This window comes from [Clostridium] cellulosi (assembly GCF_036762875.1).
Taxonomy (GTDB): domain Bacteria; phylum Bacillota; class Clostridia; order Oscillospirales; family Ethanoligenentaceae; genus Ruminiclostridium_D; species Ruminiclostridium_D cellulosi.
Map to the genome: position 1 here is coordinate 1 of NZ_JBAIZF010000020.1, position 56,561 is coordinate 56,561.

Consider the following 56,561-nt stretch of genomic DNA (forward strand, 5'->3'; position numbering starts at 1 on the left):
ACCAAGCGCTATATGAGCATGATACATCTTGAGGCCCTGGATGTCATGACTGATTCACAGGTAACTGCTGGCTAGGTGATGACTACCAAGCGGGTTATGAATTTGCGAAAAATTCTTGACGGTACCTTATAATGATTTAAGGTTCGATTATAAACTCATTACACAAAATAATGAAACCGGAAAAAATACCAATTTAGCTGTCTGTGAGTAGAATAAAAAAATAGTGGAGGAGTATTGTGAAAGTTCTGTTCCTTACGAATACGGCGGGACAAGGCCACCACTCAACAGCCAAAGCCCTTTATGACATGCTTAAATCAGAAGGGGTAGAATGTCGAATCATTGACACCTACGAATATACAGACCCCGTCCGTTATAAGATTATTGACCGGGGCTACCTAATGGCAACATCCAAATTACCAAAGGCATACGGTATGTTTTACAGAGCCTTTGAAAAGATGCCCAAAAGAGAATCCCTCTATTCACCGATGAATGTAGACAATTTTATATTAGGGCTAAAACTCAAAAAATTTTTTGATAATGAGTTTAATCCAGATGTAATTGTCTGCACGCATGTTTTTTCAGCGCAGGTTGTCAATGTCATGAAGGCAAGGGGTTGGATTAAAGCTCCTATTATAGGTATAGTAACAGATTATACTATCCATCCGTTTTGGGAAGACGTCCCGTATGTTGATTATATAGTTATCGCCAGTGAGATGCTTACGATGCAGGCAGTAAAGAGGGGAATAAGCAAGGAAAAGATTTTGCCCCTCGGCATTCCGGTAAATCCAAAGTTCAGTAAAAAGATTGATAAAGCCGAAGCAAGAGACATGCTTGGCATTGATCGCGACAAACTGACGGTCCTTTTAATGAGCGGAAGTATGGGATACGGCAATATAGCAAATGTACTCGCCCAAATTGATAGTATTGACGCCGATTTTCAGATAATTGCTGTATGCGGCAATAATAATAACGCGAGACTAAGAATTAAAAACATGAAAACGAGAAAAAAGGTTTACTGTTACGGCTTTGTCAACAATATTGACGTAATGATGGACGCAGCGGATTGCATTGTTACAAAACCCGGCGGCCTTACAACAAGTGAGGCACTGGCTAAGAATCTGCCGATTGTAATGATTAACCCGATTCCCGGCCAGGAAGAGCGAAATGTGGAATTTTTATTGAACAACGGGCTTGCCATCAATGCGACGAAAACAGTTCCAGTAGATGAAGCTCTTTATCAGCTATTTATGTATCCTGAAAAGCTTGAAAATATGAAAGCAAATATCAGATTGATTGGTAAACCTAATGCTTCAAGAGACATCGCGAACTTTATATTGAGTCTGGGGAGCAAAAATAACAATGTTTGAACCTCCGGCTTTTGCTATATCGATTATCGAGAAGATAGAAAGCGCAGGTTATGAAGCGTATTTTGTCGGTGGCTGTGTCAGAGACATGTTGCTTTCACGCAATCCTTCGGACTGGGATATTGCTTCATCAGCGCTGCCGCAGGACATAATAAGTATATTTCCCAAAACCGTTCCTACGGGAATTAAATACGGTACTGTGACTGTTATTACCGATGAAGGAAAGGCGGAAGTAACGACTTTCCGCAGTGAAAGCAGTTATAGCGACCATAGGCGTCCTGACGGCGTCAGTTTTTGTAGTAATATCGAGAACGATTTATCACGGCGCGACTTCACTGTCAATGCGATGGCGTATAGTCCGCGCCGCGGTTTTATTGACCCTTTTGGCGGACGTTTGGATATTAAAAATAAAAAAATTCGTGCTGTAGGTAATCCCAGTGAACGTTTTGAAGAAGATGCACTGAGAATTCTCAGGGCTTTCCGTTTTGCGGCACAGCTCGGTTTTGAAATTGACTGCGGAACATTGAAAGCAGCAAAGGAAAAGGCATTTCTTACAGCGAAAATCAGCACGGAGCGAATCAGAAACGAGCTTAATCGTATATTTGAAAGTAATAATCCGCAGATTGCTTTTGAAATTGTGGCAAACGGCATATTAGATTTTTGCGGTATAAAAAGCAAAGAAAATCTGCAAGATACAGCTAATGATTGTCTTAGGTCAACACCACTATCGCTCCCATCGCGATGGGCGGCGTTTTTTTATCTGCTGAAAACGCGCAACGTGAAAGCCATATTGGAAAAACTGCATTTTGATAACCATACTAAAAATAAGGTATTAAAGCTATTGAGTGAACTTAAGTTAAAACTTCCGATGACTCCAGTTGATATAAAGAAACGGCTTGCAAATGACTTCTCGCCGGAATTCTTTACAGAATACCTTAATCTATACAGTGCCCTTAACAATATTGATTTATCTTCTCAATTAAGTATACTGAATGAGATAATTGAACGCGGTGAGCCTTTTACTCAAAAAATGTTGGCGATAAACGGCAACGACCTTATTGAAAACGGCGTGGCAAGCGGACCTGACTGCGGCCGAATTTTGAGGTCATTACTTGACATAGTGATCTCTAACCCATCTTTAAATGACAAAAAGACCCTCTTAACACTTGCAAAACGTACTTTAAGTTGACTTTGTCCTATCACTAAACACGCAATATTTTCATAGGATAGTATTGAAAATCTTTACAGACGTACAACAACAAAGTACAGGCATTATCTGCTTATGTGCTTTATTGTGTAAACCCTTAGTAAAGACGCAAGATTATCCTGTGGGGGTCATTAAAAATGGCTAATAATATTGTCAAATCGTTTTCGGTGATAGGCGGCGATCTGCGTCAGGTACACCTTGCAGGCTTGCTTGCCTCTGAAGGATACAATGTTTACGCAACTGGTTTTGACAGAGACGTAGAAGTATCTAAGGATGTAATACGGCTTCGAAGTGCAGAAGAAGCTGTACATAAATCTGAATGTGTTGTCTTGCCTCTACCATATTCAATAGATGGTGTTACGGTAAATGCTCCGTTTGCAAGGACCCCTATACCTGTTGACGAAGTGATAGGTGCGGCAGGCAAAGGGACTATTGTAGTCGGGGGAAAACTGGGCGATGCATTGACCGAGCAAGCAAAATCAGCAGGCATAAAGCTTGTTGACTATTATAAGCGTGAAGAATTAGAGGTATTAAATACCATCCCAACGGCTGAGGGCGCTATCCAGATAGCAATGGAGGAGCTGCCTATAACAATTCATGGTGCGAACTGCCTTGTCACCGGTTTCGGGAGGGTAGCAAAAACACTTTGTGACAGGCTCAAAGCACTTGGGGCAAATGTTACTGCCTGTGCCAGAAAGTATGCCGATTTAGCTTGGATAAAAACATTAGGGTATAATGCTATAAGTATTCCGGCACTAGAACATTCTGTATCAAACTTTGACGTAGTTTTTAATACCATACCATGCGTTGTACTAACGGAAAAAGTGCTTTCAAAATTAAAAAAGGATTGTCTTGTAGTTGACCTTGCATCAAAACCCGGCGGAGTTGACTTTGAAATTGCAGGGAGAATAGGCATTAAAACAGTATGGGCTTTAAGCTTGCCTGGAAAGGTTGCGCCCTTGACAGCCGGCGCAATAATAAAAGATACTATCCTCAACATAATTGCTGAGGAGGGCTTAAGATGATTACCGCCGGATTTGCTATAACCGGCTCTTTCTGCACGTTTTCAAAGGCAATGGCTCAAATGGATAAGATGGTTAAGGCAGGTTTTGATGTTATTCCGATTATGTCAAATGCCGCTTATGAAACTGATACAAGGTTTGGACGCGCAATTGATTTTAGGAACCGCGCAATAGATATCACTGGTCACAATATAATTCACACAATAGTTGATGCTGAACCCATCGGTCCCAAATCAATGTTCGATATACTTGTGATAGTTCCAGCGACGGGAAATACTATTGCCAAGCTTGCAAACGGGATAAACGATACACCGGTTACAATGGCTGCCAAAGCGCATTTAAGAGGCGGAAAACCATTGGTAATTGCAGTTTCCACGAACGATGCTCTATCATCTGCTGCGCAAAACATCGGGAAGCTTCTCAATACTAAAAATATATTTTTCGTACCTATGAAACAAGATGATCCTAATAAAAAACCGAATTCAATCGTAGCAAATTTTGAACTTGTTCTTCCTACGGTAAAAGCTGCTCTTGAGGGAAAGCAGATACAGCCTATATTTATTTAGCAAATATTCTTGATGTATGACATTTTATTCTTTGACAAGGTGAACACGAAATGGATTTTACAAGATTGATAGAACCGGGAGGCCATACGTTGCCTCCTCTTCCTTATGCATATAACGCTCTTGAACCGATAATTAGCGCGGATTCGTTAAGGATTCATCACGACATATTACATAAAAACTATGTCGATGGACTTAATAGAGCGGAGCTTAATCTCGTCGACGCTCGGCGAGACAATAATTTTGAACTTATAAAGTATTGGGAAAATGAATTGGCATACAATGGTTCTGGGCATATCCTTCACAGTATTTTTTGGGCAGTAATGTCGCCTGTCGGCAAAGGAGGGGAACCGGGAAATATAACACTAAGCGAAATTATAAATTACTTCGGAAGCTTTGACGCATTCAAAGAACAGTTTTCAAATGCTGCCAATAAAATAGAAGGTTCCTACTGGGCCATTTTGACATGGCAACCGACATGGCACAGACTTGAGATATTACAAGCCGAAAAGCATCAGAACAAGACGCAGTGGAGCGGAATACCTATCCTTGTTCTCGATGTTTGGGAACATGCGTATTATCTCGACTATAAAACACATCGGGATGAATATATACAAAAATGGTGGCAGCTAGTTAATTGGGAAGAGGTAGAGTCCCGCCTTAAACTGGCAATGAACGGTGAAGTTAAACTCACAATATAAAAAAAGGCTTCTTCCAATGTTGTGGAAGAAGCCTTTTAAGTTTTACTGAATATAACGCCTTGCACTCATATATGCCTTTGCCCAGTAGCTGTTTGAAAGGCTCGAAATTGTCACTTGCTTATTGCCGCTGGTTGCGGAAATAAAATTACCATTTCCAATATAGATGCCAACGTGGGTTACATTGTTGTTACCGCCATCGGTATCAAAGAAAACAAGATCACCTTGCTTCAAGTTTGATTTGGAAACCCAGGTTCCGAGTTGCGCCTGGTCTGCTGCCCGGTGGGGAAGGAACACGCCGACTTTTTCATAGGCGTACATTGTAAGTCCAGAGCAGTCAAATCCGGTTGAAGGTGACGCGCCGCCCCATACATATTTGATACCCAGTGCACTTTTAGCAGTATTTATAACTGTCGAAATTCTTGTTGCGTTTGATTCAGGAAGTGTGATATAGCTGCTGGAAACCCAAGCAGTTTTTCCGTTGTATAATATCTTGTACCAGCCGTATGTACCGCCAATAATCGATACTTTAGAACCCTTGTACAGTTTTCCAATGATAGCTGCACTTGTGGACGCATAAGATCTTACGTTAAGATAAGTGTTGACTTTGACTGTACCCGTATTGCTGTAAGCATATGCTGAGATTGACATGATGGATACGGCTGCAACTGCCGCAATGGTAGTTGAAATTAACTTTTTTAACTTATTCATTGTGGCCTCCTTTAACCAAACTATTTTGCTTCAAGGCTTCACGTTAGGGGAAAGGGATAAGGCCTAACTGTGAAGGCTGTTTTGTTTAAGGTAACTTATCTAAAAAATGTACGCCTACGTCGCTTATTATATATAATTTATGCAGTTGAGTAAAACGAATCCCATAATAAATAACTGCGTTACCATAACTTTCTTCGTATAATTACAATATTATCAATTTTAAAGCAAAGAGAGCAAATGCAGTAGAAAAAAACCCGAAAGCAAGTATTATTTGCTTTCGGGTTTTAAATTGCTTATGTTAAATTGAATCAAAGAATGTGTGAAGCATATAGCCTTTACATGATTAATTTTTGCTTTTTAGAATTGCTTCCAAATCCGACTTTGAAAAAGTATAGACTTTATCGCAAAAATGGCACCTTGCTTCAGCGCCGCCTTGTTCATTAATCATGGACTGCAGCTCATCCTTCGTTAGGCTTCTAAGTGCCCGTTCGACACGTTCAGCAGAACAGTTACACTTATATTCAACTTCATTTTCGTCCAATATCTCAACGTCGAAGCCTTTGAGAACACTTCGAATAATATCCTCAGGCGTATGTCCCACATTGAGCATAGTAGAGACAGGTTGTATGGTTTTGAGATTATCTTCAAGCTTATCAATAATAGAATCATCTGCAAAGGGCAGAAGCTGTATAATGTATCCTCCGGCGGCTTTGACAGAAAGATCGGTATCAACAAGTACGCCGAGTGCGCAGACGGTTGGAATTTGCTCACTTACTGCAAAGTATTGGGTGATATCTTCGGCTATTTCTCCGGAAATAAGAGGTGTTTGCCCGTTATATGGTTCTTTCAACCCCATGTCTTTTGAAACAAACACCGTACCATTTTTTCCGACTGCGCCGGAAACATCAAGCTTGCCATACTGGTTAAGCGGAATTTCAACAACCGGATTGTCGGCGTATCCGCGGACATTGCCGTTACTGTCAGAAACCGCAATCAAATGCCCCGCAGGGCCATCGCCGTGAATGCGGACGGTAACAGTATCATCTTTGCCTTTCAGCATTATACCCATCATCGAAGTAACAGTTAGTAGCCTTCCGAGAGCCGCAGTCATGACGGCGCTGGTTTTGTGAATTTGTTCAGCACGGCTGACAATTGACTTTGAATCTATGCCAAATGCGACTATTCCACCGTCGGATGTAATTGCACGTATTAATTTGCTCATAGTTATTCTCCAATCAAACTCATTTTAAATTTTGCGCGCCACATATATCAGACGTTCGCTGTTGTCCTTAGGATTGTCAAAGCTTAAATCATCATAAACGGCTTCGAGAGACAATCCGCTTTCAAAAAGCCAGCTTTTAATCTGTCTTGTTGTATAGGCACGCTCTGAAAAACTTTCGTCGAATCTGTTGTAGTGTCCACTGTCATACTCGAAAAACGTAAGTTCAAAATTGCATAGTCTTGTCTTTTTGTTGTAGAAGTTCTGCCATACGCAGAAAATGTCATCATAATCGTAAACAAATGCGTTGTTGCCGAGTATTGTTTCCATTTTAAACGGGGTATTGAGGTCAAAAACAAAAAGCCCGCCTTTTTCAAGAAATAATGCGATTCTTGAAAAAGCAGCTTTTACGGAGGCTGCCGATGTAAGATGATTTATGCCATCAAGCACACAGACAGCGGCTGAAACGGTGCCATAAAGGTCAAGATTACGCATATCCTGACAAATAAAAATCGGATTATTTGAAATACCGTTTGATTTTTCGGCGGCTTGTGACAGCATTTGTTCGCTTTGGTCGACGCCGATCACATCGTACCCCTTTTTGACAAGCTCGAATGTTATTGCGCCGGTGCCGCAGCCGAGGTCTAAAATGGAATTACCACAAAGGCTGTGCTTCTTAAAAATTTCGCATAAGTAGTCGGTCCGTGATTTGTAGTCGACGTCTTTCATCAGCACGTCATAGTATTTTGCAAAAACGCTGTAAGATTTCATTCGTTGTTTTTTTCAAGCCTTTCGAGAATTTTCCCATAACCGTCGCTGCCGTAGTTAAGACAACGGTTAACACGGCTGATTGTTGCAGTGCTTGCACCGGTTTCTCGTACGATATCGCTGTAGACGTGATGAGCCCTTAGCATTCTGGCTACGTGCAAACGCTGGGACAATGCTTTTATCTCTGATACCGTACATAAGTCATCAAAAAAATCATAGCATTCGTCTATGCTTTTAAGTGACAGAATGGCTTTAAATAAAAAGTCCACATTCTCGTCCTTAATTTTGCTGTTAATAATTATTCCCCCAAAAAATCTATAATTAGATAATACATTAGGATTAAGTATATTTTAGCACAATAAATTGTGGAAGTAAACTTCTATGGCGACTTAATGAACGAAAGAATAAAAAATTATTTTAAAACTCGTTAAAGTAAATGTTAGAATTACAGCAGTGAATATATCCAGTTTTGTACTGTAAAAACTTGAAATACACTTGCATGTTTGTTATAATTTTTATATTTGGAGGTGTGTTAATGGGAAATTTGTTAACTTATTTGCAAGGCAAGCTAATAAGCATACTATATATCTCTTTGGCTTTAATAATATCGCTGCCCGCGCATGAAATTGCGCATGCATATACCGCATATAAATTAGGCGATCCAACAGCCAAAAACTTAGGCAGACTGTCGCTTAATCCATTAAAACACCTTGATCCCATCGGAACAATATGCCTTTTACTTTTTCAGTTCGGATGGGCAAAACCCGTTCCTATAGATCCCCGAAACTTCAAAAATCGCAAGGGCGGTATTGCTGTTACTGCCTTATCGGGACCGTTGGCTAACCTGATTTTGGCGTTTATAGCTATTGTGCTGCAATATATACTTGCGATTTTTAGTTTTAACATAAACCAAGCTGTATTATATACAGTTTTAAGATTTTTAAGTTATTTTTCATTTATCAATATAGGCCTGTGCCTATTCAACTTGATTCCTGTTCCTCCTTTGGATGGTTCCAATATTCTGATATTTTTCTTGCCTGACAGTGTTGGTGAGTTTTTTAACCGTTATGGCATGTATTTTCAGATTATCCTTCTTTTCTTGCTTTTCACACCGATAATAACAAATCCTCTCACAACACTTGTAAACAATGTTTACAATAATTTATCGTCAATTGCGGGCCTGATTTTCAGAACATTCATAGGCTCGTAACGTATAAACGGAGAGATTATGGAAAAGCTTTCTTTTAAAATACCAATTTTTGAAGGTCCACTGGATGCGCTTTTATATTTAATTTCAAAAAACAAACTGGATATATATGATGTGCCGATTTCAGAATTGCTGGACCAATACATGGACTATCTTCACAGTATGAGCGAAATGAACCTCGACATAACAAGCGATTTTCTTGAAATGGCCTCCCGGCTTGTTGAAATTAAATCTTCAATGCTCCTTCCAAAGCCAGATGAAAGCAAGAAACAAGAATTTATAGCAACCCTTATTGGGTATAAGACTTGCAAAGCTATGGCGGAGGCTTTAAGTAAGCACGATTTGCATATGGACATATTTGTCAGAGACCCAATGCAGGTCGATGTGGATGAAACATATAACCGTTTTCACGACGCGGATGTTCTTCGGGAAGCGTATATTGCGCTCGGAAACCGCATAAAAAGCAGAAAGCCGCCTACTGCAGATGAATTCAGAGGTGTAGTGGGCAGGAAAATCGTATCTGTTGCATCCCGAATCATACATGTAATAAAAAGATTGATAAAAGAAGGCAAAAAAGACTTCTATTCGATGTTTGACGATGCAAGAAACCGCTCTGAAGCAGTGGCGACATTTCTCGCAATACTGGAACTTATAAAATCAAAAAAGATTGTAATAGACGATGATGATAAAAAAACTGTTCACTTCAAAAGCCACCGTATTAAGGAGACATAATTATGGACATAAAGCAGGTTAAGGCAGCAATTGAGGCTGTGCTTTTTGCATCTGGGGAACCGATATCACTGGATAGATTAGCTCAAGCTCTTGAAACGGATAAAAATACAGTTCAAAAAATACTTTCGATTATGATGGAAGAAAGGGAAGGCAAAGAATATGGCGTTTCAATCGTAAAGTTAGACGACAGCTATCAGCTGGCGACAAAGCCTGAATATTCGCATTATATACGCAATGCTGTTAACCAAAGACGCAATATGCCTTTATCTCAGGCTGCGATGGAAACGCTTGCTATTGTTGCCTACAATCAGCCCGTAACTAAAGGATATATTGAGCAGGTAAGAGGGGTTGACAGCTCACGCATAGTTTCTTCACTCGTAGAAAAGGGCTTGATAGAAGAACGCGGACGCCTCGATGTACCCGGAAGGCCTATTCTTTATGGGACAACACTGAACTTTTTGAGATGTTTTGGTCTTAAATCTTTAAATGACCTGCCTCGAATCGATGTCGATGAAGAACCGGCTGTCGATTTACCCAGTGAGTCATAAAAGACTGTGTATGTGCAAAAGAAGGTGCATTAATGCCTACCTTTGTTATTGTTTTGATTATCATAGCCGGTGTAATTTTTCTGATATTAAAGTCAAGAATTAAATTTCATGCCTATTATTCTGAGAAGATAGAGGTAAGTATACGCTACCTGTTTTTCAAATTCAATGCTAAAAAGCCTCAAGAAGGACAAACTGACAATGAAAAACAGGCTGTGGAGAAACAGTCTGAACAGCCGCAGAAGGTAACATTGGAACAGCTTAGAAGCTTTTTAGACACTATCGGACAATTTTGGGACGAATTTATCGGTCAAATATCGAAATTTAAAGAAAAATTCCGAATTGACAAGTTGAATCTTGAGTTGGTTATCGGGGGCGGCGATGCTGCTGAAACCGCGATAACATATGGACAAGCCTGTGCAGTTGTTTTCCCAGTGATTTCGTTGTTAGAAAGAATAATAAAAATCAAAAAGAAGAAAATATTGGTGAACGCGAATTTTAACGGTGACGGCAGTATAGTGTTTGAAATAACCGCAAGTATAAGCATAGGTGCTTTAATTACGGCAGGTGCGGCAAATACTGTGAAAATACTTTTAACGCTTATAAAAAATCCAATTAAATTTGGTCAGAGGGGGATGCAAAATGAGTGAACATCCAATACAGGCGCTAATGGAAAACACGCTTCAGAAGATCCGTGAGATGGCCGATGTAAACACAATTATCGGTGAACAGATTGTGGCTCCGGATGGAACAGTAATAATACCAGTATCAAAGGTTTCTATGGGCTTCGCTTCTGGCGGTTCCGACGTAGGCGCAAAATCAACTAAGACGATGTTTGGCGGAGGCGGCGGCGCCGGAGTTACAATTAATCCAGTCGCTTTTATCGTTATTTCAAACGGCAACGTAAAATTACTTCAGATTGAAAACAGTACAACTGCAGGCGGAAAGGCAATTTCGCTTGTTCCAGAGCTGTTTGATAAGATTACAGCGCTTTTCAATAAAGATAAAAAAGATAAGACGGATTCAGTTGCTCAGGGAACAACAACCAGCACTGTAACAGATAAATAAGTGTATCATGCCGATGCCGCTCGCATATGTATTAAAGCGGACAAAACTCCGTTATAATACTCGGGCGGTGTTTGCTTTGAATTTCTTAAAGAGATCTGTTAAAACTACTACATGTGCGATTAATTTACGCTGCAATTAATTATAGGGACGTGTTTCAGTCAAAGCATTTGTTCTGCTAAATCAGGTAATGATGCTACTAACACTATCGCTTTTTTCAGCGGATGTCGCTGCACAAGCAAAACGAAAAAGTCTGAGAATATTTCCGCAATATAACAGATAGCATAACCTCATTTTTCACAAATCGCGTAAAGAAATAAGAACTATAAGGAGTTAGTCAATGAACAAAAAACCAATGCGTCTTCAAAAATATATAGCGGCATGCGGCACTGCTTCAAGGCGAAAAGCCGAAGAACTTATAATAAACGGCAAGGTAACTGTAAACGGCCATCCAGCCCAAATCGGCATGAATGTTATTCCCGGAAAAGATATCGTTGTTGTCAACGGCACTCGTATTAATTTGCCGCGCGAAAAGGTCTACATAGCCCTGAATAAGCCGCGCGGCTATGTAACAACCATGAGTGATGAGTTGGGGCGCAAGTGTATTACGGAACTAATCAAAGATGTCGGGACAAGGGTATTCCCGATAGGTAGGCTCGACAAAGACTCTGAGGGCTTGTTGCTTTTGACAGATGACGGGGATTTTGCCAATGCTCTTATGCATCCAAGCAAGCATGTACCGAAAATTTATCATGTTTCTGTGCGCCCGGCTATTACTGAAGACAAGCTAATCAAAATCGAAACGGGCATAGAGCTTGATGGGGTAATGACTGCCCCAGCAAAGGCAAGAGTACTTCACCAATATCCTGACAAATCAGTCGTTGAGATTACATTGTATGAGGGCCGAAACCGTGAGATCCGGCGCATGTGTGAACAATTGGGACTTGAGGTTGCCAGACTTTCACGCGTTGGCGTAGGAAATGTAAAACTCGGCGGATTAAAACCGGGAACATGGCGCGAGCTTGGAGAAAAAGAAGTAAGTTCCCTTAAACGTGCCGCAGGGCTTATCAAAAGAAAATAATAATAAAGATGGTGCAAAGCGTTGATAGAAATTAAGTTTGCTGGTATTAATGAAGTTAAAGAAATATGTCACAGATTAAATGTTGAATATACAGAAGGCCTTAAAGTTTATGCCGCTGTCGAAGCGGGCAATCCGCTTGGCGGCTGTGGGTTTTATATTGATGGCAAACAAGGCACGCTCGCGTTCACATATATGAATGAAGCTGGCCTTGAGCCGATTGAAGATGGACTTTTAAGAGCCTCGCTGTCGTATATGTTTGAAAACGGTGTTGAGACTGCAATCTCAAAGGGAAATATATCAGAAAAAATGCTCAGGCGTCTTGGTTTTAGGGAGAAATACGGTGTTTATGTGCTGGACCTGTTGCATAGTTTTCTGACAGCGGGATGCCCATCTGAAAATAGTTAATGTATATATTTATACAATTTTATTTTGTATAAAATTTAACTTATATCACCGAGTTTGATGAAAATTATTCATGCGAATTTAATAAAATTACATTTAGATATAGACATTTTAAAAGTTGTGTTGTATAATAATAAAAAATAATATTGAAACATGCGGTAAAGGTCCGCAAGATACCTTTTAATTCGGTCCTGTGAGGCCGAAAAGGGTTGGTTTTATCAGTTTTTGGAATTTATAAAGATAATAAAACAGCCCGGGTATCATAACCTGGGCTGTATTTTTATTCTTCGATAATGTATAATTATACAATAGAAGGTGAAATTAATGCGCGAAAAGGCGGAAATAATGGATGAAAAAGCAATATTCAGAGCAGTTGCGCGCATAGCATACGAAATCGTTGAAAGAAATCATGGTGCACAAGATCTTTGCGTTATAGGCATAAAAAGACGCGGTGCAGTATTAGCAAAACTTATCGCTGAAAAGATTTATGAAGTTGAAAAGACATCAGTTAAACTTGGGTACTTGGATATTACGCCTTTCAGAGATGATTTAAAGTCATCACAGCTTCCAAATGAAGAGAGCGAAATTCCATTTGATGTCGTCAATCAAAATGTTGTACTTGTTGACGACGTTATATATACAGGCAGAAGTGTTCGTGCGGCAATAGATGCAATTATGAAGAAGGGAAGGCCAAAACGTATACAACTTGCGGTTTTGGTAGACAGAGGACATAGAGAATTACCAATCAGGGCTGATTTTGTAGGAAAAAACGTCCCAACTTCGAGAAACGAATCAGTAGAAGTTATGGTAACCGAGTATGACGGTGTGAACCGCGTTGCGATATTTGACAATGGAGGAGAGGACGATGAATACAGAGTCAGCTGACTTACTGCTCATAAAAAACTGCCGCTTGTTTGATAAAGAATGCGATATACTTTGCTCCAACGGTTATATAAGGGAAATGTCTCAGGGGATAAATGCAAAGGGTGCGACTATAATTGACGCCAGCGGGCTTTATGCTGCACCTGGAATTGTAGATATGCATGTTCATCTCAGAGATCCCGGTCAAACGTATAAAGAAGACATTTTGACCGGTTGTGCGGCCGCAGCCGCAGGCGGAGTAACGTCAATCGCTGCCATGCCAAATACGGTTCCGGTCTGCGACAACCCTGAGATTATTGAATATGTCAAAGAAAAATCAAAAAGTACCGGAGTTCATGTGTATCCTATAGCAGCAGTCACAAAGGGGCAGAATGGTCAGGAACTCTGTGATTTTGAAAGCCTTAAAAATGCGGGCGCGGTTGCTTTCTCAGATGACGGAAAGCCTGTTGAAAATGCCGGTTTGATGCTCGAGGCTATGAAGCGAGCTCATAAAGCTGGCTCTATTGTAATCTCCCACTGTGAGGATTCATCACTTGCCGGTGGCATAATCAATGAGGGTGAAGCGTCAAAAAAGCTCAATGTCAAAGGAATCCCTAATTCGGCAGAGGCAGTTCAAGCAGCACGTGAGGCAATCCTCTCATTGACAAGCTGCCTGCCGGTGCATATAGCTCATGTGAGCGCCGCAGAAACAGTTGAAGTCATAAGAGAGGCTAAAAAGCGCGGTGCCAAGATAACAGCGGAAACATGTCCTCATTATATCTGCCTTGATGAAAGCAAAACACTTACCCGCGACGCAGATTTCCGGATGAATCCACCATTGCGGACAAAGAAAGACGTTGAGGCAGTTATAGAAGGGCTGCGGGACGGCACGATAGATGTTATCGCCACCGACCACGCTCCACATACATCTTTTGAAAAGTCAGACTTTGAAAATGCTCCGAACGGGGTAGTGGGGCTTGAAACATCACTTGCTGTATGTATAACTTATCTCGTAAAACCCGGTATTCTGACGCTGAAAGAGCTTTTTGAGAAGATGTCGGTTAATCCCGCAAAAATACTCGGAATCAAAGCGGGAACGCTGGCTATCGGCGCAAAAGCTGATGTAGTGCTGTTTGACCCAGAAGAAAAATTTCTTGTGTTGCCTATAAAGCTTCATTCAAAATCACATAATACACCGTTTAAAGGGATGACACTTTACGGACGCGTAAAATACACGATATCTGACGGAAAAGTAATATACAAGGCATAATTCGTTTAGGAGGAAGCCGCTCATGTCATTTGATTTGCTAATAACAAAAATTAAAGAGCTTAGGAATCCAACGGTAGCCGGGCTTGATCCGGATTTTGATAAAATACCTGAATTCCTAAAATCTGAGGCTGTAGCGGAATACGGCGAAAGTCTTGAAGCGGCTGCAGAAGCGCTTTACAAATTCAATACCGGGCTTATCGACGCGCTTTGCGATATAGTTCCTGCCGTCAAAATACAATGCGCTTATTATGAAAAATACGGCTGGCAGGGCATGAGAACGCTTTCTCGGACTATAAAATACGCAAAATCAAAGGGCATGTTTGTCATAACCGACGGAAAGAGAAATGACATAGGCTCGACAATGGAGGCTTATGCGGCAGCGCATCTTGGAACGGTAAATATTAACGCGTCAGAAACGGAACCTTTTGGAGCTGATGCTCTGACAGTCAACGGTTATCTCGGAAAAGACGGTATAGCTCCGCTTATTAAAATTTGCAGAGAAAATGACAAAGGCATTTTTGTTTTGGTTAAGACATCAAATCCTTCGTCAGGTGAACTTCAAGACAAAAAACTTGAGTCAGGAATGACTGTATATGAATATATGGGCGAGCTTTGTGAAAAATGGGGAGAAGAGCTCCCCGGCAAATTTGGTTACAACGGTGTCGGAGCGGTTGTCGGCGCGACATATCCGGAACAACTTTCCGAGCTGCGACGAAAGCTGCCGCATACATTCTTCCTTGTCCCCGGATATGGGGCACAGGGCGGCGGTGCAAAGGATGTAGCTGGAGCCTTTGATAAAGACGGGCTTGGCGCTGTAATTAATGCCTCCCGCTCAATAATGTATGCATATAAGAAGCAAGTCTGTGCTGAAGAAGACTACGCCTTGGTAGCACGGCGGGAAGCTATCCGCATGAGAGATGATATTTTGGCAAACATATAAACTCTTTAATCAGATATAGTTTAGACAGTTTCACTGCAAGTGAAAGGAGTAAATAAAATGTGTGAGCAAAAAGCGTATTTACTGCTTGCCGACGGGACGATATTTGAGGGTCGCTCAATAGGCAAACGCGGTACCGCTGTTGGGGAGATTGTTTTTAATACAAGCATGACCGGTTATGAGGAGATTTTAACGGACGCTTCATATTATGGTCAGATTGTAACCCAGACTTATCCGCTGATTGGCAATTACGGTGTCAATGATGACGATATTGAGTCGAGAAAGTCTTGGGTAAATGGCTATATCGTGCATGAAGAGTGTGATACTCCCAGCAATTTTAGGTGTGCTGGAAATCTTGATAGCTTCTTAAAGAAACAGAATATAATCGGCCTGTGCGGACTTGACACCCGCAGGCTTACAAGAATAATCCGCGAGCACGGTGTTATGAACGGGGCAATAACAGACGAAAAGGGCCTTGAAAACAAAGAGCAGCTTTTGAAAGAGATAAATAATTATAAAATTAAAGATGCAGTCAAAACGGTTACTGTACCGGAAAAGGTTGAAGCAAAGGCTGAAAATGGCAAATACAAAGTGGCGCTTATTGATTACGGCTATAAGATAAACATTATGCGGAGTCTCTTAAAGCGCGGGTGTGACGTAACGGTGTATCCTGCGCTCACTCCACCTGAAGAGATAATAAAAGACTCGCCTGACGGCATTATGTTGTCAAACGGACCAGGCGACCCTGCCGAATGCAAAGAGGCTGTAGAAAACCTTAAAGTCCTATCAAAAAGCGATATACCGATTTTCGGTATCTGCCTTGGACATCAGCTTTTAGCGCTGGCCAACGGAGCAAAGACAGCGAAGCTAAAATACGGTCACAGGGGTGCAAATCATCCGGTTAAGGATTTGAATCAAGATAGAACGTATATAACAAGCCAAAATCACGGTTATGCTGTACTTGCTGACACAATAGATAAAAGTGTTGGCACCGTCAGCCACATTAACCTTAATGACGGAACGGTTGAAGGCGTACGTTACAACAATGGTCACATGTTTACAGTACAGTTCCACCCAGAGGCTTCTCCCGGCCCGAAAGATACCGGATATCTATTCGATGAATTTATTTCTCTTATGAAGGATAGGAGCTGATATAAATGCCGAAGGATCCTACTATAAAAAAGGTTCTTGTAATAGGCTCCGGACCAATAGTTATCGGTCAGGCTGCTGAATTTGACTACGCTGGAACACAGGCTTGCCGCGCTCTGCGGGAAGAGGGTATTGAGGTTGTTCTTATAAACTCGAACCCTGCTACGATTATGACCGACAAGATGATGGCGGACAGAATCTATGTAGAGCCTCTGACCCCTGAAGTTGTCAAGAGGGTAATAATGCTTGAAAAACCGGACAGTATTCTGCCTACCCTCGGCGGTCAGACCGGCCTTAATCTCGCGATGGAACTTGCCAACAGCGGTTTCCTTAAAGAAGCCGGTGTAAGGCTGCTGGGTACAAAACCCGAAACCATAAGAAAAGCAGAGGACAGGCAGGCCTTCAAGGATACTATGCTGTCAATTGGTGAGCCATGCATAGCGTCTGAAGTTGTCGAGAGCGTTGAAGATGCGTTGGCATTTGCCGAAAAAATAGGATATCCTGTAATAGTCCGTCCAGCCTATACTCTCGGCGGCAGCGGCGGCGGTATTGCAAATAACAAGGCTGAGCTTAAAGAGATTGCAGGAAACGGCCTGCGCCTTTCAATGATACATCAAGTACTTATCGAAAAGTGCATTGCTGGTTGGAAAGAGATTGAGTACGAGGTAATGCGCGACGCAAAAGGCAATGTCATAACAGTCTGTAACATGGAAAATATCGACCCTGTCGGTATCCATACCGGTGACTCGATTGTTGTTGCGCCGTCGCAGACACTGTCTGATAAAGATTACCAAATGTTGCGCTCATCAGCCTTGAACATCATCACCGCCCTTGGCGTAGAGGGCGGGTGCAATGTCCAGTTTGCGCTCCATCCCGATAGTTTTGAATACGCTGTAATCGAGGTCAATCCCCGTGTTTCTCGTTCATCAGCTCTGGCTTCTAAAGCGACAGGTTATCCGATAGCGAAAGTTGCCGCGAAGATTGCGATTGGCTATAGCCTTGATGAGATCAAAAACGCTGTAACAGGGAAAACCTATGCCTGCTTTGAACCCGCTCTTGACTACTGCGTTGTAAAATTCCCCAAATGGCCTTTTGATAAATTTGTCTATGCAAAGCGTACGCTTGGAACCCAGATGAAGGCAACAGGTGAGGTAATGGCCATCGGCGACACCTTTGAACTTGCCATGATGAAAGCCGTACGTTCCATTGAGCTTAAGCTTGACACCATGTCAATGCCGAAAATGGAAGAGCTTGACGATGAAGCGCTTGAAAAGAAGCTGCATGAACAGGACGACGAACGTATTTTCGCGGTTTATCAGGCATTAAAGCGCGGTATGTCGCCCGATAAGATCTTCGATATTACAAAGATAGACCGCTGGTTCCTCTATAAACTTAAGAACCTCGCTGAAATGGAAATTTCGCTTGCGAAAGGTGAACTTACAGAAGAGAAGTATATTGCGGCGAAGAAAATGGGATTCCTCGATAAGACAATTGAAGCGCTGTCGGGACAAAAGCCTCCAAAGAAACTTCAGGCGGCATACAAAATGGTTGACACCTGCGCGGCCGAATTCGCGGCGGAGACCCCTTATTTCTACTCGACATGGGATGCGGAAAACGAGGCGGCGCTCCATATTGCCGAGCATGAGACAAATAAGAAAAAGGTAATAGTTTTCGGCTCAGGACCGATACGCATAGGTCAGGGTATAGAATTCGATTATTGCTCAGTGCATTGCGTCTGGGCGCTGAAAGAATGCGGTTACGAGGCGATAATCGCCAACAACAACCCAGAAACAGTGTCTACAGACTTTGATACATCAGACAGGCTTTATTTCGACCCGCTTACAGGTGAGGATGTTTACAACATTATTGAAACGGAAAAGCCATGGGGCGTTGTAGTTCAGTTTGGCGGACAGACAGCGATTAAACTCACAAAATCGCTCAAGAACATGGATGTAAACATCCTTGGGACCAGTGCAGACAGTATAGACGCTGCCGAAGACCGCGAGCGCTTTGATGAGATTCTTGAAAAATGCAATATCCCGCGTCCGGCAGGACATACTGTTTTCACAACCGAAGAAGCTCTGAAAGCTGCCAACAGTCTACATTACCCGGTTTTGCTGCGCCCGTCTTACGTTCTCGGCGGCCAAAATATGATAATAGCATATAGTGACGCAGATGTAACTGAATATATGGCAATTATCACGAGCCAGGGTATTGAGAATCCAGTTCTTATTGATAAATACTTAAACGGAAAAGAAGTCGAAGTAGACGCCATTTGCGACGGTGAGGACATACTTATTCCGGGTATAATGGAACATATTGAAAGGGCAGGAGTCCATTCCGGCGACTCAATATCTGTTTATCCTGCTCAGACACTTTCTAAGCGTATCAAGAATACGATTATTGATTACACAGAAAAACTCGCAAAGGCACTGAACGTGGTCGGCCTTATCAACATTCAGTTTGTAGTTTATAACGATGAGGTTTATGTAATTGAAGTAAATCCGCGTTCCTCGCGTACTGTACCGTATATCAGCAAGGTCACAGGTGTTCCAATGGTCGATATTGCGACACGCTGCATGCTTGGTTATAAATTAAAAGACCTCGGCTACGGAACAGGCTTACATCCGGAAGGCGATTACGTTGCCGTTAAAGTACCTGTATTCAGTTTTGCGAAACTTCACGACCTTGACACCCAGTTAGGGCCTGAAATGAAGTCGACCGGCGAAGTGCTTGGAATAGCGAAGACATTCCATGAAGCGCTGTTAAAGGGCCTTACTGCTGCCGGATACAAAATGAAAAAGCACGGAGGAGTTCTTATCTCTGTGCGCGATACAGACAAGCAAGAGATTATCCCGATCGCTGAGGGGTTTGCGAAGCTTGGCTATACAATTTACGCGACAGCAGGTACAGCTTTGACGCTCAACAACAATATGGTTGCCGCAAATGCTGTCAGAAAGCTTCACGAGCCTGAACCGAACATTATGACGCTGCTTGAAAGCGGAAAAATCGACTATGTAATATCAACTTCGGCAAAGGGGCGTATTCCGCAGCGTGACAGCGTTAAGATTCGGCGTAAGGCGGTTGAACGCTCAATACCGTGTCTAACATCTTTGGATACTGCAAACGCGTTAATTGAGTGTCTGAAGATGGATAAAACGATAAAAGATGTTGACCTTGTCGATATAACAAAGATATAATAAATGTAAGCTAATAGGGGCGGTGAAAATCGCCCCTTGTGTTTTAATTTGTTCGGTTATATACTCGGATGTGTAGGAGAATAAGCATGACTGCAGAGGATTGTGTAATCATCGATAAAAAGAATATAGCAAAAGGTATCTACGATATGTGGATCAACTGTCCCGGAATAGCGGCGGAAGCCAAAGCCGGACAGTTCGTAAACATTAAATGCGACGGTTTCACATTGCGCCGGCCTATAAGCATTTGTGACATTAATGCAGACAGAACAGCATTGCGAATTGTTTTCGAAGAGCGCGGCGAAGGGACAAAATGGCTTGCTTGGAAAAATGTCGGAGAAAGTATTAATATACTCGGGCCATTAGGCAACGGCTTTATGCTTGGGAAGCCTGACAGATCTGCAGCATTTGTCGGTGGTGGAATCGGAGTCCCGCCACTGCTTTATGCTGCAAAGCATTTCGGCTCCAATGCAGAGGCTTTTTTGGGGTTTAGAAGTGCTGAAGCAGTTATTTTGAATAAAGACTTTGAAAAGGCAGGCGTGCATGTAACAATTTGCACTGACGATGGAACTATGGGAAGACACTGCCTTGTGACTGAGCCGTTTATCGAATATTTAAATAGCAATTCTTGCTCGGTCGTCTTTTCATGCGGGCCGAAACCAATGCTGAAAGCGGTTTCAAAAATCTGCGAGGAGAGAAATATCCCTTGCTTTGTTTCGATGGAAGAGCGTATGGCCTGCGGAGTTGGTGCCTGTCTTTCATGTGCATGCAAGGTCAAATATGGAGGCACTGAAAAATACTTTCATGTTTGTAAGAACGGCCCCGTTTTTAATTCAAAAATGGTAGTTTGGTAATGTTTAAATAAAAATATTAATTGAATTGGGAGGATATTTATATTGCAACCCGATTTATCAGTAAAAATTGCCGGCGTTACGCTCAAAAATCCGGTTATTGCAGCGTCTGGGACATTCGGATTCGGCCGTGAATATTCAAAGCTATTTGATTTAAAGGAACTTGGCGGTATTTCGCTTAAAGGAATGACGCTTGAAGAAAGGAACGGCAATCCGCCTCCTCGCGTCGCAGAAACACCGTCGGGTATGCTTAATTGTGTCGGCCTGCAAAACCCCGGTATAGATTATTTTCTTGAATATGAACTGCCATTCTTGAGAAAACAAGACACAACAATTATTTGCAATATAGCAGGAAATACTGTTAGTGAATACTGCGAAATGGCGCAGCGCCTTTCTGAAACAGATATCGACATGATTGAACTCAATATATCTTGCCCGAATGTAAAAAAAGGCGGGGCAGCGTTTGGAACCGATTGTGAAAGTGCAGCTCATATTACCCGCGAAGTGAGAAAATATTGCAAAAAGCCCCTTATTGTAAAACTTTCTCCTGCGGTAGCTGATATTGCCGCAATAGCGCAGGCTGTTGAAGCAGAAGGGGCAGACGCGGTTTCGCTTATAAACACATTGCTTGGCATGCGTATTGATATAAAAACTCGAAAACCTATTCTTTCAAACAACGTTGGCGGCTTGTCCGGACCCGCGATTTTCCCGGTAGCTTTGAGAATGGTGTGGCAGACTGCCCGCCGCGTGAATATACCTGTCATAGGTATTGGAGGCATATCTAAGTGGCAGGACGCGATTGAAATGTTCCTTGCGGGGGCATGCGCCGTTCAGGTGGGTACTGCAACCTTTACTGATCCATTTGCAATGATTAAAATCCGCGATGGAATAAAGAACTATTTCGAAGAAAATGGTATTGGCAGCGTTTCTGAAATATGCGGCAAGGTACAGCCTTATGAAACAGGCATATTATACTAATTCTATTGCGCCTAAAAAGGCAGGAGGTGCTCTTATATGACAAAATTATATTTAGTCCGCCATGCCGAGGCGCAGGGGAACATAGACCGATACTTTCACGGCGTGACTGATGCCGATATAAGTAAGAACGGGGCATGTCAGCTTGAACGATTAAAAGAAAGGTTTAAAGATATTGAGATTGACGCCGTATACTCAAGCCCGCTTAAAAGGGCATTAAAAACTGCACAGGCAGCCAACTTTTATCATGGGCTGCCGATTAAGACCGATGAGGGATTGATAGAAATAAACGGCGGGCATTGGGAATGTAAGAGATGGGAGGATATACCTAAGCTATATCCAGAAGAAAACGAAGCGTGGGAAAAAAGGCCCTGGCTGTTCGAACCGGTCGGCGGAGAGTCAATGCGCCACGTTTATGACCGCATTTGGAACACTATACTAAACATAATTAAAGAAAACATGGGCAAAAGAATCCTCGTAGCGTCTCACGGATGTGCAATCCGCAACTTTGCATGCCGTGCAAGCGGTTTACCGATTGAAAGACTAAACGAGATGGATTGGTTTGAAAATACATCAATAAGCACATTTGAATTCGATGACTCGTTAAATGTAAAAGTAATCAGCCTTAATGACGCGTCACATCTTGACGAAGAAACATCAACACTTCCAAAACAAAAGTGGTGGCAGGAATTAAAGAAGAAAGGTGTATAATTTAATGCGTATTATGGGGGTAGATTTTGGCGACGCGAGAACTGGTATCGCTGTTTCCGATGAGGCCGGATTTCTTGCATCGCCGGTTTGTGTAATAAAAGAGACCTCATTTAATGAAACCATAAAAAAGGCAGCAAAGTTAGCTGCTGAATATTCTGTCGGGCAGATTGTTGTAGGTTATCCGAAAAATATGAATGGCACTATCGGTGAACGGGCGGAAAAATCCAAGCGGTTTGCGAAGCGTCTTGAGGCTGCAACAGGCGTACCTGTCAAGCTGTGGGATGAGAGGTGCACGACAATGTCGGCCGCAGTTTATATGAATGCAACAGATACCCGCGGCAAAAAACGAAAGAATAACATTGACGCAGCCGCCGCAGCTATTATCCTTCAGGATTATCTTGATTATCTAAGAAATACCAATGTGTAAATTAACATAAATAGGGTTATCTTGAAGGTTCTTTATTTTTGTGCTCTTTTCGATTTGTTGTTTTATATTTTTCTTTGTGCGGAAAAAACAGTTCAAAAACGCCTAAGATCAGGAGCATAAAACCGAAAATTTTTCGAATTACACGAGCACCCAGGTATCCAGCGGCAAAACACCCCGCGGCAGCACCCAAAAGACCGAAAATTATGGCTGGTAGAGCAACTTTCCACTCGACCAGTCTTTTTTTAGTGTGCATTATAAGCGAAAAAACGCCTACAGGTATAAAGAATAACAGGTTTATTCCCTGAGCTTTAAGCTGTCCGACGTTCATAAAAACGGTCAAAAACATGACCAGTACACCGCCGCCGCCAAGACCCAGTGAACCGATAAACCCTGCTGAAAAGCCTATGAGCGAATCGATAAGGATCTGCATAATATTAACCCATAAGTAGCCGCCATGCAGAATAAAGCATAAAAGCTCCAAAAATGCGGCGAAGAATGTTTCCAGGGATATGCGGTAAGACTTTTGCGCCGATAAACGCCCCGATTAAACCAGCTGGCAGATAAGGCAAAACGTCGTAATAGCTGAGGTTGTTTCCGGCAAGATATAATATTGCGCTAAGGATACACAAGGGTACTATAACGGCTATCGATGTAGCATGTGATTTATTAGGTTCAATACCGCTTTTTTCAAGCATTGGCACAACAACCATACCGCCGCCGGCGCCCAGCAGCCCATTTAATATACCTGCAATGAAACCGGGCAGAGAACCTTTCAAATTCTTAATCTTAAATTTCATTTCAAGACAGCCTCCTGACTATTTTATGGTTGCCGTATGGATGTATATTATTCAAATACCAAAGGTCTGTCGTCAAAATCCCAGTGAATTAAAAAGAAAATAAAATAGCCGGCAGTTATAACTGCCGGCTATATAAAACTAATGAAAGGTTTCCCCGCCGGGTCGTGTTGCGGCGCATAATAACCTGCCTTAATTGCAGGTGGGTATCGTCCCCTTGGCTTCACGCTCCCTTCGTCCAACAACAGTCGAAGCTGTGTTGGGAGGTCTGCAATCCACCAAGGGAGAAAGATTCCCTTATCAGATGCTTGTAGGGTTATATTTGCCGTTGAATCACGAGCCAAGCAGGGCAAAATCAAATGAATTAACTTTATCTGCTATTATTATATACAATTTCAACAAAAAACGCAATCAAGAACTTGAAAATTCTATATATTGGACAAAACAGTAAGAATAACAACGCTAAAAAATGTTCTGTTACTATTATTCTACGTCGTTTGTCTCATCTTGGTCATCAATTATTTCATATTCGTTTTCAAGCATTTTTTCAAACTTCTTTGAAACTGTATAAAATTCATCGTCGTCATCGACAGTTACGAGAATATCTTCGCCTTTATCGTCAGATTCAATTTTTAGAATTACTAAATTGCCGTCGCTTTCAACTAACTCTTCCGGTTTTTGAAATGCAGGAATCAAAGCAACATAAGTTGAACCTTCGTATTCCAATGATGCGAGGTGTTCAAACTCTTTTTCTTCGCCGTTTTCGTCCAGTAGGGTAATCAGAGTACCATCAGGTTCACGCCCCATATAAGTCCCTCCTTAAGAGAGCGTCATAATATTCCGTAACTGACATGTTATCCATATTGAACATTCAACGTGTTATAATTTTAAATCCTGTTCTATTATAAGTCAATAACAAATTTTTTAGGAGGAAAAGAATTTTACAATATTGATTAATTATGGTATAATAATAATCGAAAAATTAAACTATAAAAGGTTAAATATATAAATTTGTAAAAGAGGGAATAATAATGAAGTGGACTGAAGATTTATCAGTAGGAGTTGAGCTTATTGACACAGAACACAAATCGTTGATAAATGCCGTCAACGAGCTTTTCGACGCTTGCAGCAAGGGCATGGGACGCAAAAAGATAGCAGAGACACTTGAATTCATGAGGAACTATATAAATACACATTTCTCCGATGAAGAAAAACTTCAAAGAGAATGTGGGTATCCAGATTATCAAAACCACCGCACATATCATGCTAACTTTGTTGAAAAGGTTAATGAGTACAGCAAGCGGTTGAGCGACGAAGGACCAAATATAGCATTAGTCGCCGACTTTAACAATTTTGTAACTGACTGGCTTATTAATCATATATCCCGTGAAGACAAAAAGATTGGTCTTTACATAATGCAAAAAAATAGTAATGTATAAGGATGTTGTAATGACATACGACAGTGCTGTAAAGTATATAGAAGCAACATTAAGGTTTGGCTCAAAACCGGGGCTTAGCCGTATACGAAATCTCCTTGAGTCAATTGGTAACCCTCAGGATGATCTTCGGTATATCCATGTTGCAGGAACTAACGGAAAAGGCTCGGTTTCAAAAGCTGTTTCTTCTGTGCTGACAAAGTCCGGCTTTAAAACCGGACTTTTCATATCTCCCTATGTAACAGAATTTTGTGAACGGATTCAGATAAACGGAAAATACATTTCACATTCTGACCTTGCAGAAGAAGTTGAATATCTGAAATGCTTTATTGAAAAGTCGGACGATCAGCTTACAGAATTTGAAATAATTACGGCACTTGCTTTCGATTATTTTAAGAAGCAAAACTGTGATATAGTTGTCCTTGAGGTCGGTTTAGGTGGGCGGTTTGACGCAACTAATATTATAAAAAAGCCTCTTGTATCAGTTATTACATTGATTTCGTACGACCACATGAAAATATTAGGTGATACCCTCCATAAAATCGCCTATGAAAAATGCGGAATAATAAAGGACGGAGGCATTACTGTTTCAGCTCCAAACCAAAAGCCAGAAGTCCTGGAAACGATTATGTCATCTTGCGCGGAACGCAGCAATACGCTTATTCTGCCAAACCTTTCATCGGTAAAAATAATCAAAGAGAGAATTGACGGTACCGACATAAATTACGGAGGTACCAATATCCACATTCCGCTCCCCGGAAGACACCAGATTGCAAATTTCATAACTGCGTATGAAACACTAAAGGCTCTGTCAAGACAAGGCATTGATATTCCTAACGATAAAATAGCGGAAGGTATGGCTTCGGTTAGGTTTCCTGCAAGGCTGGAGATACTTAGCCGCTCTCCGCTGGTTATACTCGACGGAGCACATAATGTGAACGGTGCTGAAGCTCTTGCTGACTATATAAACCGTTATCTTAGAGAAAAACCGGTTATTATTATCGGCATGCTCCGGGATAAAGAGTATGAAAAAGCAGCGGCAATATTAGCGCCGTTGGCAAAGTCCGTTATAACTGTTAAACCTGATAACCCAAGAGCGCTTGACCATAATCAGCTTGCAGATATCGTAAAGAAATATTGCCATGATACCATTGCATGTGATGATCACATGCTGGCTTTCAAAAAGGCATTGGAGTTGTCAAACGGTTCTCCTGTGATTATCTGTGGGTCGCTTTATCTTGCCTCCACTATGAGAAACATAGTATTACAGCATATAGATAAAGATTTAAAATGATTATTTAATAAAATATTTTGGGTTCGACAATTTTTGCGTGTAATATATTGGCAAATCCTCTATCCTTATAAGGGTAGAGGATTTATTTTTTGCCTCTTGATTAACTAATACAGCAGTTCTCAAGTTGATTATTGCTGCAGTATACCTGAACTGCAATAATATTACAAAGTGAGAAGTGATATAATTTGGAAATCAAAAATACTCAGAACAATTCAATGTCTGTAAGAATTGAAAATGATGACGGGAAAGTAATAGCATATCTGGAGGGAGAACTTGATCACCACTCGGCAAAATCAATCAGAGAAAAAATTGATGAGAATATCGAAAGAATGAGCCCTAAATTGCTGATATTAGATTTTAAGAATGTAACATTTATGGACAGCTCCGGTATCGGTCTTGTAATGGGACGATACAGAATGATGCAATTGCTGAAAGGAAAACTTGTTGTCAGAAACGCATCAATGCATATCAAAAAGGTGATGAGGCTCGCTGGATTAGACAGGCTTGCTGATTTTGAATAATTTATTTCAACTACAAAGTAAAGTATCCATATCATCACATATTTGAAATAGACGTTTATATTTTTAAAGCGGGGGACTGAAACAATATGAAGCCACTAAATACAATGAAAGTGAGTTTTTTAAGCCGGTCGGCAAATGAAAGTTTTGCAAGAGTTGCCGTCGCGGCGTTTATTGCGCAACTTGACCCCACGTTAGATGAATTAGCCGACATAAAGACAGCAGTATCCGAGGCCGTTACAAACTGCATTGTGCACGCATATAAAGATAGCATTGGCGAGATTTACATAACGGTGAAAATCTATGAAAACAACAAAGTAACAATATCAGTAAAAGACAAAGGCTGTGGTATCGAAGATATCAAGAAAGCTATGGAGCCTATGTATACATCCAGCGAAGGAGGAGAGAGAGCCGGTCTTGGTTTCACCGTTATGCAGAGCTTTACCGACCGACTAAGAGTTAAGTCTCGGCCCGGTTTCGGCACTACGGTCATAATGGAAAAAAAGCTCGGCAAAAAATCGGTGGCGCGGGGGACTTAAAATGCCTATTACTGAAAGTTTTCCAAAGACCCAGAAAGGCGGCACTTCAAAAGAATATTATGAGTTATTAAAAAGAGCGACCAATGGTGATTCTGCGGCACAAACGGCTGTAATAGAACGCAATTTGGGTCTTGTTCACGCGGCTGCCCGCCGCTTTGCAGGACGGGGCATCGAATATGACGACCTATATCAGGCCGGATGTATGGGGCTTGTTAAAGCTGTTCTTGGTTTTGATTTAAGCCGAGGCGTTCAGTTTTCAACATATGCTGTTCCCGTCATAATGGGTGAAATGAGGCGATTGTTCAGAGACGATGGACCAATCAAGGTCAGCAGGACACTAAAAGAACAATCCCTTAAGGCAGTTAGGACCCGTGAAAAGCTGTCTTTGAAGCTTGGCAGAGAGCCAACTATCGGAGAAATCTCGTCTGAATTGGGGATGGATCCGGCAGAAACTGCACAAGCGCTGGAAGCCTGTGCAGCTCCAGTTTCTTTGACAGTTGACGAAGACGGCGAAGATATTCAAGCGGATATACCAGTGGAATCTGGAGAAGACGCGCTTGTTGATAGGCTGATGCTAAAAGATGCATTAGGGCATCTTGATGTAAAAGACAGGCAACTTATTATTCTAAGATATTTTCAAAATAAGACTCAGTCGCAAACTGCAGAAATCCTGCATATGACACAAGTCCAAGTGTCAAGGCGTGAGAAAAAAATATTGAAAGCACTTAAAATAAAACTTAGTGAGTAGGCGGGTGAACATCCAATGTGATGTTACACCCGTTTTTATTTGGCATATGGATAGGAATTACAACACATTGATTTTAATGCTGATTCGTAATAAAATAATAGAGTCGTCAGGATTAAAAGTAAGATAGATTAAGCGCTGAATTTATAAGTAAAATGGCATGAGCTGCAAATATAATATTCAGCGCTGTCTTATGCAGATTCTGGCATAATAAAATTCGGGTGGATGATTTAATGCCGGAGAATATAAATACAGAGTTCATTAAATTGCGTAAAGAAATTATGGAAGCGGATTTTTCAAGATTGAATGATATGCAGCGCCAAGCTGTATTTCATACGAAAGGTCCGCTGTTGATTTTGGCAGGTGCAGGCAGCGGAAAAACAACTGTGCTTGTTAATAGAATTGCTTGTATTTTAAAATATGGCAACGCTTATGAAAGCGAAAAAATAGAATATGACGTCAATAACGAAACGCTTGATTATCTGCGAGACTGCCTTAAAAATAAACGCTTTTCCGAAGAACGCCTGAGCCGTCTGCTTTCCGTCGGGAAAGTACCCGCATGGAGTGTAATGGCTATTACCTTTACAAATAAAGCAGCAAACGAGCTCAAAGAAAGATTATCCTCAATGCTGGGGGATGATGCCCGGGATATATGGGCATGCACATTCCATTCTGCCTGCTCACGGATACTTCGCCGCGACATAGACAAACTTGATATGGGCTATACAGGCTCGTTCACAATTTATGATACTGATGATTCAGTCAAGTTGATCCGTCAATTTGTAAAAGACGTGAAAGATGAGAAAAGTTTTGCCTCAAAGGTTGTCCTACCGACAATCAGCCGTGCAAAAGAGAAGTGCCTTGACCCAAAAGAATTTGCGAGTATCTCTTCAAACGATTCCCGCATGGATATGATAGCAAAGATATATGAAAAATATCAGCAGGCGTTAAGGCGCGCAAACGCTCTTGATTTCGATGATATGATAATGCTGACAGTTAAGCTCTTTGAAAAAAGACCGGATGTACTTGAATATTATCAGCACAGATTCAAGTACATACTTGTCGACGAATATCAGGACACAAATCATGCCCAATACAGGCTTGTCAGCCTGCTTGCCGACAAACACCGCAATATCTGCGTTGTCGGTGACGATGACCAGAGTATCTATCGTTTTCGTGGTGCGACGATCGAGAATATCCTGAGTTTTGAAAAACAGTACCCGGATGCGAAAGTTATAAAACTAGAGCAAAACTATCGTTCGACCTCAACAATATTGAATGCTGCAAATGAAGTAATCGCAAACAATAAGGGCAGAAAAGGCAAGACTTTATGGACCAAGAACGGGACAGGAGAAAAAATAGATATTAACGAATTCGAGGATGAATCCTCTGAATCGCAATATATATCAAATTCCATACTCGAAAACGTGAAAAACGGCGCCAAATTTTCCGACCATGCTATTCTTTACCGCATGAACGCACAGTCTGGTGCGATTGAGAAGGCCCTTGTAAGCCGCGGTATTCCGTACCGAATCATAGGCGGTTTCAGGTTTTATGAGCGCATGGAGATAAAAGATATTCTCGCGTATCTTTGCGTTATAAATAACAAAGATGACGACCTGCATTTTGAGCGCATAGTAAATGTGCCAAAGCGCGGCATAGGCAACGCAACACTTGAGGCTGCGCATGAAATTTCTGATAGATACGGTATCAGTCTTTATGAGGTATTTAAACGCTGCGATGAGTTTGAATGTTTCTCGAGAAAAGCGGTAAAAATAAAAAGCCTTATTAACTTTTTTGAGGAAATGCGCTCAGCTTCAAAAGTGATTGCACCTCATGAGTTGATAACGGAGGTAATTGAAAAGAGCGGATATCTGGCTGAACTGGAATCCGATAAAAGCAGCGATTCTGAGGAACGAATACAGAACCTCAATACGCTGATATCAAACGCTGCCGATTATGAAAAGAATCAGGATGAGCCAACACTTTCAGGATTTCTGGAAGAAACATCATTAATGACCGACCTTGATAATTACGACGAGAATGCAGATACAGTCGTACTAATGACAGTACATTCGGCCAAGGGACTGGAATTCCCGATAGTTTACATTGCAGGCATGGAAGACGGTATATTCCCAAATCAGGCGGCACTTTCTTTCCCGGAAGAAATGGAGGAGGAAAGGCGGCTTGCATATGTTGCCATAACCAGGGCAAAAGAAAAACTGAACTTTTCGTATGCAAGAAGTCGTATGATTTTTGGGAAAACCGTTTATCACCGCCGTTCAAGGTTTATTGACGAGATACCAGAGATTTATGTTAATGAGCATACAAGCAGCCGTGAGCAGATTTTTAACGCTTTTAAACCTGCCAAAGGACAATTTGGAAAGCAAACAATTCAGACAGGCGGTTTAGGAATAGGGCAAAAAGCTGCTCACACTGAGGAAAAGTATCAAGCAGGAGATATCGTTGTGCATGATACCTTTGGAAAGGGAATTGTTCTCTCAGCCAAAGCGATGGGCAACGATATGCTGCTTGAAATTGCTTTTGAACGGTTCGGCACTAAAAAGATTATGGCGAACTTCGCAAAACTTAAGAGAGCGTAAAAAATTATGCCGGCTGCCTTGTGAGTTTAAGCAAGGCATCCGGTTTTTAATTTTTATTTTCAAAAACTATGAACGCTGCGAATGTCCACTTCATAATATTTACTAACCGGCTTAAAAAATAATTTTAAAGAAAAACAAGCGTATGCACAATAAAAAATATCCCTCATAATATATTAGTGTGAATTCCATACTGAAAGGTCAATCTAAATAGGCTGTGCCCGGGTTTACCTTTATCACTACTTTAGGAGGATATTTATGGTGGACAAAAATGTTTCTGCAGCGAACGCGAGCGGCCATCAGACCTTCAAAGAAGCCGTATGCATAGATGTTGCGAGGGTATATGATTCTTGCAGCGAACAGTAATGATCATGTTGTATGTAAATGGGCAGGTTAAGCCAGCACATCGCGCAGTTCAACTTCTATTATGTAATCGTTCGGACCTGCGTTTTTGGCTTTATAATAAAATGCTTTTTTAATTACACATTTAAGGAGCTTATTCTTTTCCTCTGGAGTCCCGTTCCAGTATTCCTGAAGCAAATGTGTAATTTTTATATTTGATAAGTCATTTTGATTGATTTTTCTTTTTTGCTTTTCTTCAAGGGTTTTGATCTCTGCTGAGAGCTTATTGAGTTGTTCAGTTAAAATATTATTTCGCTCATCAAAAATTTCAGTTGTATAAATACCCTGTTCGAGCAGGTCATATAACCGATTGCGCTGTTTTTGGAGTTTTTTCTCTCTCGCTTTAAGGTTTTCGAGAATATTAATATCATTTATACGGTGGCAGTCTGTCGAGCAGTTTTCGTCTTGCAGCGACAAAGTATTAAGCTGTTCAATTAGTACGCCGATAAGCGTATGCTCAATATTTTCAAGGCGTGAAGATTTCATGCATCCGGTAGTTGGGCAAAGTAAGTATTCGGCTTTGTTTTTGCCAAAGGCTCGTCTTGTCATAGCGCGGCCGCACCGTCGGCAAAAGAGCAGCCCAGAAAAAGGGTTCATTATTACGCCGCCGACTCGGTAAGGCGGATGCCTTTTCCCTTGAAGCAAAGCATTTGCCGTTTCAAAGGTTTCATCGTCTATAATGGGTTGATGTAGCCCGTCAATTACGAGCCAGTTTTCTTTCGGATTGTCTACAATTCGTTTTCTCCCGTTGAAACTCTTAGTTGTTATATGTTTTTTCTGCCCCCACACTATTTTCCCAATGTAAACTGGGTTTGTCAGTATCTTTCTTACGCTGCTGCGGCTGAACATATCCGAGCGGCGCGGCCTGACACCGAGCATGTTAAGCCTGTTGCATATTTCCTGGCACCCGTAACCCTCGTTGTAAAGGCTGAAAATCATCTGAACATATTTTGATTCCTCCGGGTCAGGGACAAGCGTCGGAACTTTATTTTTATAACCTCTTTTGTACCCAAAAGGAATATTCGAAACATACCCGCCTTTTTCAATTGTAAGATGAAGCCCGCGGCTTAAACGTTTCTTAATCATTTTAAGTTCCTGACGAGCCATAAAAGTTTTAAATTCACTTTGCGTTTCATCAAGCTCATTATTAAGGTCATAGATTTTCTCGGGCGTTATAATTGCCGTTGAGGAATTTTTAAATGTTTCAAGAATAAGCCCCTGTTCCTTCATATTTCCGCGTCCGAGCCTGTCAATATCCATACATAAAACGCCGGTGTATTCTTGATTTTCTATATCATTTAGTAATTGTAACATTTGCGGCCTTGAAAAAAGACTGTCACCGCTGACAACTTCTTCGTAAATTTTGACCACGTTAATCTTATGTTTGGCGGCATAGCGGCTCAGCTGGGCTCTATGTTTTGCCAAGACAACTTCCGTCTCTTCACCTTCCTCCGCCCGTGATTTTCTAAGGTACATCGCGACGCGTTCAAAAAATCTACTGTCCATCGGCTTCACCTCGATTGTTTATGACTCTATAAAAAACTATGTAAAAGCTATTTAAAATAGATTTAACTTGTCAAAATGGACTTGTTCCGCCTCATAAGTTCTATAGAGGTGGTTTCGATGAATGATTATCCTTTGGATATTTCCGAGGAAGAAAATGCGGGGTTGAAACACCCTTTTCTGAAAGCTGCACTTTATGATTCTGTTAAAGAATTTCAAGACGGCCCGAAGATACTGATACGAAAATCGGACGAGAGGCTGACAAAAAAGCAAATAAGGACAATGATAGATATAAACAGGCAAATTGCGGCTCGGACCAATTTCAATAAGCCACAAAGCAAATAAGCTATATTAAAAAGCTTGCCATATAGTCGGCAAGCTTTTGCAATTAATGTGCAAGAAATAAAGTATACTTTTTTATTTACGATTTGTGTCCTGAGGGCGAACCCGTTGAAATCCGTTATCAACTTCACCCTTGGGTTCAGGTATATTAAGCATGTCCGAATATGATTCAGCCTCATATTCGTTTTTTGGCGGTGTTGGTATTGACCCAGTATAGTCATGTGCAGAAATTACTTGTTCCACATCATAGAACTTATCATCATCATACGGCGGATAGCCGCGTCTATTTTCCTTTTTTTCTTTTTTTATGTTCATAATATCATCCTTCCTGATTTTATTTTAACCATAAAGATAAAATAAAATCAGTGAAAAAATGGGTATTGTATTGTAGTCGGATATATAACGTGCACATTACTGTGATAAGGACTGTCTTGAAGATTTGAGGGTATATTTTAACGACGAAAATCAAACAATTGTAAATAACGCATTTGCAGTAAAAAGCCGCTCCGCTGAATTAGCAAATGTTTACGTAGATGTTGAGCCGGTACAGTTTAACCGGGGATTTTATTCCGTAGACATGACATTCTGCTTTGATGTTTCTGTTGAGGTATTTGACAGACCATGCGGCAGAACAGGCAGAAAGCCATGCATTGTTTCAGGTATAGCTGTTTTTAACAAACGAGTAATTCTGTTTGGCAGTGAAGGAAATGTAAAGGTATTTACATCAGACCATGAAAATGTAAACAACGAAAGCTGTCATTACAATGACTTGCCGAAAGCGGTTGTTGAGGCCGTAGATCCGGTATTCCTTGCAGCAAGGCTTGTTGACGCCGATACTCCGGCAGAAGGCGCACAGATTCCAGAAATGTTCTCAGAAAAGCTTGAAGGAAGCTTCGGTTGTGTTGTTCCACTCAAACTCGTACTTGTGACTTTGGGACTGTTCTCTATAGTTAAGCTTGAGCGCAATGTCCAGATGCTCATTCCTGCTTACGACTTCTGCATTCCGGATAAAGAGTGTGTCACTTCAAGCAGTGATCCATGCGATCTGTTCAAAAACATCAAATTCCCAATTGATGAATTCTTCCCGCCTCGCTTCAATGAGCATGGTACTGGCAGTCAAGGATGCGGATGCGGAGATTCAGACCGTGAACACTGATAACACTAATAAATACATAAGAGTTAACGTAAAGTACATTAAATATAAACCGGCTGTGTTAATACAGCCGGTTTTTTATTGGTTATTTTCATTATTTTACCTGAAAGTGGGTACATTGAATTTTTTGTTATAAAATATTGAATGATTTGAAATTTCAAAAAAAACGTTGGTATACTATTTACGAACACGATATAATAAATTAGAATATTATAGGAGAATTGATAAGTTGAGGTGACGTAGAAAGTGGTCGTGAAAAGCCGCAAAAAAGACAACATAAAGCGACTTAAGATCATCGGCGGCGTAATCATCACAGCAGTAGCTTTCTACTTCTTTATGGCAGCTTTGAGCGGCTTAAATCCCTCCGACCTCTCTACAGAAAGAATCAACTGGTGGCTTGTATGCGCTTCCGCGATTATTTTCGGATTTGCAACATTTGTTAGGGCGCTTGTTTATCCGTATGGAATAGATAAGGATATGTCAATAATAGATGCATGGCAGATAGTTGCAGTTGGAAATGCAGCAAATATGGTGCTGCCGTTTCGGGCAGGTGAGGGCATAAGACTTGCTGTTTTCCCTAAAAGATACAGCGCTGCAAAAAGGGCAAAACTTGCGTTTATTCCCGGTATGGCTGATATTGGCGTGATATTGCTTCTCAGTGTTCTTGCTGTATATATTGCTGATTTTAAAAATCCGACATTTGTCAGTACCCTTAAAATAGCCGTTTACGGTTTTTTAACCTTATGTGCTCTTTTATTTATCATTTTCCTGGCGATTCCAAAAACACGCGTGGAAGTAATTTCATACTTCAATAAAGACACTTTAAATATGTTAAAATGGGTTTTTCTTTCGTGGATAATTATGCTCTTATCCATTTGGGTCGGGTTTATCGCGATTGGGTATGGCCCCTTACATTCTATTCAACTGTCGTTCGGAGCCTTTGCAGGGATGAATATTGCCTGCCTCATTCCTTCTTCTCCTGGAAATCTTGGAGTTTTTGAATGGTCTGTAATAGTGGGGCTTGCCGAACTTGGAATAGCTACCATACCGGCTAAGGCGGCTGGCCTTGTGCTTCACATAATTCAATATGTCGGAATTGTCCCGCTGGGTATAATACTTTATATACGCTTCTTTATTCATAGAAATAGAACCGAATCACTCTTATTTTCGCGCAATTCCTCGTGGCGGGCCTTCGGCTACAAAAAATAGGATGTTAAGTTGGTGGCTCAATGGAAAAATGCAATATTCTTGGCATACAATATGACAATACCACAGTAGCTAAGGCTGCAAAAGATATATATGAATTTGCGTGTAGTAATGCAAGGGGGTATGTTGTAACTCCGAATGCAGAAATTGCCGAAACTTGTTTTAAAAACAAAGAATTAAAGACGGCTGTCGAAAATGCAGATTTTATATTGCCTGACGGTGCAGGCGTCATAATGGCTTCAAAAATATTGGGTAGACCGTTAAAATGCCGAGTAACTGGCGTTGATACAGCTAAAGAGCTGCTTTTGATCATGTCGAAAACAAGAAAACGTCTTTATTTATTAGGTGCAAAGCCTGGCGTGAGTGAAAGGGCAGCGGAAAATATATCGGCAATGTATCCTGGAATTGTAATTGCAGGAACTCACCACGGTTATTTTAAAGATGATGAGGAAGTAATCAGCTTAATAAATAACGCAGATCCCGACATTGTTTTTGTGGCGCTTGGTTACCCACGTCAGGAGATTTTTATGTATAATAATTATAAAAGGGTAAACGCCGTGATGATGGGGATCGGAGGCGGCGTTGATATTTTTGCCGGTGAAGCGAAACGTGCGCCTGATTTTTTTATAAACCATAATCTCGAATGGTTTTACAGACTCTTAAAACAGCCAACAAGAATCGGCCGTATGATGAAATTGCCTGCCTACATAATAAGGGCCGTATTCTGGAAAATTACATCTCGAAAAGAATGAATAAACGTCGAAAATACTAATTGGAAGGAAGAATTGATTAATGAAAGTCGAACTTTTAGGATATACACCGGATCCTGAGAAACTTATTGCTGCCGGTGCAAAATTCTGCTACTCAAGAAGCAGCGTTGACGATATTATGGATGGTCTCGACGCAGAAAAAACCGCTTCATATGTTGAAATGCTATCCAATCTTGGTCATATGAGCGTTATGGAACACGCTTCATTTACTTTTGGCATTGAAGGCGTTTCAAGGTCGCTTCTGGCTCAGATAACAAGACACCGTATTGCGTCTTTCAGCGTACAAAGCCAGCGCTATGTGCGTGAAAATATGTTTGAATATGTTATTCCGCCGCAGATTGCTGATGACGAAGAGGCGAAAAGGGAATACATTGCTGCCATGGAAGAGGACCAGCGCCATTATGAAAAAATAACTGCGATACTTAAAGAAAAGAACTTGAAACGGTTTTTAAGTGAAGGCATGTCCGAAAAGGCAGCAAATTCTGCTGCTGAGAAAGCAGCAATAGAGGATGCGCGCTTTGTGCTTCCCAATGCCTGCACTACTAAAATTATGATGACGATGAATTGCCGCAGCCTGATGAACTTCTTTGCATTGCGCTGCTGTAACCGTGCTCAGTGGGAGATAAGGAATCTTGCCCAGGAAATGTTCAAACTCGTCTATGCCGTTGCGCCGCATGTGTTTGAAAATGCTGGTCCTGCCTGCGTATGCGGAAGCTGTCGCGAGGGAAAGATGTCGTGCGGCAAGGCGGAGGAAGTACGGAAGAAGTTTGAAATGCTAAAAAAAGGCGCAAATATTCCAAAGTCGAGGTAAAATCATGGGCAAACTTTATTGCTTGTTGGGGAAAAGCGGTTCCGGCAAAGATACTATTTTTAAATTATTAATGAATGATAAAAGTCTCCGGCTTTCTCCGGTAATAACATATACTACAAGACCGCGGCGTGAACATGAAACAGACGGTGTCGAATATAACTTTATTACACCTGAAGAACTTATGAGGTTAAAAGCCGAGGGTAAAATAATAGAAATGCGCAAATATAACACTGTAAAAGGTGTGTGGTATTACTGCACAGTTGACGACGGAAAAGTCAATTTGGAAAACGGAGATTACCTCACCATTGAAACTTTAGAGGGCTATAATGCCCTAAAAAAATATTATGGCAACTCCGTTGTTCCGCTCTATTTAGAGGTTGAAGACAGCGAACGGCTCATTCGTTCAATAATGAGGGAAAGGGAGCAGCGTTCGCCTGATTATAATGAGCTGTGCAGACGATTCCTTGCAGACAGTGAGGATTTTAGTGAAAAGAAGCTTATTGAATCTGGCATCATTTACAGATTTCAAAACATTGATGCTGAAAAATGTGCCAATGATATAAAAAAATTCATTTTACAAAAAGGTAATGAGAGGTCAGTATGTTAAAATTCAGAGAATTGCAAATTGAGGACAAGCAGTTAGCCGACAAAATACTTTATCCGCTGAACTATCGCCTTTGCGAATTTTGTTTCGGTGATCTTTTTCTTTGGAGAAAGATATATAATACCGAGATAGCATTTGAAAACGACTTTATGTTTATAAGATATTTAAGCGATGATAAGAGATATTACCTTTTTCCCGCGGGGAGTGGTGACATCAAAAGTGCGCTTAGAAAAATATATAGACAAGCATTAGAAGAAGGCGATGAGTTTAGGCTCGCATGTATAACCCCGGAGATGAAAGAGGAAATTGAAGAATATTTTCCGGGAGTATTTGAATACACGCCTGTACGTAGTTCTTTTGATTATATCTACAATGCTTCAGATTTAATTACCTTAGCAGGCCGTAAATTTCACTCTAAACGCAACCATATTTCCCGTTTTGAGAAATTGGGTAATTGGAAATACGAAGATATAACAAAAGACAATATATCTTTGTGTGAAGAAATGAGCGACGAATGGTGCAAAATTAACGGCTGCAAGAATAATGTCGGTTTATTTAACGAGAGTTGTGCTGTCAAACAAGCTTTCAAACACTTTTTTGATCTTGGTTTGTCCGGTGGCGTCCTTTACCTTGAAGGACGGGTAGTGGCGTTTTCAATGGGACAGAAACTTTGCAATGATACGTATATTGTCCATATTGAAAAAGCTTTCAGTGACGTTGAAGGTGCCTATACCATGATTAATAGGGAATTTGCAGCTCATAACTGCCAAGATTTCGTTTATATTAACCGTGAAGATGACGCAGGTGACGAAGGGCTTCGCAAAGCAAAATTGTCGTACCACCCGGCAATACTGCTTGAAAAGAATTACGCGGTGTTAAAAGACGGAGCCACTCTATGATAAGACACGCATATCGTAATGAGCGCTCAGATATCTTCAATATATGGCGTGCTTGTTTTGGCGACAGCAAAGAATATATAGATTTTTTCCTTGACCACAGTTTTGATCCTGAAAAATGCCTTGTCTGGGACGATAATGGACATGCTGTCGCCATGCTGCACCTGCGGACAGCGGATTATACTTCAAAAAACAAAGAATTAAATGGGAAACCGGTCATGTATATTTATGCTGCGGCGACGTTGCTAGAGTATCAGCGGCGTGGCATTATGTCAAAGCTCATCGCTGCTGCGAATGACGAGGCCGCGGCACATGGCTGCATGTTTACATTTTTGCTGCCGGCAAGTGATAGCTTATACCAGTATTACGCAAAGCTCGGTTATATTGCAGCTTTTAGTATAAAACGAGCAATACTTAGCAGAAATGACTTAATGGGATTAAAGTCAGAGCAGATAATTCCCGATAATACCGGCAAAAGTCCTATTGAAAAGCGCCGAGAGCATTTTTTGCCCTCTATCCAATGGAGAGAGCAGGAACTTAATTATGCTTTAAGAGAATGGAACTTTGTTGGCGGCGAGATAATCAATTTCAGCGGCGGCTATGTCATGGCGCGTAAGAAAGAGGATGTAATAGAAGTCAAGGAAGCATGCGGCAGATTTGAAGATGTTACCGCTGCTTTGCTTGATAAATATGATAGTTTAAAATATAGTTTTTTGCTTGCTCCATATGCAGAATATCCGTTTCCGACAATAACGGCTAAATACGGCATGATAAAGCCCTTATCTATCCCTGAAAATTGCAACATTATTAAAGAAAAGCCTTATGTCAATCTTATGCTCGATTGATTTTAAGAGGCGCAGGGTTGTCCGACAGTTATGTCAGTTTTGACAATAAAATTTAATATATTAATTGAAATCAATTCAAATATACAAAGTTAGTTTGTATATTTGAATTTTTGTTGACTTTTATAATTTAGCATGCTAAAATACTAATATGTTAAACAATGAACTTAGGGGGATTTATTAGTGACGCGTTACGGCAAAATGGTACCAGAAGGCACTTGCGATTTACTTTTTAAGGAGTGTGAATCTCTGCGTGAAGTGCAAAATCGCATGACTGAGCTTTTTAAAACACGCGGATTTAATGAGGTCATAACTCCGTCATTTGAATTCTATGATGTATTTACGGGCAAGGCCAATGCCATACCGCAGGAAATGATGTATAAATTAATCGATAGCAAGGGCAGAATTATTGCGCTTAGGCCCGATAATACAATGCCTGTAATGAGAGTTGCCGCAACAAAGCTAAAAGGTTTCCAGCCCCCTCTAAGACTGTTTTATAACCAAAATGTTTTCAGAATAAACCCGTCATTGTCCGGCCGAAAGGATGAGATACCGCAATGCGGTATTGAACTTCTCGGGCTTCGAGGCATTAAAGCGGATCTTGAGGTGATTGCGACTGCGATAGACACGCTGAAATGTGTTACCGGCGAATTCAGGATTGAAATTGGACATATCGGATATTTTAAAGCAATAATTGATGGGCTTAAATGCTCCGATGAAGAAAAAGAACAGATCCGCTTATACATAGAATCGAAAAATTATGCGGCTCTGACGGATATACTCAAAGAAAATGACAACAAGTCAGGATATGCATTAAACGAGCTGCCGCGTCTTTTTGGCGGGGAGGAAGTTCTGGACAGGGCTATTGAAATCGCGCCTAATGAGGCTGCATTGGACACAATTAAGTACCTTCGCTCTATTTATGACGCGTTGTGCAAGATGGGATATAAGGACAAAGTATTGATTGACCTCGGTTTGGTACAGCAGATAGATTACTATACCGGAGTTATCTTCCGCGGCTATATTCAAAATTCAGGTGATTATGTCCTTTCTGGCGGAAGATACGACTGTCTTGCAGAATCTTTTGGAGCTGAAATGGCTGCTACTGGGTTTGGTGTTAATACAGAAGCAATTGCCCGCTGTGTTAATTTAAATCAGAAGAACAACAATCCAGATGTTATAATATATTATGACGCCAAGAATGCAAAGGCGGCTTTTGAGCATATGGAAACGCTGACTTCATCCGGCCTTATATGCGAAATGAGTGGTTTCGATTCAATTGAAGAAACACGAAACTATGCAAAAATCAGAGGTATATCGCGCATTGATATTGTTTCAGTTGAGAAAAATAGTGTTTCCATACAATCAGAATATTTGCAATAGGTTAAAGGAGGCGTTTTCATGAAGCCGCTGAGAATAGCGCTGACAAAAGGCCGGCTTGAAAAGGATACAGTCGAACTTTTCGAAAAAATAGGCTTTGATTGCTCAAAGATTAGAGATAAAGGGAGAAAGCTTATTCTGCCAATCCCGGGGACGGATATTGAAATAGTGCTTGCAAAAGCTGCAGATGTTATCACCTATGTCGAACACGGCGTTTGTGACGTTGGGGTTGTCGGCAAAGATACTATTATGGAAAACGGACATAGTTTCTATGAGGTTCTTGATCTTGGTTTTGGCAAATGCCGTTTTGCTTTGGCAGGTCCTGTTGGAAGACCCTTTTTTACAGGTTATAATATGAAATGTATAGCCACAAAATATCCAAAGGTCGCAAGGGAATATTTCAAGAAGCGCGGAATGGATGTCCAGATAATAAAAATAGAGGGTTCCGTTGAATTGGCTCCTTTGCTGGGGCTTTCTGACGCGATAGTCGATATAGTTGAAACAGGGACAACGCTTAAAGAGAACGGGCTTGAAATAATCGAAGAGATATGCCCGATATCCGCACGCATGATAATAAATATAGCCAGCATGAAGCTTAAAAAAGAAGAAATAGAAAGCCTGACGAAAAAGATTGAAGCGGTGAAGGAGGCAAATAAACAGTGAAATTCGTAATAGCTGACGGTCAAAGCGAATTAGAAGCTTTAAAGGCAATGCAAGCACGTTCAACAGAAATAGATGATAACGTCACGAAAACTGTTCAAAAGATTATTGCTGATGTGCGTTCCCGAGGAGATGAGGCCCTCAAGGAATATACTTTAAAATTTGATGGCGTCAATACCGATTGCTTTGAACTGACAAGCGAAGATATTGATAATGCATATAACTCGGTTTCCGGGGAAATTATATCTGCACTAAAGCGCGCCGCTGAAAATATAAGAGACTTTCACGAAAGGCAGCTTCAGCAGAGCTGGTTGACGACAAAAGAGAACGGTATAATGCTCGGTCAGCGCGTGCGGGGACTTAAAAGAGTTGGCATTTATGTTCCCGGGGGCAGGGCAGCGTATCCTTCATCTGTTCTTATGAACGCGATTCCTGCCAAGGTTGCGGGCGTTAAAGAGATTATCATGGTTACGCCTCCTTCAAAAGACGGAAAAGTCAATCCGAACATACTCGCCGCTGCCAAGGTAGCGGGAGTCGACAGAGTTTTTGCTGTCGGCGGCGCTCAGTCTGTTGCGGCTCTTGCCTATGGTACGCAGACTATACCGAAAGTTGATAAGATCGTTGGTCCAGGCAATATTTTTGTTGCCACAGCGAAAAAACTATGCTTCGGTGTTGTTGATATCGACATGATAGCCGGTCCGAGCGAAATTTTGGTTATTGCTGATGAAACGGCAGAACCAAAATTCCTTGCCGCAGATTTAATGTCTCAGGCAGAACACGACCCTATGGCGAGCGCTATCTTGCTGACAACTTCAAAGGAAATCGCCGAGAAAACCATAGAGGAAATTGAAAAGCAAAAGAAAGCGCTTTCAAAGCGCAGCATAATCGAAGAATCACTCGAGAATTTCGGTGTTGTGATAGTTTGCAAGACACTTGACGACTGCATCAATATTGCCAATGAAATTGCTCCGGAGCATCTTGAGCTAATGGTTGAAAACCCAATGGAGTATCTGGGACGTATTGATAACGCAGGCTCAGTGTTCCTCGGCAAATACGCGCCAGAACCGCTCGGCGATTATTTTGCTGGTCCGAATCACGTTCTGCCGACGAGCGGGACGGCAAGGTTCTTCTCACCGCTCTCAGTTGACGCATTTGTGAAAAAATCCAGTTTCATTTATTATACTAAAGAAGCCCTTGAAAAGGGCCGTGATGATATCGTCGCTCTTGCAGAATGCGAAGGCCTTACGGCACACGCAAATTCTATAAAGGTGCGATTTTAAAAAATCTTTAGCATTAAACGGAGAGGGTTTAGGATGAACGACTTTATTTGCAATAAGTTAAAACGGCTGACGCCTTATGAACCGGGAATAAACGATTGCGCGATACACCTTGACGCAAATGAAAGCTGTATGGAACTCACCGATGAAATGAAAAGAAAAATCGGTGAGAAAATGCTTGATCTGCATTTTAACAGGTATCCTGACCCTCTTGCAACGGAAGTTTGTGAGCTATTCGGTGCAAGGTATAATGTGCCGGCGAGGTTTATTACTGCGGGCAACGGTTCAGATGAGCTGATAAGCCTGCTTTTCGGAGTGTTTGTCGAACAAGGGGAGAAGGTGCTCATAACTGAGCCTGACTTTTCAATGTATAAGATTTATTGCTCGACTTACGAATGCAAACCGGTGATTTTGAACAAGAACGACGACTTTTCTTTTAGCCCTGATGAGATGATTGAACTTGCGAACAAAGAAAAAGTAAGGCTCATAATCTTCTCGAATCCGTGCAATCCAACGGGGCAGGGCATATCCCGCGACGATGTTCTGAAAATCGTTGAAAATTCTCATTGCCTTGTAGTAGTAGATGAAGCATACATGGACTTCTGGGATCAGTCTGTAATTGATTGCGCACCTGCTGCTAAGAATCTTATTGTTTTAAGAACGTGCTCAAAAATCGGTTTTGCGGCAGGAAGGCTTGGATTTGCAATAGCAAATTCCGAGCTTACAGATTATTTCCGCTCGGCGAAATCGCCTTATAATGTAAACTCTCTCACGCAGGCGGCAGCAAGTGTTTTTCTCGGTGAAAAAGATTATCTTCCGGGAGCAATAGATGCCATAAAACGGTCCCGTGACAGGCTGTATAAAGCATTAAAGAAGCTGCAGGAACGTTATAATGATAAAATGCATGTTTATGAAACGCACACGAATTTCGTCCTTGTAAGGTTCAACGACAGCAAGGATGTGTGCGAAAAATTAAAGGCGTTTGGCATTTCGGTAAGACTGATTTCAGGATGTCTGCGAATCACAGCAGGAACAGAGGCGGAAAACCGTACACTTATCGGCACACTTGAAAAAATATTGGAACACAATTGACAAGGGGAGGCAATTTTATGAGAACAGCTAAGATTTCCCGTAAGACAAAAGAAACGGATATCAGTGCAATCCTTTCACTTGACGGCGGGGAATGCGAGATATCAACGGGAATCGGTTTTTTTGACCACATGCTGACTGCATTCGCTGTCCATGGGGGATTTGGACTTAAGTTGAAAGTTAAAGGTGACCTTGAGGTAGACGGACACCATACTGTTGAGGATACCGGTATTGTGCTTGGACAGGCCTTTTCAAAAGCCCTCGGTGACAAATCCGGTATCGCGCGTTACGGCAGCTTTTATGTACCTATGGATGAAGCGCTCGCTTTATGCGTTGTTGATGTCAGTGGCCGACCTTATCTTGTATTTGATGATGTTTTTGATGGCCAAATGATAGGTGGATTGGATTCAAGCCTTATAGTTGAGTTTTTGCGTGCATTCGCCTTTAACGCTGGCATAACGCTCCATATAAACGTCATGTACGGTAAAAACGCTCACCACATGGCTGAAGCGGTGTTTAAGTCCCTCGGACATGCGCTCAAAGCAGCCTGTGCAATAACCGGTTCGGATGTACTCTCTACAAAAGGTGTGCTGTAAATGATTGCTGTGATCGACTGTAATGTCGGGAATTTATTCAGTGTAAAAAACGCGCTTGATTATATCGGCGAAGAGAGTGTTATAACTAACGACGTCGATGAAATCGAAAAAGCTGACGGCTTGATTCTTCCCGGAGTTGGCGCTTTTCCTAATGCAATGCGCGAGGTTCAAAAGCTGAATCTTCAAGATGTGATTAAAGAGCAGGCAGAGCATAAACCTTTGCTTGGGATATGTTTAGGCATGCAAATGCTTTTTGACAAAGGTTTTGAATTTGAAGAATGTAACGGTCTTGGGCTAATACCCGGAGAAATCAGAATGCTGCCGGATAAAGGCCTGAAAATTCCACACATGGGCTGGAATGCGCTTCAGTACAAAAATCCTTCGCCGCTGCTTGACGGAATACCAGAGGGCAGTTACTTTTATTTCGTCCACTCATATATGGCATATACGGACGACAAATATATTTCCGCATATGCCGAATATGGGGACGAAATCACGACCATTGTCTGGGACGGCAAATATGTGTTCGGGTCACAGTGCCATCCGGAAAAAAGCGGTGAAATCGGGCTTATGCTGCTCAAAAACTTCGGGAGGCTCCTCAAATGATTATTCTTCCGGCAATTGATATAAAAGACGGCAATTGTGTGAGACTTAAAAAAGGCGATTTTGGAACAGTCCATAAGGTATCGGAAAATCCATTTGAAACGGCAAAAAGCTTTAAGGCTGCCGGAGCTGAGTGGATGCATATGGTTGACCTAGACGGTGCTAAAACTGGACAACGCCCCAACCGCGAACTTATACTGAAGCTTATAAAAGAGAGTGGGCTCAATGTTGAAATAGGCGGCGGAATTCGCAATATGGACTGTGTCAGAGACTATCTTGAAAATGGCGCTGCAAGGGTAATCTTGGGTTCAGCAGCTCTCGAAAACAAGGAATTTGTTAAACAAGCTGTCGCTGAATACGGCGATAGAATAGCTGTCGGCATTGATGCAAAAGACAGAAAGGTTGCAACTAAGGGCTGGCTTAATACGTCCAATGTAGATTTCATTGATTTTGCAAAAGAAATCGAACAGCTTAATGTAAAGTACATTATCTTTACAGATATAAGCTGCGACGGAATGCTGACAGGCCCGAACTTTGCTTTGCTGAAAGAACTGCAAAATGCCGTATCGTGCAACATAATTGCAAGCGGCGGAATACGAGATATAGATAATATCTCTGAGCTATGCAAAATGGGCGTTTACGGCGCAATTTGCGGAAAATCCATCTACAGCGGAACCCTTGACCTAAAAGAAGCAGTAAAGATTGGGGGCCTGCAGAAATGAATAAACTCGCAAAACGTATCATTCCATGCCTTGATGTTGACCGCGGAAGAGTTGTAAAGGGAATTAACTTTATAGATATAAAAGACGTTGGCGACCCAGTCGAATGTGCTTCTCTTTATGATAAACAAGGTGCCGATGAAATCGTGTTTCTCGATATAACGGCTACGCATGAGGGCCGCGGTACAATGGTAGACGTTGTTGCACGGACCGCGAAAAAAGTCTTTGTACCTTTAACTGTCGGCGGCGGAATACGGACAATTGATGATTTTAGGGAGATACTTCGGGCCGGAGCAGACAAGGTTTCAGTTAATTCCGCTGCTGTGCGCGACAAAACTCTAGTCGCAAGGGCGGCTGATAAATTCGGAAGCCAGTGCGTTGTTGTAGCGATAGATGCGCGCAGAAGAAAGGACGGAGGTTTCACAGTTGTCATAAACGGCGGCAGAATAGATACAGGCCTTGATGCTATAGAATGGGCAAAAGAAGTTGAACGGCTTGGGTGCGGCGAAATCCTTTTGACATCAATGGACGCAGACGGTACAAAAAATGGTTATGATATCGAATTGACTGACGCCGTTTGCAAGAGTGTCAATATACCCGTTATTGCATCAGGTGGATGTGGAAAGCTGGAGCACTTCTCCGAGGTATTCCAAAAAACTGGAGCAGACGCAGCCCTTGCCGCCTCTCTGTTCCATTATCGTGAACTGACTATCGGCGAGGTTAAAAGGCATTTATATGAAAATAACATTCCTGTCCGATTGAAGTAATACAATGTTGCAGGAGTATAGATAAGGAGGCAATCAGTACGGAATTCGACATAAAAAAGTGTTTTGAAAAATCAACGCTCATCCCTGCTGTCGTGCAGGAAACCGGAACAGGCAAGGTTTTAATGCTTGCCTATATGAATGAAGAGTCTCTGAAAAAGACGCTTGAAACCGGGTACACATGGTTTTTCAGCAGATCCCGCCAAAAGCTATGGAACAAGGGTGAAACCTCAGGTCATGTTCAGCGGGTAATTAAAATAACGGCTGACTGTGATTTTGATACTTTGCTTGTAGAGGTTGAACAAACCGGACCCGCGTGCCATACCGGCAATAAAACTTGTTTTTTCAATGAAATACGGAGGTTTTAGTCATGAACGATGTAATTAACGATTTATATGAAATTGTAATGAGCCGAAAGTCTCAGCATATTGAGAATTCATACACCTGCTATCTATTTGAAAAGGGATTAGATAAAATACTTAAAAAAGTTGGTGAAGAGGCTTCGGAAGTTATCATTGCGGCAAAGAACGGAAAAAACGAGGATACCGTTAATGAAATGGGCGATCTATTATACCATCTGCTTGTTCTGATGGCAGAGCAGGGGATAAAACCTGAGGATCTGTATGCTGTCTTAGAAGAACGCCGCAAAAAGACCGGCAATCTTAAGGTTCCGCATCAAGTAGATAAGAACAGCTAATTTAGATAACAAATATTGAGCACCTGAATACTTTCAGGTGCTTTTTTTATGCTTTTTTATCTTGTCCAATTTTTATGTTCTAAATGTGGACAAAACCTCATAACCTTAAAGCGAGGGGGAGGTTAAAATCATGGAAGAAAAGATAGCAGCAGCGAGATTCGATGATGCCGTCCAAAACCTCGGGAAATTGACAAGATGCCTTAATCTTTCGATAAGCACAAAAGCTCGAGTTCAGGAAATTCGATTGAGAATAGACAAGCCGGTAGTTCTTTCTTTGCCGGAAGGTCCGTTGTTCATAACAAAATTCGGAACGCCCGCAGTACTGCCGCGGGAAGGCCTGCTTTGCGCTTCACGGGACAGTATAGATGAGGCTTTTCGGCTTATATGTGAGTGTTCAGTACATTCCCATCAGCGTGAAATTAAAAATGGATTTGTCACGATAAGGGGCGGACACCGCGCGGGTATTTGCGGCACAGCGGTAACAGAAGGGCGTACTATAACGAATATACGCGATATTTCCTCCATCAACCTTCGCATAGCGCGGGATATTAAGGGAGCCGCCGATGGCGTTGTCAAAGCCATAGTCTCTCATGGAAGTGTTTGCGGGACTTTAATATTCGGACCTCCCGGCTGCGGCAAAACAACTGTCTTGAGAGACCTGGCGCGGCGGCTTTCGTTAGGCAGTTTATTTGGCAAAATACACCGCGTAGCTGTTGTTGACGAGCGCGGTGAGATTGCAGCTACATACCACGGCAAACCTCAAAACGACCTCGGCCCTTGTTGTGACGTCCTTGACGGATATCCAAAAGGGGAAGGCATTATGCAGGCCGTCAGGAGCCTTTCGCCTGATGTTGTCATATGCGATGAAATAGGCGGGGAAGAAGATGAGAAAGCAGTAGAGCTAAGTCTAAACGCCGGCGTAGCAGTTATTGCGAGCGCGCATGCGGGGAGTGCTGCGGAACTATTGACAAGGCCGCAAACCGCACGGTTACTTAATAGCGGGGCGTTTAAACTTGCTATTAAGCTTGCCGGAAAAGAAAATCCAGGCAAAGTAGAGCACGTTTATACGCTTGAGTCATTACAGCAATTCCGAATGAATTATAACAACGCTAGAATAGGAAAAGACATTCGAAGCGCATAGGTTTTAGGAATTGCGCAATCTGGAGGCGATAATTTTATGACGCTGAAATATGCAGGAATAGCTGTATTTATTTTTACCTGCACAGCAGCCGGTTTTATGAAATCACTATCGCTTTCCCGACGTGTTAAAGAACTCGAAACCTTTATAAGCGCCCTTTCTTTCATTGCAACTGAAATCCGGTATTTTGCTTCGCCCACTCCGGTTATTATCTCAAAAATAAAATCGAAAGAAGAATATGCGGGGCTACATGTCTTTGAAATCTGCGAAAAAAATCTTTTGACTACCCATGATTTCAAAAAATCTTGGACAAGTGCATTGGATGCTTCAAAACAATATCTTTCACTTGACGCCGGAGACATTGAAACTTTGAAATGTTTTGGGAACACTTTCGGAACTACAGATATTGAAGGGGAACTCGCAAACTGCGAGCACTACATAAACAGCATGAAGGTAAGACTTGAGTCCGCAAGGATTGATAAAACAAAACGCGGACGGATGTATTCCTCACTTGGTTTGCTCACGGGAGTTTTAATAGCGGCTGTTCTAATTTAGGAATTAAAATGTCTTTGCGGGACAGGGAGGTTAAAATGGGTATCGATCTTGTTTTTAAAATTGCTGCAGTCGGCATAATTGTCGCGGTTCTTGATCAGGTATTGCACCGCTCGGGACGGGATGATATTGCAATGATAACTTCACTCGCCGGACTTGTTATAGTTCTATTCATGATTGTAGAGCAGATAAGCCGTTTGTTTAATACGATTAAATCTACATTCGGACTGTGATTGGCTATGAATATCTTCAGTATTGTCGGAATTGCAATAGCGGCCGCAGCCATAGCGGTCTTATTAAAGAGATACAACAATGTATATTCACTTCTAATCGGATTAGCCGCAGGGCTGCTCATATTCTTTATGATTTTAAACCAAATACAACCGATATTCGATGAAATAAACAAGCTGATGAACGGAACTAAAACAGATCCAAAATATGTATCGATACTTTTCAAATGCCTCGGGGTATGCTTTGTCTCGCAAATAGCATCTGATGCCTGCCGAGATGCCGGAGAAACAGCTATAGCGTCAAAAGTCGAACTTGCGGGGAAATTTACTGTATTGCTTATTGCCCTGCCTTTATTCGGCGAGATTGCGGATCTTGCATTAAAGCTTATGTCCAAATAAACACAGGTTTTATGAGGTTGTTATGAAAAAAACAGGAATATTAATTATCACATTTATAATTTTCAATATTTTGTTTTGCCAGACTGTATCGGCAAAGAGTAATAATGAAACTCCATCTTCAGTTGAAAGCATAATTAGCGAACAGCAGGAAAAAAGCAGAGCGGGGGAGCTTTCTGAAAAAGTCCCTGACAGCGCTGAAAACAGTCTGAAGAAAGCCGGGATAAAAAGCGGTGATAAAGATACATTAGCGCGTTTTACCCCGGCTAACATTTTTGGAGCTTTGATAGATGCTGTTAAATCAGCGGCTAAATCCCCGTTAAAAGCCATAGCTGCAGTCACTGGGATACTTCTTGCCTGTGCACTCTTGGCGACATTGAAAAATTCGTTTGCCGAAAGTTCCATGCAGAATGTTTTTAATGTTGTAACCGCCCTTTGTGTTGCCTCAGTGATATTAGTCCCCATCACGCAATGCATTTCTTTCTGCGCTACAGTAATAAAACAATCGTCAACTTTTATGCTTGCATTTATTCCAGTATATACTGCGCTTGCGGCAGCATCCGGACATCCTGCGTCCGCGATAGCTACCCAAAGTCTTTTGCTCGGCAGTTCCGAAATCTTATCACAAATTGTTTCGACGACCTTTGTGCCTATGGCCGACATATATTTGGCGTTTTGCGTTATCGCCGCTGTCTCGCCGCAAATAAACATAACAGGTATTGCGGAATTCATAAAAAGTGCAGTTTCGTGGGCGCTCGGGTTGTGCCTTACTATATATACGGGGATACTTACGGTTCAGGGGGCTATTGCTTCTGCTACCGACAACGTGACAATAAAAGCGGCAAAATTTGTTGTTGACGGTTCGATTCCAGTTATAGGCGGTGCAATTTCTGATGCAATGAATACAGTAATTAGCTGTGCCGGGCTTCTAAAAACTTCAGTTGGAGCATATGCAATAGTAGTATTAATTTTAGCATTTTTGCCGCCGGTCCTCGAGTGCGTAATGTGGCTGCTTGCAACTGATATTTCACTTGCTGTAGCTAATATTCTGAATATCAGTAATATGAACGGTATGCTAAAAGCTATAAAAGAAGCACTGAAGCTGATAATAGCGCTTGTAATTGCAAGCGCATTGACATTTGTTATTTCGGTTTCAGTCATGCTTCTTTTGGGGAAGTGATTAAATGGACGCTTTGAAATCATGGGGTATCACTATTTGTATGGCAGCACTGGCTGCCGGCATAGCGGGAATTATATCACCAAACGGCAAAATGGAGAAAGTTTTTAAATTTGCCTTATCGCTTTTTATCTTATGCTGTTTGCTGATCCCGTTATTTAATATTAATAATATAAAACTTGAAAATATACAGTTTAAGACGACAAGTTTTCAGATTAATTCAGAACTGACAAAAACAATGGAAACTGAACAAAAAATGATGGCGGAAAAAAATATCGCGCAGCTAATCTTTGACTGCTGCAAAAGTTGCGGCGTAACACCTATCTCAATAAAAGTATCACTAAAGAAAAACAGTGATAATGCCTATGCCGTAAATTCAGCAGAAGTCAGCGTTAATTCCAGCGATATGATCAAAAAAGAAAAATTAAAGGAAACAGTAATGAAAAGGCTGGGTGTAGACATAAAAATTAAGGAAGGTGGGAAGTGATGTCCTCAGGAATTTTCAGTGTTAAAAATCTTGGAAAGTTTTCAAATAAAAAAATCTCAATTGCCATCGTCGTTCTTGGCATTATAGGGATAGTACTCATATTGCTTTCCGATTTGATTCACTTTTCACCAAACGATACTAAAACAGTTTCAAACCCACAAGACTTATCAAGTGAGTTTGAAATTAAAACCGCAGAGAGATTAGAGAACATTATCAGTCACATTAACGGCGTTGGGAGAGTGAAGGTGATGGTAACGGTAGAAAGTGGGGTGGAAAATGTCTACGAAAAGGACAACAAGGAAACAAAAGATCAACAAAACGAATCTGGCAGCAACACACAAATACAACACAGCAGTGAGTCAAGCCATGTCATCATAGACGGTGATAACGGCGCTCAGCAAGCGCTTCTTACAAAACAACTGCAGCCTAAAATATTAGGCGTTGTTGTCGTTTGTGACGGCGGTGCTAACCCTGAAGTAAAGGAAGCCGTTATAAACACTGTTTCCACAGCCCTTGGAATTACAACAAACCAAATCTGTGTCAATGAAATGCAGCCTAATTCTCATTAAAATTGCCGGAAAGCGGCTGTTATAAATTACATAAGTAATCATGTCGGGGAGGAAATAACATGAGTATGATAATCAACAGAAGGCATATAATTTTAGCAGCACTTGTCGTGGCGCTTGGACTTGCCATCTTTTTGAATTATAAGTTTTCTCAGCCTAATTCAGTTGCAACTGAAACTACTGCGTCAAAAGGAAACCTTGGAGACACAACTTATGTATCAAACCAAAAGGTTAGCGGGACAAAATCGGACTTTTTTGCTTCAGCAAGGCTCACCAGGTCCCAAAACCGTGATCAGGCTGAACAGGTGCTTAAGAGCGTCACATCCAATTCGTCAGCAACAAGTGAGGAACGCAAAAAAGCTAATGAAACAATTAATCAAATTGCCAAGGATATTAACATTGAGGGGCAGATAGAGACACTCATTAAAGCAAAAGGATTCCCAGAATGCGTTTGCCTTATTAACGACGGAACAGCGTCTGTTGTTGTCAAACCCAAAACATCCACGACTCTTTCAGCAAATGATACTGCACAGATATTAGATATAGTCATTTCACAAACTAAATTTTCAAAAAATAATATAAAAATAATTCCGCAAAACTAGTTGTCTCTTCCTGTTCTTGTGGTATAATATAAGGAAAGGAGGGCGCATAGCATGATAGAAAAAAACTATACAGAAACCGGCAGCCTGAAAATATCAGAAAATGTACTTGCAGCTATTGCAGCTAATGCCGCAAAAGAAATAAAGGGTGTGGCAGGTTTGTTATTGCGCCCCATTCCCGAAAATATAGGAATATTTCATAAAAAGAAAGTAGACAAAGGTATTCGTCTTTCAGTCAAAGATGGAGAAGCTGTAATAGATATTTATGTAAGTATTTATAACGGCGTTAAAATACCAGAAACTTCTGAACAAATTCAGGCAAAGGTTAAAGAAGCGGTACAGAACATGACGGGCATAACAGTTTCAAAGGTCAATGTTCATATTTCTTCTTTGGTAATCGCTGAACCAGAAGCAAATCAAAACCAATAATTTTGTAGTTTTTTGACTATGCATTATTAAAATCGACGTCAGCAAGTAAGATCGTCAGATTTTACTTAAATCTTGTACTTAATATTGTTGATTAAGTTCGAAGATTCACTGAGCTGATTGCAACCCTCCAGTACTCTGGAGGGTTTACTTTTGATTAAAATCGTAATAATATATGTATGTAAAAATAGGAAATGTGTATTGCAATTCCTCAACACTAATTGATTTAATATGAATGTACTTAGCGGAGGGAATTTAATGACCAGAAGAGAAGCCAGAGAACAAGCGCTATCGCTTATTTTCGAGCACATGTTTAACGATGAGCCAATTCAGGAAATACTGTCACTTGCCAAGGACTCAAGGGATCTTGAACCAGATAGTTTTGCACTGCAACTTGTTCAAGGCGTTTACGATAATATAGATGATATCGACAGAGAAATAGAAAAGTATTCTATCGGCTGGAGCAAAAAACGTCTTTCACGCGTGGTTTTATCTATACTCCGTATGGCGATTTACGAAATAAATTATATAGAGGGCATCCCCAGCAGCGTTACGATTAACGAAGCGGTTGAGCTTGCGAAAAAGTATGGCGGTGATGGCGACAGTGCGTTTATAAACGGGCTTCTCGGTGCTTTAGTCAGAAGTACACCTGATAAAGATAATAAAGAAAGCTCTCCAAAGGTGAAATAACGTGGCATATTATCTTGGTATAGATACCAGTAACTATACTACTTCAACGGCGCTTTTCGATACTGACAGTTATAATATGATTCAGCGAAAAGAACTGCTGAAGGTAAAAGATGGACAAAAGGGACTTCGCCAAAGTGAAGCATTGTTCCAGCATGTAAAAGCGTTGCCTATACTTATGGAAGAACTGTGTGGCAGCGGAGTTGATATTAAAGCTGTAGGATATTCTTCTAAGCCCCGCGACGCAGAAGGTTCCTATATGCCATGTTTTCTCGCAGGAGAGGAAGCGGCCAGATGTATCGCGGCTGTGAAGGGGATTCCGTGTTATAGTTTTTCTCACCAGGCGGGACATATAGCCGCTGCGCTTTTTTCTATCAATAAACTTCAGATGATAGAAGAACCGTTTATTGCCTTTCATGTGTCCGGTGGAACAACCGATGTAGTTCTTGTCAAACCTGACAAGGATAATTTATTTAAAATAGAGCCCCTTGCGTCGTCACTCGACCTCAAAGCAGGACAAGTCATTGACCGTGTCGGTCTAATGCTTGGCATAAACTTCCCGGCGGGGCCAGAACTTGAGAAACTCGCGCTTAAGAGTAATCGTAAATTTAAAGTTCATCCGTGTCTCAAAGGAAGTGACTGCTGCCTTTCTGGATTGGAGAACATTTGCGCAGATATGATTAAGTCGGGCGAACCAAAATGTGATGTCGCAAGGTTTTGCCTGGAGTATATAAAAGTTACACTCGACAAAATGGCACAGTCCGTTCTTGACAAAATTGGCCGACTCCCATTGCTATTTGCCGGAGGAGTCATGTCAAACACTATTATAAAAGAGTTTATGACCGAAAAATACGGCGCATATTTTGCAAAGCCTGGATTTTCTTCGGATAATGCGGCGGGCATCGCGGCGCTTACAAAGATAAAAACGGAGGGCTTATGAGTTCCGGCTTTGAAATAATTACGGTTTCTCAGCTCAATTACTATGTCAGAAGTCAGCTTGATTCTGACCCAATGCTTAGAAACATATTTTTAAGAGGTGAAATATCAAATTTCACCAACCATTACCGTTCTGGCCATCTCTACATGTCTCTCAAGGACGAAAATGCTGTGATAAAAGCTGTAATGTTCAAAAACAGTGCACAGCATCTTAAATTTATGCCTCAGAACGGTATGAAGATAATAGCAATGGGCAGGGTGTCACTATACGAGCGTGACGGACAGTATCAGTTTTATATTGACGATATGCAGCCAGACGGCGTCGGTGCTCTTCATATAGCCTTTGAACAACTAAAAGCTAAGCTTGCATCAGAGGGACTTTTTGACGAAAGCAGAAAAAAACCTCTTCCGGCGTTTCCTGAGCGCATAGGTATTGTTACATCAGAAACAGGCGCTGCTCTGCATGATATACTTAACATATTAAAACGCCGCTGGCCTTTAGCCTCTGTCTTGCTTTATCCTGTGTTGGTGCAAGGCGAGCAGGCACCTGAACAGATCTGCAAGGCTATAAACTATTTCAGCAAAAATAAAGCGGCGGATGTATTGATTGTCGGCCGGGGCGGAGGTTCAATTGAAGATCTCTGGACTTTTAATGATGAGTGTGTGGCGCGATGTATAGCAGCATGTTCAATACCAGTTGTATCTGCGGTAGGGCATGAGACTGATTTTACAATAGCTGATTTTGCAGCGGACTTGCGCGCGCCAACGCCGTCAGCCGCAGCTGAACTTGTTTCACCGGACTATGTGACTATTTTATCAAGGATATCGTACTTAAAATCAGAATTAGACAGGATAATAAAACATAAATTGGAAGAGTACGAAATAAGGCTTGACAACGCGATATCAAATCCTGTTTTTAAGGAACCTTTGAGTGCCATTAATGTTCATAGAATCAAATTTGAAGAAACATACGCTGAACTTAATAATGCTGTCAATAATATACTTCAAAAGAAAAAGACTGAATTTTCATCACTTGTATCATCACTTGAAGCTTTGAGCCCGCTTAAGGTACTTTGCAGGGGTTATGCTATGGCAAGCGATGATCATGGAGTAATAACAAGTATTAAAAAATTAAAGCAAGGAAAACAGTTTAACCTGACTCTTAAGGACGGAACGGTTGAATGTCTCGCAAACGGCGAGGTAATGCAGCAGAAAGGCCGGGTTGATAATGAAAAGTGAAAAAAAGGATTTGACATTTGAACAGGCTATGTCACGGCTTGAAGAAATAGTAAACTTACTTGAAGATGGTGGTGCGCCTCTTGAAGAAACAATGAAGTTGTACTCAGAGGGCGCTAAGCTCGCAGCTATTTGTTCTTCAAAACTGAAAAAAGCAGAACAAATAGTTGAAAAGGCACAGTGCATAAAATCGAAGTTAAAGGAAGAAGACACTGATGACTGTTAACGAATTTAACGAAAGACTTGATAACTACGGCAAGATAGTCAATGACGCGCTTTTGAAATATATACCTTCTAATGATGTAAGACAAAAGCAAGTTTTCGAAGCCATGCGGTATAGCGTTATGGCTGGTGGTAAAAGGATAAGGCCTGTTTTGGTTCTTGAATTTTGCAGAGTATGCGGCGGCGATATTGAAAACGCTCTGCCTTTCGCATGTGCTATTGAGTTTGTGCATACTTATTCACTTATACATGATGATTTGCCGTGCATGGACAACGCTGAGCTGCGCCGAGGCAAGCCCTCATGCCATATTAAATTCGGGGAAGCAACTGCGCTTTTGGCTGGGGACGCACTTTTAAGTCTTGCATTTGAAACGGCTTTATGTAATAATAACATAGATAAGATAGGTTATTATAATGTAATCAGAGCAACAGGCGAGCTTGCCAAGGCTTCTGGTGCCGAAGGCATGGTTGGCGGACAAGTTATCGACCTTGACTCTGTTGGCAAACAAATCGATCTGGATACCTTAGAGGATATGCACAAAAAGAAAACAGGCGCGATGATTATAGCCGCTGCAAAGATGGGATGTATGGTAGCCGGAGCGGACGGCCAAAAAATCAACGCAGCCGGTGAATATGCTAAGAGAATAGGACTGGCATTTCAAATTGTCGATGACCTTCTTGATACCCAGGGTGACACATCAACACTT

Annotated in this window: 68 protein-coding genes and 1 other RNA gene (1 of these 69 running past the window's edge); 59 read left to right on the forward strand and 10 right to left on the reverse strand. The window is 41.5% G+C overall.

Annotated features, from left to right (window positions below; genetic code table 11):
* The first annotated feature begins 236 nt into the window (after positions 1-236).
* The 5 genes from V6C21_RS05700 (at position 237) to V6C21_RS05720 (ending at position 4,857) form a co-directional block, all read left to right on the forward strand.
* Positions 237-1,367: an MGDG synthase family glycosyltransferase gene (locus V6C21_RS05700; RefSeq protein ID WP_034835609.1), complete on the forward strand. Its 1,131-nt coding sequence runs from the start codon at positions 237-239 to the stop codon at positions 1,365-1,367.
* Positions 1,360-2,553: a CCA tRNA nucleotidyltransferase gene (locus V6C21_RS05705; RefSeq protein ID WP_034835613.1), complete on the forward strand. Its 1,194-nt coding sequence runs from the start codon at positions 1,360-1,362 to the stop codon at positions 2,551-2,553. The genes V6C21_RS05700 and V6C21_RS05705 overlap by 8 nt, the downstream gene beginning before the upstream one ends.
* A 155-nt stretch (positions 2,554-2,708) precedes the next feature.
* On the forward strand, positions 2,709-3,596 hold the full coding sequence (gene dpsA, locus V6C21_RS05710; RefSeq protein WP_479268554.1) for a dipicolinate synthase subunit DpsA: 888 nt from the start codon (positions 2,709-2,711) through the stop codon (positions 3,594-3,596).
* Positions 3,593-4,159 carry a dipicolinate synthase subunit B gene (locus V6C21_RS05715; RefSeq protein ID WP_034835619.1) on the forward strand — a complete coding sequence of 189 codons (567 nt, stop codon included), beginning with the start codon at positions 3,593-3,595 and terminating at the stop codon, positions 4,157-4,159. The genes dpsA and V6C21_RS05715 overlap by 4 nt, the downstream gene beginning before the upstream one ends.
* Before the next feature lie 50 nt (positions 4,160-4,209).
* The gene (locus V6C21_RS05720) at positions 4,210-4,857 is read left to right on the forward strand and encodes a superoxide dismutase (protein ID WP_034835622.1); all 648 of its coding nucleotides are present in this window, start codon (positions 4,210-4,212) and stop codon (positions 4,855-4,857) included.
* A gap of 42 nt (positions 4,858-4,899) precedes the next feature.
* Here V6C21_RS05720 and V6C21_RS05725 read toward each other — a convergent pair whose 3' ends face one another.
* The 4 genes from V6C21_RS05725 to V6C21_RS05740 form a co-directional block, all read right to left on the reverse strand.
* Entirely contained in the window at positions 4,900-5,565 is a 666-nt protein-coding gene (locus V6C21_RS05725) for a C40 family peptidase (protein WP_479268555.1), read from the reverse strand.
* 343 nt (positions 5,566-5,908) lie between these two features.
* The gene (gene hslO / locus V6C21_RS05730; RefSeq protein WP_034835628.1) at positions 5,909-6,787 is read right to left on the reverse strand and encodes an Hsp33 family molecular chaperone HslO; all 879 of its coding nucleotides are present in this window, start codon (positions 6,785-6,787) and stop codon (positions 5,909-5,911) included.
* Positions 6,788-6,811: 24 nt separating this feature from the next.
* Positions 6,812-7,555, reverse strand: coding sequence for a class I SAM-dependent DNA methyltransferase (locus tag V6C21_RS05735; protein ID WP_034835630.1), 744 nt, complete (start codon positions 7,553-7,555; stop codon positions 6,812-6,814).
* Complete coding sequence (locus V6C21_RS05740; protein ID WP_034835632.1) at positions 7,552-7,848, reverse strand: YerC/YecD family TrpR-related protein; 297 nt, start codon at positions 7,846-7,848, stop codon at positions 7,552-7,554. Before V6C21_RS05740 ends, V6C21_RS05735 begins: the two co-directional genes overlap by 4 nt.
* Positions 7,849-8,087: 239 nt before the next feature.
* Between V6C21_RS05740 and V6C21_RS05745 the strand changes: the two genes are divergently transcribed.
* From V6C21_RS05745 to ruvX, 16 genes are all read left to right on the forward strand, one after another.
* Entirely contained in the window at positions 8,088-8,762 is a 675-nt protein-coding gene (locus V6C21_RS05745; RefSeq protein ID WP_045085460.1) for a site-2 protease family protein, read from the forward strand.
* A gap of 18 nt (positions 8,763-8,780) precedes the next feature.
* On the forward strand, positions 8,781-9,491 hold the full coding sequence (locus tag V6C21_RS05750; RefSeq protein WP_034835635.1) for a segregation and condensation protein A: 711 nt from the start codon (positions 8,781-8,783) through the stop codon (positions 9,489-9,491).
* 2 nt (positions 9,492-9,493) lie between these two features.
* Positions 9,494-10,039, forward strand: coding sequence for an SMC-Scp complex subunit ScpB (gene scpB, locus V6C21_RS05755; protein ID WP_034835637.1), 546 nt, complete (start codon positions 9,494-9,496; stop codon positions 10,037-10,039).
* Between the two features lie 32 nt (positions 10,040-10,071).
* Entirely contained in the window at positions 10,072-10,686 is a 615-nt protein-coding gene (locus V6C21_RS05760; protein ID WP_034835639.1) for a DUF2953 domain-containing protein, read from the forward strand.
* Positions 10,679-11,104: a GerW family sporulation protein gene (gene ytfJ, locus V6C21_RS05765; RefSeq protein WP_479268556.1), complete on the forward strand. Its 426-nt coding sequence runs from the start codon at positions 10,679-10,681 to the stop codon at positions 11,102-11,104. The genes V6C21_RS05760 and ytfJ overlap by 8 nt, the downstream gene beginning before the upstream one ends.
* Positions 11,105-11,441: 337 nt before the next feature.
* Complete coding sequence (locus V6C21_RS05770) at positions 11,442-12,182, forward strand: pseudouridine synthase (RefSeq protein ID WP_045085462.1); 741 nt, start codon at positions 11,442-11,444, stop codon at positions 12,180-12,182.
* A 21-nt stretch (positions 12,183-12,203) separates the two neighbouring features.
* Positions 12,204-12,587, forward strand: coding sequence for a hypothetical protein (locus V6C21_RS05775; protein WP_479268557.1), 384 nt, complete (start codon positions 12,204-12,206; stop codon positions 12,585-12,587).
* A gap of 321 nt (positions 12,588-12,908) precedes the next feature.
* On the forward strand, positions 12,909-13,469 hold the full coding sequence (gene pyrR, locus V6C21_RS05780) for a bifunctional pyr operon transcriptional regulator/uracil phosphoribosyltransferase PyrR (RefSeq protein ID WP_479268558.1): 561 nt from the start codon (positions 12,909-12,911) through the stop codon (positions 13,467-13,469).
* Positions 13,450-14,715 (forward strand): dihydroorotase, encoded by a 1,266-nt coding sequence (locus V6C21_RS05785; RefSeq protein WP_479268559.1) that lies wholly within the window; start codon positions 13,450-13,452, stop codon positions 14,713-14,715. Before pyrR ends, V6C21_RS05785 begins: the two co-directional genes overlap by 20 nt.
* Before the next feature lie 22 nt (positions 14,716-14,737).
* Positions 14,738-15,655: an orotidine-5'-phosphate decarboxylase gene (pyrF, locus tag V6C21_RS05790; RefSeq protein ID WP_479268560.1), complete on the forward strand. Its 918-nt coding sequence runs from the start codon at positions 14,738-14,740 to the stop codon at positions 15,653-15,655.
* A 57-nt stretch (positions 15,656-15,712) separates the two neighbouring features.
* Positions 15,713-16,804, forward strand: a complete 1,092-nt coding sequence (locus V6C21_RS05795; protein ID WP_479268561.1) for a carbamoyl phosphate synthase small subunit — start codon at positions 15,713-15,715, stop codon at positions 16,802-16,804.
* A 5-nt stretch (positions 16,805-16,809) separates the two neighbouring features.
* The gene (gene carB / locus V6C21_RS05800; RefSeq protein WP_034835662.1) at positions 16,810-20,001 is read left to right on the forward strand and encodes a carbamoyl-phosphate synthase large subunit; all 3,192 of its coding nucleotides are present in this window, start codon (positions 16,810-16,812) and stop codon (positions 19,999-20,001) included.
* 86 nt (positions 20,002-20,087) lie between these two features.
* Entirely contained in the window at positions 20,088-20,852 is a 765-nt protein-coding gene (locus V6C21_RS05805; protein WP_034835664.1) for a dihydroorotate dehydrogenase electron transfer subunit, read from the forward strand.
* Between the two features lie 42 nt (positions 20,853-20,894).
* Entirely contained in the window at positions 20,895-21,827 is a 933-nt protein-coding gene (locus V6C21_RS05810) for a dihydroorotate dehydrogenase (RefSeq protein WP_479268562.1), read from the forward strand.
* Between the two features lie 36 nt (positions 21,828-21,863).
* Positions 21,864-22,535 carry a histidine phosphatase family protein gene (locus tag V6C21_RS05815; protein ID WP_034835670.1) on the forward strand — a complete coding sequence of 224 codons (672 nt, stop codon included), beginning with the start codon at positions 21,864-21,866 and terminating at the stop codon, positions 22,533-22,535.
* Between the two features lie 4 nt (positions 22,536-22,539).
* The gene (gene ruvX, locus V6C21_RS05820) at positions 22,540-22,962 is read left to right on the forward strand and encodes a Holliday junction resolvase RuvX (protein ID WP_034835672.1); all 423 of its coding nucleotides are present in this window, start codon (positions 22,540-22,542) and stop codon (positions 22,960-22,962) included.
* A gap of 16 nt (positions 22,963-22,978) precedes the next feature.
* Here ruvX and V6C21_RS05825 read toward each other — a convergent pair whose 3' ends face one another.
* The 4 genes from V6C21_RS05825 to V6C21_RS05840 all read right to left on the reverse strand — a co-directional run bounded on the left by V6C21_RS05825 (position 22,979) and on the right by V6C21_RS05840 (position 24,563).
* Positions 22,979-23,392: a sulfite exporter TauE/SafE family protein gene (locus V6C21_RS05825; protein ID WP_479268563.1), complete on the reverse strand. Its 414-nt coding sequence runs from the start codon at positions 23,390-23,392 to the stop codon at positions 22,979-22,981.
* A 4-nt stretch (positions 23,393-23,396) separates the two neighbouring features.
* On the reverse strand, positions 23,397-23,759 hold the full coding sequence (locus tag V6C21_RS05830) for a sulfite exporter TauE/SafE family protein (protein ID WP_034835678.1): 363 nt from the start codon (positions 23,757-23,759) through the stop codon (positions 23,397-23,399).
* Between the two features lie 147 nt (positions 23,760-23,906).
* Positions 23,907-24,110: non-coding RNA, 6S RNA (gene ssrS / locus V6C21_RS05835), on the reverse strand.
* Between the two features lie 129 nt (positions 24,111-24,239).
* Complete coding sequence (locus tag V6C21_RS05840; protein WP_479268564.1) at positions 24,240-24,563, reverse strand: DUF1292 domain-containing protein; 324 nt, start codon at positions 24,561-24,563, stop codon at positions 24,240-24,242.
* A gap of 224 nt (positions 24,564-24,787) precedes the next feature.
* On the opposite strand from V6C21_RS05840, the gene V6C21_RS05845 reads away from it, so the two are divergent.
* The 6 genes from V6C21_RS05845 (at position 24,788) to V6C21_RS05870 (ending at position 30,891) form a co-directional block, all read left to right on the forward strand.
* On the forward strand, positions 24,788-25,195 hold the full coding sequence (locus V6C21_RS05845; RefSeq protein ID WP_034835683.1) for a bacteriohemerythrin: 408 nt from the start codon (positions 24,788-24,790) through the stop codon (positions 25,193-25,195).
* Between the two features lie 10 nt (positions 25,196-25,205).
* Positions 25,206-26,486: a bifunctional folylpolyglutamate synthase/dihydrofolate synthase gene (locus tag V6C21_RS05850; protein WP_479268565.1), complete on the forward strand. Its 1,281-nt coding sequence runs from the start codon at positions 25,206-25,208 to the stop codon at positions 26,484-26,486.
* A gap of 185 nt (positions 26,487-26,671) precedes the next feature.
* On the forward strand, positions 26,672-27,007 hold the full coding sequence (locus tag V6C21_RS05855) for an STAS domain-containing protein (RefSeq protein WP_479268566.1): 336 nt from the start codon (positions 26,672-26,674) through the stop codon (positions 27,005-27,007).
* 86 nt (positions 27,008-27,093) lie between these two features.
* Positions 27,094-27,543, forward strand: a complete 450-nt coding sequence (spoIIAB, locus tag V6C21_RS05860) for an anti-sigma F factor (RefSeq protein WP_034835688.1) — start codon at positions 27,094-27,096, stop codon at positions 27,541-27,543.
* A gap of 1 nt (position 27,544) precedes the next feature.
* The gene (locus V6C21_RS05865; RefSeq protein WP_084228732.1) at positions 27,545-28,291 is read left to right on the forward strand and encodes a sigma-70 family RNA polymerase sigma factor; all 747 of its coding nucleotides are present in this window, start codon (positions 27,545-27,547) and stop codon (positions 28,289-28,291) included.
* A gap of 230 nt (positions 28,292-28,521) precedes the next feature.
* Complete coding sequence (locus V6C21_RS05870) at positions 28,522-30,891, forward strand: UvrD-helicase domain-containing protein (RefSeq protein ID WP_034835691.1); 2,370 nt, start codon at positions 28,522-28,524, stop codon at positions 30,889-30,891.
* Between the two features lie 390 nt (positions 30,892-31,281).
* On the opposite strand, the gene V6C21_RS05875 is transcribed toward V6C21_RS05870, so the two are convergent.
* Positions 31,282-32,796 carry a recombinase family protein gene (locus tag V6C21_RS05875; RefSeq protein ID WP_479268567.1) on the reverse strand — a complete coding sequence of 505 codons (1,515 nt, stop codon included), beginning with the start codon at positions 32,794-32,796 and terminating at the stop codon, positions 31,282-31,284.
* Positions 32,797-32,913: 117 nt separating this feature from the next.
* Between V6C21_RS05875 and V6C21_RS05880 the strand changes: the two genes are divergently transcribed.
* Positions 32,914-33,138, forward strand: a complete 225-nt coding sequence (locus tag V6C21_RS05880) for a hypothetical protein (protein ID WP_034835693.1) — start codon at positions 32,914-32,916, stop codon at positions 33,136-33,138.
* Positions 33,139-33,210: 72 nt separating this feature from the next.
* Here the strand turns inward: V6C21_RS05880 and V6C21_RS05885 are convergent, their stop codons facing one another.
* Positions 33,211-33,450 (reverse strand): hypothetical protein, encoded by a 240-nt coding sequence (locus V6C21_RS05885; RefSeq protein WP_034835694.1) that lies wholly within the window; start codon positions 33,448-33,450, stop codon positions 33,211-33,213.
* Positions 33,451-33,574: 124 nt separating this feature from the next.
* Between V6C21_RS05885 and V6C21_RS05890 the strand changes: the two genes are divergently transcribed.
* The 31 genes from V6C21_RS05890 to V6C21_RS06040 form a co-directional block, all read left to right on the forward strand.
* The gene (locus V6C21_RS05890) at positions 33,575-34,291 is read left to right on the forward strand and encodes a hypothetical protein (RefSeq protein WP_052659858.1); all 717 of its coding nucleotides are present in this window, start codon (positions 33,575-33,577) and stop codon (positions 34,289-34,291) included.
* 249 nt (positions 34,292-34,540) lie between these two features.
* On the forward strand, positions 34,541-35,497 hold the full coding sequence (locus tag V6C21_RS05895; protein ID WP_479268568.1) for a lysylphosphatidylglycerol synthase transmembrane domain-containing protein: 957 nt from the start codon (positions 34,541-34,543) through the stop codon (positions 35,495-35,497).
* A 20-nt stretch (positions 35,498-35,517) separates the two neighbouring features.
* Positions 35,518-36,246, forward strand: coding sequence for a WecB/TagA/CpsF family glycosyltransferase (locus tag V6C21_RS05900; protein WP_034835696.1), 729 nt, complete (start codon positions 35,518-35,520; stop codon positions 36,244-36,246).
* A 40-nt stretch (positions 36,247-36,286) separates the two neighbouring features.
* Positions 36,287-37,075 (forward strand): FAD-dependent thymidylate synthase, encoded by a 789-nt coding sequence (gene thyX, locus V6C21_RS05905; protein WP_034835699.1) that lies wholly within the window; start codon positions 36,287-36,289, stop codon positions 37,073-37,075.
* A 4-nt stretch (positions 37,076-37,079) separates the two neighbouring features.
* On the forward strand, positions 37,080-37,682 hold the full coding sequence (locus tag V6C21_RS05910) for a nucleoside/nucleotide kinase family protein (RefSeq protein WP_034835702.1): 603 nt from the start codon (positions 37,080-37,082) through the stop codon (positions 37,680-37,682).
* Positions 37,676-38,578, forward strand: a complete 903-nt coding sequence (locus V6C21_RS05915) for a DUF2156 domain-containing protein (protein ID WP_034835705.1) — start codon at positions 37,676-37,678, stop codon at positions 38,576-38,578. The genes V6C21_RS05910 and V6C21_RS05915 overlap by 7 nt, the downstream gene beginning before the upstream one ends.
* Positions 38,575-39,420, forward strand: a complete 846-nt coding sequence (locus V6C21_RS05920) for a GNAT family N-acetyltransferase (RefSeq protein WP_045085474.1) — start codon at positions 38,575-38,577, stop codon at positions 39,418-39,420. Before V6C21_RS05915 ends, V6C21_RS05920 begins: the two co-directional genes overlap by 4 nt.
* 180 nt (positions 39,421-39,600) lie before the next feature.
* A complete protein-coding gene (hisZ, locus tag V6C21_RS05925; protein WP_034835710.1) occupies positions 39,601-40,800 on the forward strand; it encodes an ATP phosphoribosyltransferase regulatory subunit in 1,200 nt (399 codons plus the stop codon).
* Positions 40,801-40,818: 18 nt separating this feature from the next.
* Positions 40,819-41,460 carry an ATP phosphoribosyltransferase gene (hisG, locus tag V6C21_RS05930; RefSeq protein ID WP_034835713.1) on the forward strand — a complete coding sequence of 214 codons (642 nt, stop codon included), beginning with the start codon at positions 40,819-40,821 and terminating at the stop codon, positions 41,458-41,460.
* Positions 41,457-42,737, forward strand: coding sequence for a histidinol dehydrogenase (gene hisD, locus V6C21_RS05935; protein WP_479268569.1), 1,281 nt, complete (start codon positions 41,457-41,459; stop codon positions 42,735-42,737). Before hisG ends, hisD begins: the two co-directional genes overlap by 4 nt.
* Before the next feature lie 33 nt (positions 42,738-42,770).
* On the forward strand, positions 42,771-43,826 hold the full coding sequence (locus V6C21_RS05940; protein ID WP_034835716.1) for a pyridoxal phosphate-dependent aminotransferase: 1,056 nt from the start codon (positions 42,771-42,773) through the stop codon (positions 43,824-43,826).
* Positions 43,827-43,843: 17 nt separating this feature from the next.
* Positions 43,844-44,419, forward strand: a complete 576-nt coding sequence (hisB, locus tag V6C21_RS05945) for an imidazoleglycerol-phosphate dehydratase HisB (RefSeq protein WP_034835718.1) — start codon at positions 43,844-43,846, stop codon at positions 44,417-44,419.
* A complete protein-coding gene (hisH, locus tag V6C21_RS05950) occupies positions 44,420-45,025 on the forward strand; it encodes an imidazole glycerol phosphate synthase subunit HisH (RefSeq protein ID WP_034835721.1) in 606 nt (201 codons plus the stop codon).
* Entirely contained in the window at positions 45,022-45,744 is a 723-nt protein-coding gene (hisA, locus tag V6C21_RS05955) for a 1-(5-phosphoribosyl)-5-[(5-phosphoribosylamino)methylideneamino]imidazole-4-carboxamide isomerase (protein ID WP_479268570.1), read from the forward strand. Before hisH ends, hisA begins: the two co-directional genes overlap by 4 nt.
* Positions 45,741-46,508, forward strand: coding sequence for an imidazole glycerol phosphate synthase subunit HisF (gene hisF / locus V6C21_RS05960; protein WP_034835726.1), 768 nt, complete (start codon positions 45,741-45,743; stop codon positions 46,506-46,508). The genes hisA and hisF overlap by 4 nt, the downstream gene beginning before the upstream one ends.
* Positions 46,509-46,540: 32 nt before the next feature.
* Complete coding sequence (gene hisI / locus V6C21_RS05965) at positions 46,541-46,873, forward strand: phosphoribosyl-AMP cyclohydrolase (RefSeq protein WP_479268607.1); 333 nt, start codon at positions 46,541-46,543, stop codon at positions 46,871-46,873.
* Positions 46,874-46,875: 2 nt separating this feature from the next.
* Positions 46,876-47,202, forward strand: coding sequence for a phosphoribosyl-ATP diphosphatase (gene hisE, locus V6C21_RS05970; RefSeq protein ID WP_034835731.1), 327 nt, complete (start codon positions 46,876-46,878; stop codon positions 47,200-47,202).
* 130 nt (positions 47,203-47,332) lie between these two features.
* The gene (gene spoIIIAA, locus V6C21_RS05975; protein ID WP_045085477.1) at positions 47,333-48,343 is read left to right on the forward strand and encodes a stage III sporulation protein AA; all 1,011 of its coding nucleotides are present in this window, start codon (positions 47,333-47,335) and stop codon (positions 48,341-48,343) included.
* A gap of 36 nt (positions 48,344-48,379) precedes the next feature.
* The gene (locus tag V6C21_RS05980; protein ID WP_034835734.1) at positions 48,380-48,895 is read left to right on the forward strand and encodes a stage III sporulation protein AB; all 516 of its coding nucleotides are present in this window, start codon (positions 48,380-48,382) and stop codon (positions 48,893-48,895) included.
* Between the two features lie 35 nt (positions 48,896-48,930).
* The gene (gene spoIIIAC / locus V6C21_RS05985; protein WP_034835736.1) at positions 48,931-49,125 is read left to right on the forward strand and encodes a stage III sporulation protein AC; all 195 of its coding nucleotides are present in this window, start codon (positions 48,931-48,933) and stop codon (positions 49,123-49,125) included.
* A gap of 6 nt (positions 49,126-49,131) precedes the next feature.
* On the forward strand, positions 49,132-49,521 hold the full coding sequence (locus V6C21_RS05990; protein WP_034835739.1) for a SpoIIIAC/SpoIIIAD family protein: 390 nt from the start codon (positions 49,132-49,134) through the stop codon (positions 49,519-49,521).
* A gap of 22 nt (positions 49,522-49,543) precedes the next feature.
* Positions 49,544-50,698, forward strand: a complete 1,155-nt coding sequence (locus V6C21_RS05995; protein ID WP_034835742.1) for a stage III sporulation protein AE — start codon at positions 49,544-49,546, stop codon at positions 50,696-50,698.
* Positions 50,699-50,702: 4 nt separating this feature from the next.
* Positions 50,703-51,182, forward strand: a complete 480-nt coding sequence (locus V6C21_RS06000; RefSeq protein WP_034835744.1) for a stage III sporulation protein AF — start codon at positions 50,703-50,705, stop codon at positions 51,180-51,182.
* A complete protein-coding gene (locus V6C21_RS06005; RefSeq protein WP_034835747.1) occupies positions 51,182-51,751 on the forward strand; it encodes a hypothetical protein in 570 nt (189 codons plus the stop codon). Before V6C21_RS06000 ends, V6C21_RS06005 begins: the two co-directional genes overlap by 1 nt.
* A 59-nt stretch (positions 51,752-51,810) precedes the next feature.
* Positions 51,811-52,350, forward strand: a complete 540-nt coding sequence (locus V6C21_RS06010; RefSeq protein WP_034835751.1) for a SpoIIIAH-like family protein — start codon at positions 51,811-51,813, stop codon at positions 52,348-52,350.
* Between the two features lie 51 nt (positions 52,351-52,401).
* Positions 52,402-52,776, forward strand: a complete 375-nt coding sequence (locus V6C21_RS06015; RefSeq protein WP_034835753.1) for an Asp23/Gls24 family envelope stress response protein — start codon at positions 52,402-52,404, stop codon at positions 52,774-52,776.
* 255 nt (positions 52,777-53,031) lie between these two features.
* Entirely contained in the window at positions 53,032-53,463 is a 432-nt protein-coding gene (gene nusB / locus V6C21_RS06020; protein WP_034835755.1) for a transcription antitermination factor NusB, read from the forward strand.
* Position 53,464: 1 nt separating this feature from the next.
* Entirely contained in the window at positions 53,465-54,400 is a 936-nt protein-coding gene (locus V6C21_RS06025; protein WP_034835757.1) for a tRNA (adenosine(37)-N6)-threonylcarbamoyltransferase complex transferase subunit TsaD, read from the forward strand.
* A complete protein-coding gene (gene xseA / locus V6C21_RS06030) occupies positions 54,397-55,635 on the forward strand; it encodes an exodeoxyribonuclease VII large subunit (RefSeq protein WP_034835760.1) in 1,239 nt (412 codons plus the stop codon). The genes V6C21_RS06025 and xseA overlap by 4 nt, the downstream gene beginning before the upstream one ends.
* Complete coding sequence (gene xseB, locus V6C21_RS06035; protein WP_034835763.1) at positions 55,625-55,858, forward strand: exodeoxyribonuclease VII small subunit; 234 nt, start codon at positions 55,625-55,627, stop codon at positions 55,856-55,858. Before xseA ends, xseB begins: the two co-directional genes overlap by 11 nt.
* Positions 55,848-56,561: the 5' portion of a polyprenyl synthetase family protein gene (locus V6C21_RS06040; RefSeq protein ID WP_034835766.1), read on the forward strand. 183 nt of this gene lie beyond the right edge of the window; the window shows 714 of its 897 coding nt (coding positions 1-714); it begins with the start codon at positions 55,848-55,850; its stop codon lies beyond the right edge, outside the window. The genes xseB and V6C21_RS06040 overlap by 11 nt, the downstream gene beginning before the upstream one ends.

Bases quoted from the DNA above. Each gene is read 5' to 3' on its own strand.
- spoIIIAC (WP_034835736.1), top strand. From the start codon at position 48,931: ATGGGTATCGATCTTGTTTTTAAAATTGCTGCAGTCGGCATAATTGTC.
- V6C21_RS06015 (WP_034835753.1), top strand. From the start codon at position 52,402: ATGATAGAAAAAAACTATACAGAAACCGGCAGCCTGAAAATATCAGAA.
- V6C21_RS05885 (WP_034835694.1), bottom strand. From the start codon at position 33,450: ATGAACATAAAAAAAGAAAAAAAGGAAAATAGACGCGGCTATCCGCCG.
- scpB (WP_034835637.1), top strand. From the start codon at position 9,494: ATGGACATAAAGCAGGTTAAGGCAGCAATTGAGGCTGTGCTTTTTGCA.
- V6C21_RS05760 (WP_034835639.1), top strand. From the start codon at position 10,072: ATGCCTACCTTTGTTATTGTTTTGATTATCATAGCCGGTGTAATTTTT.
- hisG (WP_034835713.1), top strand. From the start codon at position 40,819: ATGAAGCCGCTGAGAATAGCGCTGACAAAAGGCCGGCTTGAAAAGGAT.
- spoIIAB (WP_034835688.1), top strand. From the start codon at position 27,094: ATGAAGCCACTAAATACAATGAAAGTGAGTTTTTTAAGCCGGTCGGCA.
- hisH (WP_034835721.1), top strand. From the start codon at position 44,420: ATGATTGCTGTGATCGACTGTAATGTCGGGAATTTATTCAGTGTAAAA.
- hslO (WP_034835628.1), bottom strand. From the start codon at position 6,787: ATGAGCAAATTAATACGTGCAATTACATCCGACGGTGGAATAGTCGCA.
- V6C21_RS06005 (WP_034835747.1), top strand. From the start codon at position 51,182: ATGTCCTCAGGAATTTTCAGTGTTAAAAATCTTGGAAAGTTTTCAAAT.
- hisB (WP_034835718.1), top strand. From the start codon at position 43,844: ATGAGAACAGCTAAGATTTCCCGTAAGACAAAAGAAACGGATATCAGT.
- V6C21_RS05750 (WP_034835635.1), top strand. From the start codon at position 8,781: ATGGAAAAGCTTTCTTTTAAAATACCAATTTTTGAAGGTCCACTGGAT.
- V6C21_RS05850 (WP_479268565.1), top strand. From the start codon at position 25,206: ATGACATACGACAGTGCTGTAAAGTATATAGAAGCAACATTAAGGTTT.
- spoIIIAA (WP_045085477.1), top strand. From the start codon at position 47,333: ATGGAAGAAAAGATAGCAGCAGCGAGATTCGATGATGCCGTCCAAAAC.
- pyrF (WP_479268560.1), top strand. From the start codon at position 14,738: ATGTCATTTGATTTGCTAATAACAAAAATTAAAGAGCTTAGGAATCCA.
- V6C21_RS05705 (WP_034835613.1), top strand. From the start codon at position 1,360: ATGTTTGAACCTCCGGCTTTTGCTATATCGATTATCGAGAAGATAGAA.
- V6C21_RS05915 (WP_034835705.1), top strand. From the start codon at position 37,676: ATGTTAAAATTCAGAGAATTGCAAATTGAGGACAAGCAGTTAGCCGAC.
- xseB (WP_034835763.1), top strand. From the start codon at position 55,625: ATGAAAAGTGAAAAAAAGGATTTGACATTTGAACAGGCTATGTCACGG.
- hisF (WP_034835726.1), top strand. From the start codon at position 45,741: ATGAATAAACTCGCAAAACGTATCATTCCATGCCTTGATGTTGACCGC.
- V6C21_RS05815 (WP_034835670.1), top strand. From the start codon at position 21,864: ATGACAAAATTATATTTAGTCCGCCATGCCGAGGCGCAGGGGAACATA.
- nusB (WP_034835755.1), top strand. From the start codon at position 53,032: ATGACCAGAAGAGAAGCCAGAGAACAAGCGCTATCGCTTATTTTCGAG.
- V6C21_RS05980 (WP_034835734.1), top strand. From the start codon at position 48,380: ATGACGCTGAAATATGCAGGAATAGCTGTATTTATTTTTACCTGCACA.
- V6C21_RS05870 (WP_034835691.1), top strand. From the start codon at position 28,522: ATGCCGGAGAATATAAATACAGAGTTCATTAAATTGCGTAAAGAAATT.
- V6C21_RS05845 (WP_034835683.1), top strand. From the start codon at position 24,788: ATGAAGTGGACTGAAGATTTATCAGTAGGAGTTGAGCTTATTGACACA.
- dpsA (WP_479268554.1), top strand. From the start codon at position 2,709: ATGGCTAATAATATTGTCAAATCGTTTTCGGTGATAGGCGGCGATCTG.
- V6C21_RS05715 (WP_034835619.1), top strand. From the start codon at position 3,593: ATGATTACCGCCGGATTTGCTATAACCGGCTCTTTCTGCACGTTTTCA.
- V6C21_RS05880 (WP_034835693.1), top strand. From the start codon at position 32,914: ATGAATGATTATCCTTTGGATATTTCCGAGGAAGAAAATGCGGGGTTG.
- V6C21_RS05840 (WP_479268564.1), bottom strand. From the start codon at position 24,563: ATGGGGCGTGAACCTGATGGTACTCTGATTACCCTACTGGACGAAAAC.
- V6C21_RS05770 (WP_045085462.1), top strand. From the start codon at position 11,442: ATGAACAAAAAACCAATGCGTCTTCAAAAATATATAGCGGCATGCGGC.
- V6C21_RS05720 (WP_034835622.1), top strand. From the start codon at position 4,210: ATGGATTTTACAAGATTGATAGAACCGGGAGGCCATACGTTGCCTCCT.
- V6C21_RS05735 (WP_034835630.1), bottom strand. From the start codon at position 7,555: ATGAAATCTTACAGCGTTTTTGCAAAATACTATGACGTGCTGATGAAA.
- V6C21_RS05865 (WP_084228732.1), top strand. From the start codon at position 27,545: ATGCCTATTACTGAAAGTTTTCCAAAGACCCAGAAAGGCGGCACTTCA.
- V6C21_RS05785 (WP_479268559.1), top strand. From the start codon at position 13,450: ATGAATACAGAGTCAGCTGACTTACTGCTCATAAAAAACTGCCGCTTG.
- V6C21_RS05725 (WP_479268555.1), bottom strand. From the start codon at position 5,565: ATGAATAAGTTAAAAAAGTTAATTTCAACTACCATTGCGGCAGTTGCA.
- V6C21_RS05825 (WP_479268563.1), bottom strand. From the start codon at position 23,392: ATGCAGATCCTTATCGATTCGCTCATAGGCTTTTCAGCAGGGTTTATC.
- V6C21_RS06010 (WP_034835751.1), top strand. From the start codon at position 51,811: ATGAGTATGATAATCAACAGAAGGCATATAATTTTAGCAGCACTTGTC.
- V6C21_RS05875 (WP_479268567.1), bottom strand. From the start codon at position 32,796: ATGGACAGTAGATTTTTTGAACGCGTCGCGATGTACCTTAGAAAATCA.
- V6C21_RS05830 (WP_034835678.1), bottom strand. From the start codon at position 23,759: ATGAAATTTAAGATTAAGAATTTGAAAGGTTCTCTGCCCGGTTTCATT.
- ruvX (WP_034835672.1), top strand. From the start codon at position 22,540: ATGCGTATTATGGGGGTAGATTTTGGCGACGCGAGAACTGGTATCGCT.
- V6C21_RS05745 (WP_045085460.1), top strand. From the start codon at position 8,088: ATGGGAAATTTGTTAACTTATTTGCAAGGCAAGCTAATAAGCATACTA.
- V6C21_RS05805 (WP_034835664.1), top strand. From the start codon at position 20,088: ATGACTGCAGAGGATTGTGTAATCATCGATAAAAAGAATATAGCAAAA.
- hisA (WP_479268570.1), top strand. From the start codon at position 45,022: ATGATTATTCTTCCGGCAATTGATATAAAAGACGGCAATTGTGTGAGA.
- pyrR (WP_479268558.1), top strand. From the start codon at position 12,909: ATGCGCGAAAAGGCGGAAATAATGGATGAAAAAGCAATATTCAGAGCA.
- V6C21_RS05920 (WP_045085474.1), top strand. From the start codon at position 38,575: ATGATAAGACACGCATATCGTAATGAGCGCTCAGATATCTTCAATATA.
- V6C21_RS05795 (WP_479268561.1), top strand. From the start codon at position 15,713: ATGTGTGAGCAAAAAGCGTATTTACTGCTTGCCGACGGGACGATATTT.
- hisE (WP_034835731.1), top strand. From the start codon at position 46,876: ATGAACGATGTAATTAACGATTTATATGAAATTGTAATGAGCCGAAAG.
- xseA (WP_034835760.1), top strand. From the start codon at position 54,397: ATGAGTTCCGGCTTTGAAATAATTACGGTTTCTCAGCTCAATTACTAT.
- ytfJ (WP_479268556.1), top strand. From the start codon at position 10,679: ATGAGTGAACATCCAATACAGGCGCTAATGGAAAACACGCTTCAGAAG.
- V6C21_RS05900 (WP_034835696.1), top strand. From the start codon at position 35,518: ATGGAAAAATGCAATATTCTTGGCATACAATATGACAATACCACAGTA.
- V6C21_RS05910 (WP_034835702.1), top strand. From the start codon at position 37,080: ATGGGCAAACTTTATTGCTTGTTGGGGAAAAGCGGTTCCGGCAAAGAT.
- V6C21_RS05940 (WP_034835716.1), top strand. From the start codon at position 42,771: ATGAACGACTTTATTTGCAATAAGTTAAAACGGCTGACGCCTTATGAA.
- V6C21_RS05995 (WP_034835742.1), top strand. From the start codon at position 49,544: ATGAAAAAAACAGGAATATTAATTATCACATTTATAATTTTCAATATT.
- V6C21_RS06000 (WP_034835744.1), top strand. From the start codon at position 50,703: ATGGACGCTTTGAAATCATGGGGTATCACTATTTGTATGGCAGCACTG.
- thyX (WP_034835699.1), top strand. From the start codon at position 36,287: ATGAAAGTCGAACTTTTAGGATATACACCGGATCCTGAGAAACTTATT.
- carB (WP_034835662.1), top strand. From the start codon at position 16,810: ATGCCGAAGGATCCTACTATAAAAAAGGTTCTTGTAATAGGCTCCGGA.
- V6C21_RS05990 (WP_034835739.1), top strand. From the start codon at position 49,132: ATGAATATCTTCAGTATTGTCGGAATTGCAATAGCGGCCGCAGCCATA.